Origin of the sequence: Methanobrevibacter olleyae, assembly GCF_900114585.1 — an archaeon.
Lineage (GTDB): Archaea > Methanobacteriota > Methanobacteria > Methanobacteriales > Methanobacteriaceae > Methanobrevibacter > Methanobrevibacter olleyae.
Genome location: NZ_FOTL01000019.1, coordinates 1 through 44,125, shown reverse-complemented (window position 1 = coordinate 44,125; position 44,125 = coordinate 1). Strand labels below are relative to the sequence as shown.

Annotated in this window: 48 protein-coding genes and 1 pseudogene; 40 read left to right on the top strand and 9 right to left on the bottom strand. The window is 26.0% G+C overall.

Features of this window, described 5'->3' with window-relative positions; translation table 11 throughout:
• Positions 1-442 precede the first annotated feature (442 nt).
• Both BM020_RS09445 and BM020_RS06235 read left to right on the top strand, forming a co-directional pair.
• The gene (locus BM020_RS09445; RefSeq protein WP_143743965.1) at positions 443-646 is read left to right on the top strand and encodes a hypothetical protein; all 204 of its coding nucleotides are present in this window, start codon (positions 443-445) and stop codon (positions 644-646) included.
• 274 nt (positions 647-920) lie between these two features.
• Positions 921-1,859, top strand: coding sequence for an NAD(P)/FAD-dependent oxidoreductase (locus BM020_RS06235; RefSeq protein WP_074798605.1), 939 nt, complete (start codon positions 921-923; stop codon positions 1,857-1,859).
• Between the two features lie 278 nt (positions 1,860-2,137).
• Here BM020_RS06235 and BM020_RS06230 read toward each other — a convergent pair whose 3' ends face one another.
• Together BM020_RS06230 and BM020_RS09735 are read right to left on the bottom strand one after the other, a co-directional pair.
• On the bottom strand, positions 2,138-3,595 hold the full coding sequence (locus BM020_RS06230; RefSeq protein WP_074798603.1) for an Ig-like domain-containing protein: 1,458 nt from the start codon (positions 3,593-3,595) through the stop codon (positions 2,138-2,140).
• Between the two features lie 293 nt (positions 3,596-3,888).
• Positions 3,889-4,035, bottom strand: a complete 147-nt coding sequence (locus BM020_RS09735; protein WP_200781252.1) for a hypothetical protein — start codon at positions 4,033-4,035, stop codon at positions 3,889-3,891.
• A 266-nt stretch (positions 4,036-4,301) separates the two neighbouring features.
• Here BM020_RS09735 and BM020_RS06225 point away from each other — a divergent pair, with 266 nt between their 5' ends.
• The 6 genes from BM020_RS06225 (at position 4,302) to BM020_RS06200 (ending at position 10,928) form a co-directional block, all read left to right on the top strand.
• The gene (locus tag BM020_RS06225) at positions 4,302-4,868 is read left to right on the top strand and encodes a GMP synthase subunit A (protein WP_067146761.1); all 567 of its coding nucleotides are present in this window, start codon (positions 4,302-4,304) and stop codon (positions 4,866-4,868) included.
• 255 nt (positions 4,869-5,123) lie between these two features.
• On the top strand, positions 5,124-5,366 hold the full coding sequence (locus tag BM020_RS06220; RefSeq protein ID WP_067146760.1) for a hypothetical protein: 243 nt from the start codon (positions 5,124-5,126) through the stop codon (positions 5,364-5,366).
• Between the two features lie 91 nt (positions 5,367-5,457).
• The gene (guaA, locus tag BM020_RS06215; protein WP_067146758.1) at positions 5,458-6,384 is read left to right on the top strand and encodes a glutamine-hydrolyzing GMP synthase; all 927 of its coding nucleotides are present in this window, start codon (positions 5,458-5,460) and stop codon (positions 6,382-6,384) included.
• 129 nt (positions 6,385-6,513) lie between these two features.
• Complete coding sequence (locus BM020_RS06210) at positions 6,514-7,707, top strand: Nre family DNA repair protein (RefSeq protein ID WP_067146756.1); 1,194 nt, start codon at positions 6,514-6,516, stop codon at positions 7,705-7,707.
• Between the two features lie 147 nt (positions 7,708-7,854).
• Positions 7,855-8,865 carry a DegT/DnrJ/EryC1/StrS family aminotransferase gene (locus BM020_RS06205; RefSeq protein ID WP_067146754.1) on the top strand — a complete coding sequence of 337 codons (1,011 nt, stop codon included), beginning with the start codon at positions 7,855-7,857 and terminating at the stop codon, positions 8,863-8,865.
• 365 nt (positions 8,866-9,230) lie between these two features.
• A complete protein-coding gene (locus BM020_RS06200; protein ID WP_067146753.1) occupies positions 9,231-10,928 on the top strand; it encodes a right-handed parallel beta-helix repeat-containing protein in 1,698 nt (565 codons plus the stop codon).
• A 128-nt stretch (positions 10,929-11,056) separates the two neighbouring features.
• On the opposite strand, the gene cgi121 is transcribed toward BM020_RS06200, so the two are convergent.
• The 3 genes from cgi121 to BM020_RS06185 form a co-directional block, all read right to left on the bottom strand.
• Positions 11,057-11,584 (bottom strand): KEOPS complex subunit Cgi121, encoded by a 528-nt coding sequence (gene cgi121 / locus BM020_RS06195; RefSeq protein WP_067146750.1) that lies wholly within the window; start codon positions 11,582-11,584, stop codon positions 11,057-11,059.
• Between the two features lie 152 nt (positions 11,585-11,736).
• The gene (locus BM020_RS06190; RefSeq protein ID WP_067146748.1) at positions 11,737-13,236 is read right to left on the bottom strand and encodes a (R)-citramalate synthase; all 1,500 of its coding nucleotides are present in this window, start codon (positions 13,234-13,236) and stop codon (positions 11,737-11,739) included.
• 101 nt (positions 13,237-13,337) lie between these two features.
• Positions 13,338-14,276, bottom strand: coding sequence for an NAD-dependent epimerase/dehydratase family protein (locus BM020_RS06185; protein WP_067146746.1), 939 nt, complete (start codon positions 14,274-14,276; stop codon positions 13,338-13,340).
• Between the two features lie 465 nt (positions 14,277-14,741).
• Here BM020_RS06185 and ehaA point away from each other — a divergent pair, with 465 nt between their 5' ends.
• The 23 genes from ehaA (at position 14,742) to BM020_RS06075 (ending at position 31,211) form a co-directional block, all read left to right on the top strand.
• Complete coding sequence (gene ehaA / locus BM020_RS06180; protein WP_067146744.1) at positions 14,742-15,065, top strand: energy-converting NiFe hydrogenase A subunit EhaA; 324 nt, start codon at positions 14,742-14,744, stop codon at positions 15,063-15,065.
• Positions 15,065-15,565 (top strand): [NiFe]-hydrogenase-3-type subunit EhaB, encoded by a 501-nt coding sequence (locus BM020_RS06175; RefSeq protein WP_067146742.1) that lies wholly within the window; start codon positions 15,065-15,067, stop codon positions 15,563-15,565. The genes ehaA and BM020_RS06175 overlap by 1 nt, the downstream gene beginning before the upstream one ends.
• An 84-nt stretch (positions 15,566-15,649) precedes the next feature.
• Complete coding sequence (locus BM020_RS06170) at positions 15,650-15,925, top strand: DUF2109 domain-containing protein (RefSeq protein ID WP_067146740.1); 276 nt, start codon at positions 15,650-15,652, stop codon at positions 15,923-15,925.
• 55 nt (positions 15,926-15,980) lie between these two features.
• Positions 15,981-16,307 carry an EhaD family protein gene (locus tag BM020_RS06165; protein WP_067146738.1) on the top strand — a complete coding sequence of 109 codons (327 nt, stop codon included), beginning with the start codon at positions 15,981-15,983 and terminating at the stop codon, positions 16,305-16,307.
• Positions 16,307-16,567 carry an EhaE family protein gene (locus tag BM020_RS06160; protein ID WP_067146736.1) on the top strand — a complete coding sequence of 87 codons (261 nt, stop codon included), beginning with the start codon at positions 16,307-16,309 and terminating at the stop codon, positions 16,565-16,567. Before BM020_RS06165 ends, BM020_RS06160 begins: the two co-directional genes overlap by 1 nt.
• A gap of 42 nt (positions 16,568-16,609) precedes the next feature.
• On the top strand, positions 16,610-17,209 hold the full coding sequence (locus BM020_RS06155) for an EhaF family protein (protein WP_067146734.1): 600 nt from the start codon (positions 16,610-16,612) through the stop codon (positions 17,207-17,209).
• Between the two features lie 75 nt (positions 17,210-17,284).
• On the top strand, positions 17,285-17,962 hold the full coding sequence (locus tag BM020_RS06150; protein ID WP_067146732.1) for an EhaG family protein: 678 nt from the start codon (positions 17,285-17,287) through the stop codon (positions 17,960-17,962).
• A gap of 29 nt (positions 17,963-17,991) precedes the next feature.
• The gene (locus tag BM020_RS06145; protein WP_067146730.1) at positions 17,992-18,660 is read left to right on the top strand and encodes a hypothetical protein; all 669 of its coding nucleotides are present in this window, start codon (positions 17,992-17,994) and stop codon (positions 18,658-18,660) included.
• Between the two features lie 172 nt (positions 18,661-18,832).
• Positions 18,833-19,048 carry a DUF788 domain-containing protein gene (locus BM020_RS06140; protein WP_067146728.1) on the top strand — a complete coding sequence of 72 codons (216 nt, stop codon included), beginning with the start codon at positions 18,833-18,835 and terminating at the stop codon, positions 19,046-19,048.
• A 71-nt stretch (positions 19,049-19,119) separates the two neighbouring features.
• Positions 19,120-19,980: a respiratory chain complex I subunit 1 family protein gene (locus BM020_RS06135; RefSeq protein ID WP_067146726.1), complete on the top strand. Its 861-nt coding sequence runs from the start codon at positions 19,120-19,122 to the stop codon at positions 19,978-19,980.
• Positions 19,981-20,063: 83 nt separating this feature from the next.
• On the top strand, positions 20,064-20,321 hold the full coding sequence (locus tag BM020_RS06130) for a hypothetical protein (protein ID WP_067146724.1): 258 nt from the start codon (positions 20,064-20,066) through the stop codon (positions 20,319-20,321).
• Positions 20,322-20,493: 172 nt separating this feature from the next.
• Positions 20,494-20,826 carry a DUF2104 domain-containing protein gene (locus BM020_RS06125; RefSeq protein ID WP_067146722.1) on the top strand — a complete coding sequence of 111 codons (333 nt, stop codon included), beginning with the start codon at positions 20,494-20,496 and terminating at the stop codon, positions 20,824-20,826.
• Between the two features lie 26 nt (positions 20,827-20,852).
• The gene (locus BM020_RS06120; RefSeq protein WP_067146720.1) at positions 20,853-21,239 is read left to right on the top strand and encodes a DUF1959 domain-containing protein; all 387 of its coding nucleotides are present in this window, start codon (positions 20,853-20,855) and stop codon (positions 21,237-21,239) included.
• An 80-nt stretch (positions 21,240-21,319) separates the two neighbouring features.
• Positions 21,320-21,787 (top strand): NADH-quinone oxidoreductase subunit B family protein, encoded by a 468-nt coding sequence (locus tag BM020_RS06115; RefSeq protein WP_327037160.1) that lies wholly within the window; start codon positions 21,320-21,322, stop codon positions 21,785-21,787.
• A gap of 261 nt (positions 21,788-22,048) precedes the next feature.
• On the top strand, positions 22,049-23,185 hold the full coding sequence (locus BM020_RS06110) for a hydrogenase large subunit (protein ID WP_067146717.1): 1,137 nt from the start codon (positions 22,049-22,051) through the stop codon (positions 23,183-23,185).
• A 60-nt stretch (positions 23,186-23,245) separates the two neighbouring features.
• Complete coding sequence (locus BM020_RS06105) at positions 23,246-24,280, top strand: 4Fe-4S binding protein (RefSeq protein WP_067146715.1); 1,035 nt, start codon at positions 23,246-23,248, stop codon at positions 24,278-24,280.
• 1 nt (position 24,281) lies between these two features.
• Positions 24,282-24,419, top strand: a complete 138-nt coding sequence (locus BM020_RS09605; RefSeq protein WP_159428551.1) for a hypothetical protein — start codon at positions 24,282-24,284, stop codon at positions 24,417-24,419.
• A 1-nt stretch (position 24,420) separates the two neighbouring features.
• On the top strand, positions 24,421-25,872 hold the full coding sequence (locus tag BM020_RS06100) for a 4Fe-4S binding protein (protein WP_067146713.1): 1,452 nt from the start codon (positions 24,421-24,423) through the stop codon (positions 25,870-25,872).
• Between the two features lie 181 nt (positions 25,873-26,053).
• Positions 26,054-27,193 carry a hypothetical protein gene (locus BM020_RS06095; RefSeq protein WP_082762118.1) on the top strand — a complete coding sequence of 380 codons (1,140 nt, stop codon included), beginning with the start codon at positions 26,054-26,056 and terminating at the stop codon, positions 27,191-27,193.
• A gap of 210 nt (positions 27,194-27,403) precedes the next feature.
• Positions 27,404-28,294: a formylmethanofuran--tetrahydromethanopterin N-formyltransferase gene (locus tag BM020_RS06090; RefSeq protein ID WP_067146710.1), complete on the top strand. Its 891-nt coding sequence runs from the start codon at positions 27,404-27,406 to the stop codon at positions 28,292-28,294.
• Positions 28,295-28,316: 22 nt separating this feature from the next.
• Positions 28,317-29,351, top strand: coding sequence for a carbohydrate kinase family protein (locus BM020_RS06085; RefSeq protein ID WP_067146708.1), 1,035 nt, complete (start codon positions 28,317-28,319; stop codon positions 29,349-29,351).
• A gap of 311 nt (positions 29,352-29,662) precedes the next feature.
• The gene (locus BM020_RS06080) at positions 29,663-30,490 is read left to right on the top strand and encodes a 4Fe-4S binding protein (protein ID WP_067146706.1); all 828 of its coding nucleotides are present in this window, start codon (positions 29,663-29,665) and stop codon (positions 30,488-30,490) included.
• An 85-nt stretch (positions 30,491-30,575) separates the two neighbouring features.
• Positions 30,576-31,211 carry a CBS domain-containing protein gene (locus tag BM020_RS06075; protein WP_067146704.1) on the top strand — a complete coding sequence of 212 codons (636 nt, stop codon included), beginning with the start codon at positions 30,576-30,578 and terminating at the stop codon, positions 31,209-31,211.
• A gap of 292 nt (positions 31,212-31,503) precedes the next feature.
• Here BM020_RS06075 and BM020_RS09980 read toward each other — a convergent pair whose 3' ends face one another.
• Positions 31,504-31,620: a hypothetical protein gene (locus BM020_RS09980; protein WP_394326396.1), complete on the bottom strand. Its 117-nt coding sequence runs from the start codon at positions 31,618-31,620 to the stop codon at positions 31,504-31,506.
• A gap of 221 nt (positions 31,621-31,841) precedes the next feature.
• On the opposite strand from BM020_RS09980, the gene BM020_RS06065 reads away from it, so the two are divergent.
• The 8 genes from BM020_RS06065 to BM020_RS06035 all read left to right on the top strand — a co-directional run bounded on the left by BM020_RS06065 (position 31,842) and on the right by BM020_RS06035 (position 39,180).
• Positions 31,842-32,837: an NAD-dependent epimerase/dehydratase family protein gene (locus BM020_RS06065; RefSeq protein ID WP_067146701.1), complete on the top strand. Its 996-nt coding sequence runs from the start codon at positions 31,842-31,844 to the stop codon at positions 32,835-32,837.
• A 606-nt stretch (positions 32,838-33,443) separates the two neighbouring features.
• The gene (locus tag BM020_RS09905; RefSeq protein WP_268765972.1) at positions 33,444-34,226 is read left to right on the top strand and encodes a transposase; all 783 of its coding nucleotides are present in this window, start codon (positions 33,444-33,446) and stop codon (positions 34,224-34,226) included.
• Positions 34,223-34,786 carry a transposase gene (locus BM020_RS09900; RefSeq protein ID WP_268765971.1) on the top strand — a complete coding sequence of 188 codons (564 nt, stop codon included), beginning with the start codon at positions 34,223-34,225 and terminating at the stop codon, positions 34,784-34,786. The genes BM020_RS09905 and BM020_RS09900 overlap by 4 nt, the downstream gene beginning before the upstream one ends.
• A 296-nt stretch (positions 34,787-35,082) precedes the next feature.
• Positions 35,083-35,562 carry a zinc ribbon domain-containing protein gene (locus tag BM020_RS06055; RefSeq protein ID WP_067146699.1) on the top strand — a complete coding sequence of 160 codons (480 nt, stop codon included), beginning with the start codon at positions 35,083-35,085 and terminating at the stop codon, positions 35,560-35,562.
• A 270-nt stretch (positions 35,563-35,832) separates the two neighbouring features.
• A complete protein-coding gene (locus tag BM020_RS06050; RefSeq protein WP_074798601.1) occupies positions 35,833-36,588 on the top strand; it encodes a thermonuclease family protein in 756 nt (251 codons plus the stop codon).
• 385 nt (positions 36,589-36,973) lie between these two features.
• A complete protein-coding gene (locus tag BM020_RS06045) occupies positions 36,974-37,294 on the top strand; it encodes a carboxymuconolactone decarboxylase family protein (protein ID WP_074798599.1) in 321 nt (106 codons plus the stop codon).
• A 186-nt stretch (positions 37,295-37,480) separates the two neighbouring features.
• On the top strand, positions 37,481-37,801 hold the full coding sequence (locus BM020_RS06040) for a carboxymuconolactone decarboxylase family protein (protein ID WP_074798595.1): 321 nt from the start codon (positions 37,481-37,483) through the stop codon (positions 37,799-37,801).
• Between the two features lie 152 nt (positions 37,802-37,953).
• Complete coding sequence (locus tag BM020_RS06035; protein ID WP_074798592.1) at positions 37,954-39,180, top strand: FprA family A-type flavoprotein; 1,227 nt, start codon at positions 37,954-37,956, stop codon at positions 39,178-39,180.
• A gap of 235 nt (positions 39,181-39,415) precedes the next feature.
• Here the strand turns inward: BM020_RS06035 and comE are convergent, their stop codons facing one another.
• From comE to BM020_RS06020, 3 genes are all read right to left on the bottom strand, one after another.
• Positions 39,416-39,973, bottom strand: a complete 558-nt coding sequence (comE, locus tag BM020_RS06030) for a sulfopyruvate decarboxylase subunit beta (protein ID WP_074798590.1) — start codon at positions 39,971-39,973, stop codon at positions 39,416-39,418.
• Between the two features lie 134 nt (positions 39,974-40,107).
• A complete protein-coding gene (gene comD, locus BM020_RS06025) occupies positions 40,108-40,599 on the bottom strand; it encodes a sulfopyruvate decarboxylase subunit alpha (protein WP_074798588.1) in 492 nt (163 codons plus the stop codon).
• A gap of 64 nt (positions 40,600-40,663) precedes the next feature.
• On the bottom strand, positions 40,664-41,476 hold the full coding sequence (locus BM020_RS06020; protein WP_074798586.1) for a UPF0280 family protein: 813 nt from the start codon (positions 41,474-41,476) through the stop codon (positions 40,664-40,666).
• Between the two features lie 1,971 nt (positions 41,477-43,447).
• Between BM020_RS06020 and BM020_RS06010 the strand changes: the two are divergent.
• Positions 43,448-44,125: pseudogene (locus BM020_RS06010) on the top strand (hypothetical protein); the annotation flags it as partial.

The following is a 44,125-nucleotide window of genomic DNA, read 5'->3' as shown; positions in this document are numbered from 1 at the left end:
ATAAAGTTTCTAAAATTAGTTTTATATATTTATTTTTTATTTATCTTTATTTTCTTTATTTTTTTTATTTTTTTATTTTTTTTATTTTCTTTATTTTTTTTATTTTCTTTATTTTTTTTATTTTCTTTATTTTTTTTATTTTTTGAGGGTGTGTCACAAATATTTTGTGTTCAAGAAAAAGTCCAAATATTTATAATTGTTTAAATTTATAATTTTAAATTAAAAAATTTATAAAAATATATTAAAAATTTAGACAAAAATTTGAAATTTGAAATTGTGACCCTCCCTCTTTTTTATTTTCTTTATTTATTCATGTTAATTTAATAATTTAGCTATATAGTTTATTATTTCTTATTTTTTAATATTTAAGTATTATTTCAAGATTTTTGCATATTATAATTTCTTAATTCTGAATGTTTAGTGAATATTTGATGGGAAATTCATGTATTTTCTTATCTATCTCATTGAGGTACAGGTATTTTTGAAGGCATTAGTGCATATAATTGTTAGTAATATTAGTAATATTAGTAATATTAGTAATATTAGTAATATTAGTAATATTAGTAATATTGGTAATGAAACTCATGTTTCCATTTTAAGAGTTAATACTGGAAGATTTTTTAGTGAAATTATTCAAAGAGTTTAATTAAACATTTAGGATTATTTATAGTATCAAATGTTTACTCAAAACAGCCATACAACAATTATTATAAAAAACTAAAATTTTTAAACCTCTAAAATATTTTATTTTTTAAATACAAACAATATATTAAAATATATAAATTATAAAAAATAATTAATTATTATTTAGAATATAATAATAATTATTTTATTAATTTTCATTTGTAGTTTTTATTATTTTTATTATTTCTAAGCATATTCATAATTTTAAATTTTATTGGTTATATCTTGGTGTTTATATGGAAAATTATGATATTATAGTTATAGGAGCAGGGCCTGCTGGTTTAACTGCAGGTATGTATGCAGGTAGACAAAATTCAAAGACTTTGATAATTGATAAAGGAAGTGTTGGTGGACAAGGTTTAGAAGTTCCATTAATGCAAAATTATCCAGGATTTAATTTAATTTCTGGAATGGATTTAATTGCAAAAATGAAAGAACAAACTGAAAATTATTGTGAAATTTTAGAAAATAGGGTTATTGATTCAATCGAAAAAATAGAAGATGGATTTTACTTAAAAACTAAAAATTCTCCTTTATTAATGACTTCAAATGAGATTGGAGCTAGAGAATTTAAAACTAAATCTATTATTTTAGCTACAGGAGCATCTCATAAACATTTAAATGTACCTGGTGAAAATGAGTTTTTAGGTCGTGGAGTAGCTTACTGTGCAACATGTGATGGGATGTTCTTCATTGGAAAAGATGTTCTTATGGTTGGAGGAGGTAATAGTGCTGCTCAAGAAGCATTATATCTTAAGGATATTGGTTGTAATGTAAAATTAGTTCATAGACGTAATCAATTAAGATGTGAGTATCATCTTCAAAAGGCTTTAGAAGAGAATGGCATTGAAGTTCTTTGGAATTCTGTCATTGAAGAGATTAAAGGAGAAATTATGGTTGATTCTGTTAGTCTTTTAAAAGATGGTGAAAAGCTTGATTATAAAACAGATGCTGTATTTATTGCTATTGGTGATAATCCTTCTAATGACTTAGCTAAAGAATTAGGAGTTAATCTTGATGATGATGATTATATTATAACTGATAAAAACCAGGCTACAAATGTAGAGCATGTTTATTCTGCAGGAGATATTACTGGAGGACTAAAACAGTGGGTTGTAGCTTGTGGAGAAGGAGCAGTAGCTGCTATGTCTGCTTATAAGGATTTGAATTTATAATTTAATCATTTAATTTTAATTATTTTTATATTTTAATACTTTATTTTTTACTATTTTTTTTAATTATTTTTATATTTTAATACTTTATTTTTTACTATTTTTTTTAATTATTTTTATTTATTCGTAATATCACTAACAGTTTAGGATTTTATTTAAAAAAAAGTTTTTTAAATTTATAAATTTTAGATAGGAAAATAGTTTTTTAAATTTATAAATTTTAGATAAAAAATAGTTTTTTAAAATAAAATAAATTTAAAAAAAGAAGATATTTAGTTATTTTAACTAAATACCTGATCTACTGACTGAATTAAGATTTTAGCTCTTTTATTTGTTTGAGATTTTTTCTCATAAGTCCAAGTTTCAAAGACAAATGTTGGAGTTCCTGCCTTAATAAGTGGTAAATGAATATAAGGAGGACTGGTTTGTGTTGGAGGAGACCAATATAACATTTTAGAGTTTTTCTCAATTGATTTTATAGTTTTAATAGTTTTTTTAGCTAATTTCATTGATGCAGCATGTTTATTTTTTGGAACATGTATAAAGTAAGTTTTCTTATATCTAATTCCAGATGTTGAATGAATGTCAACAACTAAATCATATTTTTGTTTCTTTGCATGTGGAACAATATAATTTTTAGCAAGCTTTTGACCTCTCATTCTAAGAGTTGAATAAGATCCTGTTTTTTTGGTTAAAGTAATCTTATAAATATAATATTTATATTTCATATTTACTTTATCTTTCATTAATTTATAAAAAGAATCATGTATTTGATGTTCCATAGAATGCAGACCTACAACATAGGCTATTCTTACTTTAGAACTACGGTTTCCAATAACACTAATAAGATCTACTCTTCCATAGCTAGTCTTTCCTATGAGTTTCCTATTGAGAATATTAATCTGTGTTTTTTTATTTGCTGGTATATAATTGGCTTTTCCAGCATATTGGATAGTTAAATTATAAATTTTTGCATTTAAATTTAATTTTAACTTAGCTATGCCATTTTTATTAGTAGTTTTTAGGTAGGTTTTTCCATTTATAGTTATTTTTACCCTTTGTTTAGCTATTGCTTTAGCTGCAGTGGTTTTTAAGTAAACCTTTAAGTAATTGCCTTTTATAATACCAGTTTCAGCAATAGTTAATTTTGTGTAAATAGGCTTTGCAATAACTCTTAAATTCAATGTTTTTGTTGAAGACTCATATTCAGAATCACCATCAAATTTTAAATCTACTATGTATGTTTTAGCCACATTTCTAATTAAAAATTTAGCTATTCCATTATCATCTGTTGTTTCAGAAATAGTTTTACCATCGATTGTAAGTTTTACTTTTTGATCAGCAATAGCTTTTTTAGAGCTGTCTTTTAAATAAACATTTAAATATTTTGATTTTATAACATAATCTGCAGAGTCTAAAGATGTTTTTTCTAATGTAGTTTTATTTGTTGAGGTATTAGATTCCTCATCTGTTGAATTAGAATCACCTATCTCATTTGTTTGAGTATTGTATATTGAAGTATCATCTTCACTTATTTTTAGATCTTTATCATCAGTTTCTAAAGAGCCTATATCATTTTCTACGGATTTTATTTCATTTATTCCACTATCATCCTTTAATATTTCTTCTGAAATGGTATCTGTGCCATAATCTATCTCACTTGCAGAAATGATGTTAATGTTTATTATAATAAAAAGAATTATTAAAATAAAAAAAAATCCTAAGATTTTTTTATTCATTTTATTCCTCCATTTAAGTTTTAGCTTATAAAAATAATTTAATGATATTTTTAAATTTATTAATTATTAAGTATATCTATTAATTTTTTAATGCTTTTTTTTAAAGTTAAAAAATTGTTAATTACATTAAGAAATAGATTAATTTTTTTTTTAAAGATTTTTGATAAAAATAGTTTTTGATAAGTTTTTAAAAGAGGGTTTATAAATAGTTTTTGATAAGTTTAAAAAAGGTTTTTATAAAAAAATTATATAAATTACAAAAAAGAAAAAAGAAAAAGAATTAGTTTAAAAGTTTAATATTCTTTTTCAGTTATAAAAAGATATATTATATAAGCTACTGCTAATACAACAAGAATAGGTAATAAGTGTGCAAACAATTTAATTAAAACTGCTAAAATAAATATGATTATTATGTAAGTAATTAATTCATCAATTTTCATAGTTTTATTTATCTTTTAATAGTATTTAAACTTATTTAAATTGTTATTTTTATTATTTAAATAGATTAACTTTTTTTTTAATATTGAATTTTTATTTATTATTTTTTTAATTTTAAATTTTAAAAAGTAGTAAATTTATATATTATATAAAATATATAATAATTTATGTAATATTATATAATATATTAAGTATGTTTAGTTTTTAGCTTTAATTTATTAATATTATAAAGAGTATTTATTCGAAAATAAATAATTTTGAGGATTATATGACAATCTTAGTTATTAATAACAAAGGACAATACAACCACAGGATTCAAAGAAGCCTACAATATCTTAAAATTCCTTCTGAGCTAGTTAGTAATGAATTATCTGTTGAAGAACTTAAAGAAAAAGAACCTATTGGTTTAATTTTAGGTGGAGGTCCTTCAATTGATGATGTAGGAAATGCTGCAGAGTATATTAAACACTTTGACATTCCTATTCTTGGTATTTGTTTAGGTCATCAATTAATAGCTAAAACATTTGGTGGAGAGGTTTCTACTTCTGATACTGAAAGTTATGCTCAAGTAAAAATAAATCTTTTAGATACTACTAACCTTTTTAAAGGTCTTGAATCTCCTCTTGATGTTTGGAGTTCTCATAAAGACGAAGTTCACACTCTTCCTGAAGAGTTTGATATAATTGCAAGTTCTTCTCTTTGTGATATTGAATCTATGAAACATAGAGAAAAAGAGATTTATGGAATCCAATTTCATCCAGAGGTTCATCATACCCCTAAAGGTGAATTTATCTTTAAAAATTTTTACGAGATTTGTCAAAATTATAGAAAATAATAATTTTTTTCTATTAAAATTATAGAAAATAATAATTTTTTTATTTTTTTAATCTATTAAAATTATAGAAAATAATTAATTTTTTTATTTTTTTAATCTATTAAAATTATAGAAAATAATTAATTTTTTATTTCTTAATCTATTAAAATTATAATAATGAATAAATAAGGAATTTAAAAGGATAAATTTAAAAAACAAAGATTTTAAATCATATTTATTTTTTTTATTTTATTTTTTTTAAAAAGGGTTGATAAAATGTTTGATAATGTAGATGACTTTAAAAAGAAAGCACTTGACAATAAAGCTAACTTAAAATTTAAAAATATTAGTATACCTATTGGTGATGGGGAACAAGACTTCAGAATTACTGGTATTGGTGAAAAAGCAATAAAAATTGAAAAATATGTTAAATATGAAGATATGATGGATGCTGTAATGGATGGTAAAGATGAAGGCTTAGAAGCTATCATTATGGAATTTATCGAAGATTTTGAATAAATTAATTAAGATTTTTAAATATAATATTTTTCATATTTTATATTTAATTATATAATAACTTTTTAAATTATTTTTTTTTAAAGGTATTTTTATGTTAAGACCAAAAGAATTTATTGAAGGGGCTATTAACAAAATCAAAGATGAAATTGGTGATGAAAAAGCTATTATAGCATTATCTGGTGGAGTTGATAGTTCTGTTTGTTCTGTTCTTGCTCAAGAGGCTATTGGTGATAATTTAACAGCTATATTTGTTAACCATGGTTTACTTAGAGAAGGGGAAGCAGAACAAGTTTGTGGTGTTTTTGAAGAAAGATTAAACTTTAAATACATCGATGCTTCTGATGAATTTTTATCTGAACTTGAAGGAGTAAAAGATCCTGAAGAAAAAAGAAAAATCATCGGGAGAGTATTTATTGAAGTCTTTGAAAGAGAAGCGCAAAAGGTTGAAGCTAAATACTTAGTTCAAGGTACTATAGCACCAGATTGGATTGAAACTGAAGGAAAGATTAAATCTCACCACAATATTGCTTTACCAAGTGGTATGGTTTTGAATCTTGTTGAACCAATTAGAGATTTATACAAAGATGAAGTAAGGGAAGTTGGCAGTGAACTAGGTCTTCCTGAAAAACTTATTCAAAGACAGCCTTTCCCAGGTCCTGGTCTTGGTGTTAGAGTTATTGAAGCTCTTACAAGAGAAAATTTAGCTATTTGTAGAGCTGCTGATGCTATTGTAAGGGAAGAAGTAGAAAAAGCAGCTTTAAATAAACAATTATGGCAATACTTTGCAGTACTTACTGATACTAAAGTTACTGGTGTAAAAGGTGATAAGAGAGACTTTGGTTATTTAGTTGTAATTAGATTAATTAGTTCTGTTGATGCAATGACTGCAACTGTTCCTGAGATGCCTTGGGATGTAATTAGAACTATTTCTAAAAGAATCACCTCTGAAGTTTCTGAAGTTACTCATGTTGCTTTATCTATTAGTGATAAACCACCAAGCACCATTGAATTTGCTTAAATAAAGATAAATTAATCATAAATAACTAATTTAACTTATATTTTTATTTTATTTTTATTTTTTAATTTAACTTTTAATTTAATTTTTTAAACTATTTTTTAATTTTTATTTAAATTTATAGGTTTTATTATGAGAACATCTAAATCAACTAAAAATGCTTATTTAGCTAAATTAACTGAAAAAATACAGATGAAATCAGTTAATATTGGAAAGGATTTAGATGGTAGTACGCCACCATCTGTTTTTATAGGTCGATGGAGTTATCCTAAAGTCTATGCTGGACCTATGATGGTTGGACAAACTGGTGATACTGCTATTATGGACTCTCCAGAGAGTTGGATTGGTGAAAATAAAACTCAAGAAGATATTATTGGATATCGTATGAATCTTGTTCGTGGAAAACAATTGATGGATATTAAAGACTTGGAAAATCCTTTTGTAGAAAAGCTTCAGGATATTTCTCTTGCAGCAAAGTCAATTGATAGTGAAGCTACTTTTGGATCAAGACCAACTGGTGCAATGTTTAATGAAGAAAGTATGCCTCATGGACCAAGTGCTTTAATAGAAAAATTTGATATCGATGCAGTTAAATGGGATAGGCAACTGGAAAAAAGTTTTTATGATACTGATTTAAAAGCACGTGAAGCTGTAATGAATTTGCATAATAAAGATATTCCATTTTCAGCTATGCAAAAAGCTTTCTCCGTTGGAGCCTTTGGCCTTAAAAAGAATCGAAGATTAGTTCCTACAAGATGGTCTATTACAGCTTGTGATAGTACAATTGCAGATAATCTTTTAAAAGAAGTAAGACATTATCCTATACTGGATAGCTATAGGGTTTATGAGTTTTCAAGCTTAAAGAATTATTATGCAATAATTTTAACTCCTACTGAATGGCAATATGAATGGTTTGAAGCATTTATAAAAATCATGGGGAAAGAAGAAATGATCTTCTCAGATTATGAAACAAATTCTGATAAGACAGAGTACTCATGTGTGGGGGGATGTTATTATACTGCTAAAATGGCTGTGCTTGATAAATTAGCTAAACTTAAACTTCAGTCCGGCCTTATTATTCTTAGAGAAGCTTATTCAGGTTATGTGCCATTAGGTGTATTTAATGTTAGAGAGAATATTAAATATGCAATGAATGGTGATTATAAAGAATTTGAAACCTTAAAGGATGCTGTTGTCTATTGTGGAACAAAGTTAAAGATTCCTATTAGTAAATATGTTAAACAGAGTAATTTATTAAATGAATTATTACATTCTAAGCAGACAACATTGGATTCTTTCTTTAAAAAATCACCAGATTTACAATAGTTTTTATTTATAAGAAAATTTAATTAATTTCTATTTATATCACTATATTTACAATAGTTTTTATTTATAAGAAAATTTAATTAATTTCTATTAATTTAATGATTAGCTAATTTATTATAGATTAGAAAATTTATTATAGGTTAAAATATGAATCTTAAATTTAAAAAACCATCAAGAGAAACTCAAATAGCTATGTCTAAACTAGCAAATGGTGAAGATAATTTAGATTATCATGGTATTGCTGAGGACAAACTAGCTAATTTTACTAATCATAAATATGCTAAATTAGTTAACAGTGGCAATTCCGCTATTTTATCTGCTATGAATTCAATTGATGGAGTCATTTTAATTCCAGATCAGGGAGCATGGAATGGTTTTAAACAAATTGCTAAGTTTTTAAATAAAGATTTAATCAGTGTAAAAACTAATCAAGGTTTAGTTGATTTAGATTATCTAAAAGAAAGTATTGATTTAGCATCAACTGATGATATAGATTTAGATGATGAAAATAACAAATCTGCACTATTTTTAACAAGCTTTGCAGCTTATACTGCTGAACAAGATATTAAAGAAATCTGCCAATTTCTTCATAAAAACAACATGCTTTTAGTAGAAGATGCTTCAGGAGCTATTGGTGATTCTAGTAATAAATTAGCAAATGGTAATTACTCAGATATTATAATAGGTTCTACAGGTTCTCCAAAAATAGTTAATGTTGAAGATGGCGGGTTTATTACAACTAATGATAATTCTTTATTAGAAAAATCAAAACTTCTTTTAAAAACAAGTAAAACAAGTAATATAACTGCTTGTGGAATAAATAGAGAACTTGACTTTACAGAAGAAAATTTAAATAAAACTATTGAAGCTTGCCTATACCTTAAAGAAAGGATTGAAAATAAAACTAATTTTGAAGTATTTCATAAAGATAAAAGAGGAACAAATGTAATTATAAAAGTAGATGATTCTAAATCCTTATCTTATAAATTACGTCAAGAATTTGTTTTAGATAGTCATGGTATGATTACTAAATGTCCTAATTATAATAGATTAAAAGAAAAAGCAGTAGCTTTAGAAATCAAGAATCTCGATATTTCCTGTTTGGGAATAGATAATTTAGATAATATGGTTAATATTTTAAAAAAATATGATAATTAATTACTTTTTACTTTTTTCTCTTTTTATCATTTTTTTAATTTTTTCTCTTTTTATCAATTTTTTACTTTTTTTTATCATTTTTTTAATTTTTTCTCTTTTTATCAATTTTTTATTTCTCGTTATGAAAAATGTTATATATTGTTAAAAAATATAAATAATATTATTAAATTTATATTTTATTAAATAAAATTAAATTATCTAATAAAATGAAGCTTTTTTTAATTTAAATATTTTATTTAGATTAATTAAGCTAATTTATTTTATATAAATTAAATTTTATTTTAATTTAAATAATCGATTTGTATGGAGGTATATAAATAAAAGATAAACTTAAATGGATATCATTTACATTATTATTAATTATTTTGATTACAGTTCCTCCAATTAGTGCTGAAAATATTGATGATAATACTCTTAAGGAAGATATAACTGATGATGATAATATTGATTTAGGTTTTGAAGAAGTAAATTCCATATCTGAATCATTATCTAAATCATCTAATGATTATAATTGTGAATTAGCTGATGGAAACTCTAATTCTAGCCAATATTTCGATGAAGCTTCTAAAGAATTGATTGATAGAATAGAAAGTGCAAATAATGGCGATACAATTCTAATCGAACCAGGTATATATAAAATTCATGGAATAAATATTACTAGAAATATCTCTTTTCAAGGAAACGCCAATCCACGAGAAGTTATTATAGATGGTGAAGAATTATCAAGCATATTTTTTATTAACAATATCAATATAACTGCTAAATTTAATAATTTAACAATTATCAACGGTAAAACAGATAATTTTGGTGGTGGCATCTGTATAGAAACTGGTAATGTTTATGTAGATAATTGTATTTTCATAAATAACACAGCATTAAATGTTACTAATGGAGGAGCTATTTCCAATTATGGCAATGAAACAGATAGAAGTTATTTATTTGTAAATAATTCACTATTTATAGGTAATCATGCAGATCATGATGGTGGTGCTGTTACTACTTGTTATGGACGTTCAGACATTTATAATTCTGTATTTATTAATAATTCGGCTGGTCGTGATGGTGGAGCTATTCGTGTCAGTGTTTTTGGATATGGAAATATTCAAGACTGTATTTTTATGTATAATCATGCAGATGAGTGGGCTGGTGCTTATTATAGCTGGGCTGGAAACTCAAGTATTGATAGGTGTATTTTTATTAATAATACAGCAGGTACTAATGGTGGTGCTCTAATGGTTTCTGGTAGTATTAACCTCACAAACTCGATTATTATAAATAATACAGCTGATAAAACTGGTGGTTCATTTTATATACAACAACCTATGTTTGATGCTAAAACTGTCATAAAAGTAGGAAATAATATTATTACAAATAATTCTTCCCCTTTAGGAAAAGAAATATTTCTTAGATGGAATAATACAAAACTCTTATTCCCTATGTTTGATGATAATAATTGGGGTGATGAAGACCCTACAGACCCAAGTGTTGTAGATCCAAATAATGTTTCTAATAGGATTAAACCAAGTAGAACTAATCAAAACATGGGATTGTTTGATCTTTTAGATTTTTCATTGTTAAATAGATATTCTGATGTTTTAAATGAATATTATGGTGAAAATTATAAAAGCTATTTTAATCATTTAGTTCCAAATTCAAATAAAACTGGATTAAAATTTGATGATAATAAAGCTGATTTAAATGTTTCAGATGGAAAAACAAATAATTTAAGAAGTGATTCATCAAGCTTAAATGATTTATCAAATAATAGGTCTAGTAATTTATTAGATGGTTCTAGTAACTTATTAAATAATAGGTCTAGTAATTTATTAAATGGTTCTAAAAATAATTCTTTAAATAATAAGTTCACTATATTTAGAAAAAAATCAGATAATTTAAATTCTACTTTTGTAGGTGAGGATTCTAATAATAAAAAGATGGTTGAATTGTTTGAAGATAATCCAATCAGTCAAAAATCATTTGATATTCGATATATTATGGCTTTTGCTATTGTTTTACTTATATTCCTATTTGGATTAATAAGAAAAAGAGATAGGTCAAGTTAATTTTGTTAAAATTTTATTTTTTTCTTTTTTATCTTTCTATATTTTCTATTTCTTTTTTTAGTTTTTTATATTTTCTATTTCTTTTTTATCTTTCTATATTTTCTATTTCTTTTTTAATTTTTTAATTTCTATTGTTCAACAATTAATTTACTTGTTTTATCAATTAATATGTCTGTTATAGGTATGGTTTTTAATTCTTTTTCAGGAATATTGTATAAGTTTATTAATATTGATTCCTCAGCTTCTAAAACCTCATCATTTCTTGTAAAGATATTAGATAATTCATCAAGAAAGTAATCTGGACAATCTATCATAACAACTGCTATGTTCATCTTACCTTCTTTAAGACCAAGTATATTAAATGCCTTTGATATTTGTCTTTGAGCGGATGTTCTAATTAATATTTCAATACCTAAATCATTAGCTAAATTTTCTCCTCTTTTAAATGCATTAATTGCATGAATAGTTCCTTGTTGAAGGTGTTCTTTACCAGCTATTGCATCTGCATTCATAAGTTGAATTATTCCAACATCACAACAAGTATTTCTTATTTGATCTATTCTGTCTAATGTTTTTGGAATACTTTCAATAGTTCCAGTAAAGCCTAATATTTCAACATTATCTAAGTTAGCTAATTCTTTATTGTATTCTTTCATTTTATCTCTCTTAAAATAAAATTAGTTTCTTTATTTTATTTTTTCATTTTATCTCTGTTAAAATAAGAATAATAAAAATAATAAAAATAATAAAATAAATGTTTAAATTTTGTTTAATTTTAGCTATTATATTGAGATATCTATTTTAATTATTATTTATTTTCTAATAATCTATTTACACCATCAATATAAGCTTCTACACTTGCATTAATAATATCAGGCTCAGTAGCTCTTGCTGATATGATTTTATCACCTGAACTAAGTTTAACAATTACTTCAATCAATGCATTTGTACCTCCTGTAACAGCATCTACATGGTACTCTTCAAGTTTAATGTCTGCAAAGTTTTTAATTCCTTTATTAAGTGCATTGATAGCTGCATCTACAGGACCAATACCTATATCTGCTTCAATTAATTCTCTATCTTCAACATTTATCTTAATAGATGCAGTTGGCCTGATTTTGTTACCTGAGACAATTGTAAGCTCATCAAGTTTAATTTTCTTTTCTTGTTCAATATTAAGAACATGCTCAGCAATTGCTTCTAAATCAGTATCAGTAACTGTTTTACCTTTATCACCAAGGTCTTTCACTTTATAGAAAATTTCATTTAATTGATCTTTTTTTACCTTTAGACCTAATTCTTTTAGTCTATTATCTAAACCTTTAGTTCCTACATGTTTGCCAATAATAAATTTACGTCTATGCCCTACAAGTTCTGGTGTAATTGGTTCATAAGTAGCACTATTTTTTATAACTCCATCTGTATGAATTCCAGACTCATGTGCAAATGCATTTTCACCAACAATTGGTTTATTCGGAGCTAAATAGGCATTACTTAATCTTGAAACTAATTTTGAAGTCTTATACAGCTGATTAATTTTAATATCTGTAGTATATTTACTTTCTGCATCTTCTTCATTATTTTTGTATAATGTGTTTAGAGAAACTACTACTTCTTCAATAGCTGCATTTCCTGCTCTTTCTCCAATTCCATTAATTGTTCCATGGAATCTGCTTACTCCGCCATCTATTGCAGATAATGTATTAGCTACTGCAAGACCGAAGTCATTATGACAGTGTGCACTTACAGGAACTCCTAAATCTGTAAACCTTTTATAAAAATTAAATGACTTTAAGGGGGTAAGTATTCCTAAAGTATCACATGGACAGATTCTATCTGCTCCTGCATCAATAGTCGCTTTAAATATTTCTCTTAAATATTCTACACCAGTTCTTGTTGAATCTTCAGCAGCAAGCTCTACTAGAAGTCCATGATCTTTAGCATATTCCACTACTTCTACAGCATCTTGAAGCATTTCACTTTGAGATTTTTTTAATTTATATTTTAAATGTAAATCAGAAGTAGGAACTACAAGGTTTACTGCATCTACATCACATTCTAAGCAGTAATCCACATCTTTAATTAATGTTCTTGAAAAACTTAGAATTTCAGCTTTTAATCCTTGTGAAGTAATTAATTTAATAGCTTCTCTTTCGCCTTCTGAGGTAATAGCTGATCCTGCTTCAATGGAGTTTATGCCTATTTCATCTAATTTAGTAGCTATTCTTAATTTTTTTACTGCATTTAAAGAGATTCCTGGAGTCTGTTCTCCATCTCTAAGTGTAGTATCTAATACTTCTATTTTCATTTTACAACCTCGACTTTCTAGATTTAATATTTATTTTATAATAAAAACTTTTTAAAATTTTGTGTGTTTTATTTTTATCATTAAATAAAAATTTTAAAATTTTAAGATTCCATTTCTTTTTTAAACCATTCTACAGTTTCTCTTAACTGCTCTTCAAATTTATCCTCTTCTACATTAAAGCTAATATTTTTTAAATTTGAAATATCTGCTAATGAGTGTTTAATATCTCCCGGACGTTCATCAAGGTATTTAACCTCTATATCTGATTTAAGTGCATCTCTAACTACTTCAAATAATTTATTGATAGTCATTGATTTACCTAATGCAACATTTACAACACCATTATAGTCAGATTCACATGCTGCAATATTTGCTTTTGCAATTTCTTTAACAAAAATAAAATCTCTACTTTGTTCCCCATCACCATAAATAACTGGACTTTCTCCTTTAAGTATTGCAGAAATAAACTTAGGAATGACTGCCGCATATTGGGAATTTTCATCCTGTCTAGGACCAAAGACATTGAAATATCTTAATGCTACATAGTTTAAGCCATAACTTTCATAAAATGATTTTAAATATAATTCACAACTTGCTTTTTGAGCTGCATAAGGAGAGCAAGGCATAAATAGCTCACTTTCTTTAAGTGGCATATTTAGATTCTCTCCATAAACTGCAGAAGATGATGAAAAGACAATTTTCTTTATATTATTATTTTTAGATGCAATTAATAATTTTAAACTAGCATCAATATTTGTTTGATTGTAATTTAAAGGTTCTGCTACACTTCCAGGAACACTTGCTAATGCTGCAAGGTGGAATACATAATCTTTTCCTTTTAAAATCTCTTCTAAATCTGCATCTAATAAATCTTCTTTAATCAAAGTTAAATTTTCATGGTTATGATTTTCTAAGTTTTCTATTTTCCCAGAGGATAAGTTATCGATAATTGTTACTTTATTGTTTTCAATTAATGCATCAACTACATGTGATCCTATAAATCCACATCCTCCAGTAACTACAATTTCTTTATTTTCCATTACATCAGGTCCTTATTTTTATAATCTAAAATTAAAATTTTACTTTAAATTTATTATTTTTTTATAAAATCATTTTTTATATTAATATTAATTATCATCTATATTGTATAAATCTATAATTTTAATACTATTTTAATATTATGTAATCTTATAAAAAACCATAATAAATTAAATAATTTACAATAAAAATAAATTAATTACAAAATTAAATAAATTAATGATTTTTATGAAAAATTCATTTTTTTAAAAGAGTTATTATATATAAAATTTTATATAAATTTTTAGGAATGCCTAAATTTCTCTTCTTTAAATTAGTTATTTTTTTAAATTTATTAATATTTTTTCTTTATTTTGTATTAATTCAATTATCTTTTTTTAGTTTTAAGAATAATCACAAGATTACCCTAATTTTCGACTTGTCATTAAGTAATAAGATATATATTATATAATAACATATTATTAAATATGATTAGTATAGGTGCTAATGGATTTCAATTATTTGTGAATTATATGGTGGTTATTATAGTTGCAGTAGTCTTAGCTTTAATTTTAAAGTTACCTCTTCTTCCAGAAAAGCCAATTAGGTTTTCTAAGACTAAAAGTGCACTATTTCCAACTCCTATTTTCGCTATAGGGATTTTAGCTATATTTTATTCATTAAATATATTTTGGATTTATGAAGGATTATTAATTGCAATAATCGTAGGAATATTTTCTGCTCTTTTTGTAAAATATTTATTCGATTATATTTTTCCAAATCCTCCAGAAATTGAAGGAGGTAGTAAATAATGGATTTAATCATTGGCTTAATTTTAGCAACTATTATCTCTTGGCTTAATTTTGTTATAGTTGATACCTTCTTAGGCCTAGCTGAAGCTCCAGGAGTTAAAGGTGCTGAAACTGTAGCTTATTCTATAAAAAATAGGAAAGGGGATTTAGCAGGAGGTTTCTTCCAAGGAAACATTTTATGTTCTCCAGATGCTTCAGCAGGAACATTAATTGCATCAATTGGAGTTTATGTTTTAGGAATTCAGGGAGGATTAATAGCAGCATTGATAGTTTATATTGGAAATAGATTATGTGCCGATTCTGGTTATGCTGGAACTTGTGGTGCGTTAACTATGACCTCATTAATAGCTATATTTTCTTTTATTGGAATCACCCCAGAGATGTTTATTTGCGGAATGACAATTGCAATATTTACAATTCAAGGAATCCACCATCCAACAATTTCTAGATTGATTGGAAAAATAGCAAAATCCTTTGGTAGATATACTAAATATAAATAATTGATTTAAAAATCAATATAAATAAAGCTAAATATCAAAAATTAACTTATATGATGAATTTAAATAAAAATGCAAGGTTAAATTATGTATATTGAAATTATTGGAGTTATTACAGTTTTAATGGCATTGAGAGCTTTAATAACTAAAAATATGGCAGAAAAATTACTTTATATAAATGTAATAGGATTCTGTGTTTCTGCATTAATTGCATTATATATTCAAAGTGCATTTGGTCTTGTATTAGCTGCAACTTTCTTTATCTCATCAACGATTGGGGCAAATGCAATTGCCTATAGTTTAAAAGATTTGGAAGGTGAAATCACTTATGATGAGAATATGCAAGAGCATAAAGAGAATTAATTATACTGATTTATTGTTTTTTTTATTTATTTGAAATAATAGAAATGGGATTTAAATGTTAGAATTCATTGATTTAACAACAATATCAATTGCTTTGATGATAATTGGCGCTATTGGGGTTGTTCTTCTTAAGAAACCATTAGATAAGGTAATCATGGTTTCAATTTTAGAGGCAGGCTTATTCTTAGCTATTGTTAGCTTTAAATATTTAGATGTAGCTTTTTTAACTGCTGTTCTTAATCCGTTGTCTATTATTGTATTTTTACTTGCTTTAATTAAAATTGACAGAGTACGTAAATCAAAATTAGAAGATTATTCTACTTTTGATAAATTAAATTATAGTGCTGAAAATCAAGAAAGAAACTCTAAAGGTGGTAAATAATGTTTAATCTTGCACTTTGGGTTTATGTAGGTTTAGCATTAGCTATTTTTGGAAGCATTGCTACTGTTTGGGGTCCTGGTGTAAAAGACCCTGTTATAAGAACAATAAATACAGAAGTAGCATCTGTAGGAGTTTCATTAATTTTGCTTACTTATAATTCTACATTAGCTCTTTTGACATTAATTGCAACTACTATCATTGTAACTTTAATCTTATTTAGAGCTATTGCTCGTTTAGAAGAGATTGGAGCTGATGTATAATGTTTATCAATTTATTTAAAATTAATGCTGGAGGTTTTCTAAATGCCTAAAATAGCAAAAATATGGAATAAATTAGCAAATCCAAAGAATATTCCTAGATTATTTGCTCTAATTTTAGGTTTACTATTGATTGCTGGATTTTTGATTCCTGTAGAGTTAAATACCAACCAAATTTATACTCGTCCAGCTCCTCAAAGTCAAATGGATGCAGGACTTGCTATTGCTCCATATGATAGAGGTGGTGAGATTTTAGAAAGTCCTGGTCTTACAGAAGCCCAATATCCTGAAAATTCTAGAAATCTAGGTTGGATTAATTCATACATGACTCCAATAGCTGAAATGCTAAAGGATATTTCTCCATACTTTGGAACAAGTATATGTTCATCTCCTGGAGGAGTAATAGATGAAATCCTTTACTATACAAGAGGTTTTGATACTATCTTAGAATCTTCTATTCTTATGATGGCATTTATTATTGCATCATGGTTAGCTATTAACTTTACTATGGATAGAAAAAAAGCTAAAAAGGATATTAAAGAGGATGTAAAAAGTGCTATTGCAAGTTCTGATAGAATAGCTAGTGAAGTTGAAGAAAGCAATCGTCAAGCTCGCCAAAAACAAGCTAAAAAGGAGTTTAGGTGATTTTATGATTAGTAATTTAAATGATTTTATGATTAGTACTATAAATAAAATCACTTTTAATAGAGGTGTATATTGATGGTAGTAAGTGTAATTCCTCAATTTGTTTCTGCTTTCTATAGTTCAATGTATACCACAGCTTTATATGGTGGTTTAATTGTAGCTTTCATTGGCTTAATTGGAATTTCAATAGAGAAAAGAGATATTCAAATTCTTATCTTAACTGATATTGTAGGTTTAGCTATGCTTATAGTTGTAGCTGCTGTTGGAACTGATTTATCTGAAGCTTTAATTCTTCCAGGTTTAGTAGTAGAATTAGCAGAGATCATGGCTATATCTGAGATTTTAATATCTCGTGAAATGAGAAAAGCTGACAAAGATACCTCATTTACACCAATGCCTTTAGATATCAATATGGAAATTATGACAAGCTCTCCTAATTTCATTGCATTAATATTAATTGCTTATGGTGTATTCTTATCTGGTTTTACTGGTGGTGCAGTAGCTGGTGGAGGTATTGTAATTTATGTATTAAGTAGAAAAGTTAGAGGTTTACCAATTGTTGTTCTTGATGGTGTAGGAGCAATTTCTGGTATCTCTTGGTGTTTATGGATAGTTGGTTTTATATCCTTCTTCCTATTACCGCAATATTGGTTATTAAGTTTATTCTTAGCAGCTCTTGGTTTACTCTTAAAAGTAGCTTCTAAGATTGGATTAATCGGAATCTTAATGAGAGAAGAATACGGTAGAAAATGATTATTGAAATTAGAAAAGGAGACTGTTAAATGCTTATAGAGAATTTAGGTGGAAACTTATTTGGAACAATTCCATTAGGTGATATTGTTCTTTATTTAAACCCTCTACACATATTCTTGTTTGTAACTATGCTTTTATTTACAGCTTTAATAGCTATCAGCCGTACTGAAACTCAGGTAGAATCTATGTTTGGATCACTTGATGAAAATAAAGTTTCAGTTGGCATAAAAGAATTTAAACATAGGAGATTCTTAGCTATTATTTGTGGCATAGCTACTGCTGGAGCTATGATTACTGGAGATTTATTTAACTTTACCTTATTTATGGCTTTAATCGGTATTGTTAACATTGGGATTGTTTCTGCTGTAAAGCAGGTAGATGTTTTAAATTCTGCTTATCAATATGGCTTAATTGCTATGATGTGTGGTTTGCCATTATTTGGTGGAGCAGCTATGATTTTAGCAGCTACTGGTACTTTAAGCTTATTTGAGTTAGCTACAATTCCTGCAAGTCCAATGATGATATTTGGTGCACTTGTAATGCTAATTGGAGTTTGTGGTGAAAGTGGTATAGCACCATTCTTTGCAAGTAAAGCGGAAATGTTTAGAACTCCTGGATCTCCATTTATATTAATTATTCACTTAAGTTCATTGTTTATTATTGTAAGATTTGTTGAAATCTTATTAACTATATTGTAAATATGGTTTTAAAAGTTTAAATAAATTAAAATAAAAAACCATACTTATTAAAAGTTACATTTATTAAAAGTTATATTTATTAAAGATTATGTTTATTAAAAATTATAATTTATTAAAATTTATATTTATTAAAGATTAAATTTATTTATTATTAAAATAGAAGGTTGATAAAATGAATAAAATGAAAATAGCTAGTTATATTATCTTTGCTGTATCTCTATTAGCTATACTTTATGCTTTAATATTTAATCCAGCTGATTGGATAGTTTTTGCAATAGCTATTGTTTGTATACCATTTTTAATACTTTCATTTGGACTACTTACTATGTCTAAACCTATAAAAGATGAAGAGGAGGAAAGAAGAGAAGAACCATTTACTGGTTATTAGTTAGATAATAATTTAAATTTTTACAATTATTCTCTAATTTAAACTAATTATAAATCTCTTTGAAGGATATTATGAATTTAATGGCTCAAATTTTAATCAACGTAATTATAGCCTTCCTTGCAGGTAGTCTTTTATTAGGTTTCCATAGAAAAGTTATGGCGAGAGTTCAATTAAGACCTGGACCTCCTATTATACAATATTTGTTGCATTCTTTGAAATTTTTCTTTAAAGAAACTTCATTTCCAAAAACAGCTGCAATGCCCTTTTATGTAGGTATTACAGTTATTTTAGCAGGGATCTGGGTTACTGGAGTTATTGTAGGTCCAGTTACCAAAGGTTCTTTAATGATATTATTTGGTATTTATGCAATCCATAAGATTGTAGAACATAATGCAGGATCTTCTTCAGGTTCTCCATATGGTAAAGTAAGTTGTGTAAGAGCTGTATTCTCAGCAGCAGGAGAATTACCATTATTTGCTATAATTGCTATAATCTTTATTTTAACTGGAACTATGGATATCAGTGGAATTATAGATTATCAAGCAGCAAACGGGCCTTTAATATTTAAATTACCTCTTGCAGCAATTATGTTCTTTACATTAATAGTTACAAAATCCCCATATTCTCCTTTTGGAATTACAAAAGGAAAAGAAATTATATCTGGATTTGAAACTGAGCATTTTGGTTTACTTAAAGGATACATAATGTTTTCAGAGTCAATTGCTTGGTATATCTTATTATGGATATTCTTAACTGTATTCTTTGGACCAATTTCAGTACTTGGATATCTTATTGGAATGATTGTAATTTGTATTATAACTGGATTTATTAATGCTACAACTCCTATGTTAAATCCAAACCATTCTGTAATGGCCCAAATATCAATTGCAGTTATTTGTACACTTGGTTCAATTATTATGATTATTATTTAGATTTAAAAATGAAATTTATTAAAAAATTAAAAATAAACTTAATTAAAGTTTAATTAACTTAAACTAATAAAGAAGGCTTTAAAATGAGTAATGAAAAAGGAATGAGAGTATTAACTTCATTAGTAGCTTTAGGAATATTTATAGTGGCAGCTTTAGCTACTTACTTCCAAAGTATTTTAGCCCTTCCTTTAGCTATAATTGGAATTATCTTTGTTTCATTTATATTGATGCAAAAGGATGAAAAATCAGCTCATTTAGCTGAGAATTTAGAAAGATTAGCTTTCATTATTACATTTTTAATCATTTGTATAGCATTTATTTGTTTATATAAAGCAATTTAAGTTAAAGTTTTATATTTATTTCAAAATTGTTAATTAGAATTTAGAGTTAAAGTTTTATATTTATTTCAAAATTGTTAATTAGAATTTAGAGTTAAAGTTTTATATTTATTTCAAAATTGTTAATTAGAATTTATAGTTAAAAATCAGAAGTTTATAAAATCAAGGTGAAATTATGGAAGAATTGTATATTATGATTTATATTTTAGTTTTTATAATAGGATCAATTGCTGGTTTGCTGTTAAGCTATAAGAAGCATATGGAACCTTTTATAATATCTGAAATAGATGTCTTAACCTTGGTTTTAGCTATTGTTGGATGGTTTTTATTATTAAATCATGGACTAATAGGATTTATCAGTTCTGTAATTTTACTTAGCTTAGCATTCTTCTTTATTGGCCTTACAATAGGAAGAAGGCCAGGTTATGGCCGTATGGAAACTGCAGTTGCTATTTTTATTGCAGTAGTTGTTTGGATTTTAACATCAGGATTTTTGTTTAAATTCTAACTAAATGAACTCATTTGGTGATTTATATGAGTAATGAAGAAAAATTAGAAATGATGAAATTGAGAGTTCTTCATAGTTTTTATTGGGAAAATGATATTACTATTCCATTATCTGAAGAATTTAATATTTCTAAAGAAGAATTTGAAGATATTCTTATGAATCATTTTGATATGAGTGATTTAGAAAATATGCATGCTACATATGAAATAGCAAATAGAGAAAAAATAAAAAGACAATTACATATTGATTTAAGACTTTACTGGTTAAGTGATGTTATTAAACTTGTATCTGAGGAAGATGCAGATAGAATTACTCATAATTTAACTAAAGATATTGTTAAAAATGGTAAAAAATATGAAGATGCTCTTGAAGAAGGTAGAGCTGAAATTATTGACTTGGTTAAAGAAAAATAATTAATTAGAGATATTTTAATTATAGAATTAGAAATTTATATTTATTAAATCATTATTAAAAGAACAAGAACTTAAAGGTAATTAAAATGCTTAAAAGACTTAAAGATATTGTGAGAAAAAGTTCAATTCATGTTTGTATTGTAAATTGTGGAGGATGCAATGGCTGTGACGTGGAATTAGTCGCTCTTCTTTCTCCAAGATACGATCTTGAACAGTATGGGATTTATGTTCACAATAATCCCCGTGAAGCTGATGTTCTTTTAGTAACTGGTGCAGTTACAGAACAATGGAGAGAGAATTTAAGAAGGATTTATGCGAAAACTCCTGAACCTAAAATTGTTGTAACTGTTGGAAACTGTCCACAATCTGGAGATGTATTTGCACAAGAAGGAGGAAGAGTTCTTGCTCCAGTTTCTGACTTTATTCCAGTAGATGCAGCTATTCCAGGTTGCCCTCCAAGACCAAGTGAAATTTTAGAAGCAGTTTTAACTGTTGCTCCTGGAGCACTTGCAGCTAAAGGAAGAGCTCAAGATAGTAGAAAAGATTAGTTATAAGTAATATATTGAATTAAAACATAGATTATTAATATTATTAGTATTATTAAAATTTATTAATATTTTTAAAATTATTAATTTATTAAAATTATTAATATTTTTAAAATTATTAATTTATTAAAATTATTAATATTTTTAAAATTATTAATATCCTTGAAATTATTAATATTTTTAAAATTATTAGTATTTCTAAAATTGTTAAGTTTATTAAAATTATAAATTTTATCAGATAAGTAAATAAGGAGTTACGATATTATGATATTACCAATAGGCCCAATTCATCCAGGTTTAAAGGAACCTTTAAGACTTAAACTTCAAACTCAAGGTGAAAAGGTTATTAAAGCCGAAATTGATTATGGTTATGTTCATAGAGGTATTGAAAAGATTATGGAAGGTAAAACTTGGCAGAAATGTATTTACTTAGCTGAAAGAGTATGTGGTATTTGTTCATATGAGCATACACAATCATTTGCTGAGACTTTGGAAATAATTTCTGGAGTTCGTGCTCCACTTAGAGCACAATATTTAAGAGTTATTACAAATGAATTAGATAGAATTCAATCTCACTTACTTGCAAATTCAACATTCTTTAAAACTCTTGATCATGAAACCTTATTTATGCATGTTTTAGCTTTAAGAGAATATGCAATGGATTCCCTTGAATTATTAACTGGTAATAGGGTTAATTTAGGTTGGAATGTTGTTGGCGGTGTCCGTATGGATGCAAACGAAAGACATTTTGATGAAATACTTGCAAACTTAAAGAAGATTGAGGATGGATTCGATAGGCATATTGCACTATTTGAAGAAGCACCTATCGTTGCTTTAAGGGCAAAAGGTGTTGGAGTAATGACTAAAGAGGAAGCTATTAAAGGTCATGCAGTTGGACCTATTGGAAGAGCTTCTGGTATTAAACATGATTTAAGAGAAGATCATTACACTTATCAAGATGGATTTGACTTTAAACCTATTTGGAGAAAAGAAGGAGATAATTATGCCCGTACTTTAAATAGGCTTTATGAAGTTGAACAATCTATTGATTTAATTAAACAAGCTATTGACAATATGCCTAAAGGGGATATTAGAATTCCTGTAGAGATTGCTTCTGGTTATGGTGAATGGAGAAATGAAGCTCCACGTGGAGAAGTAACTTATATGGTAGAAACTAACGGGGATTTAATCAAGCGTATTTCTATTAGAACTCCAAGTATTATGAATATTGATTCTTGTGCAAGATATATGCTTAAAGATGTAGCTACGGTTTCTGATGCAGTTTCAACATATGCATCTTCAGATCCTTGTATTGCTTGTACTGAAAGAGTAGCTATAACAGATATTGATACTGGTAAATATGCTATAAAAGACTTCTTTGAGGTGAAATTAAATGAATAAAGTTTTTTTAAATTCTTTTTATTCTATTTTCTCTTTTCCTCTTGAGGAGGTGAAATAAAAATGTCTTCAATTATATGGTATATTTATGAATTTGCAAGAAAAGCTTGGATAGATGGTTTTTTCGATGCAAAATCAAAAGAAGACTTAGTACAAAAACCAGACAGGTTTAGAGATTTTCCTAAAGTGATTAAGGAATATTGTATTGGTTGTGGCTCTTGTACTGCTTCTTGTCCATCTCCAAATGCAATCAAATTAATTAGAGATTCAGATAATGAAGAATCTATCGGCTTAATCTATCCGGTTATTAATAAAGCAGCTTGTATTAGATGTGGTTTCTGTGCTGAAGTTTGCCCTTCCACTCCAAAAACATTAGAATGTGGGGAAAATCATTTTATTCATGAAGAATTTAATATTATTCCTTCTAAAAGAAAATACATTGTAGATGATTATTTGTGTATTAGATGTCATAAGTGTATGGATGCTTGTGAAGTTGGTGCTATTGAGGAAATTGGAGATAAGGTTGTTGTAAATCAATCTAAATGTATATCTTGTGGAAAATGTCTAGACGCATGCCCTGTTAAAGGAGCTATGAAAGGAGTATTTGTTAATAATCTTGAAGAACAAAAGAAAATTATTAATTTTGTAGTTAAAACCTTAGAAGAATATATTGGATCTAAACAAGATGAATTGATTAAACTAGGTACTGATAAGCTCTTTTTAGATGAGTTAGAATTTAAACCTATCTTTGATAAGTCTTTAACTATTTTAAATGATGAAGAAGTAGTTAATGAAGTTTTAGAAGATGCTATCAATAGATTAAAAATTAGAATTATCACTTGGGATGAAGACAGCTGTAAAAAATGTCAAATGTGTATTCCAGATTGTCCAACTGGAGCTATATCCTTTGATTATGATAAGGATACTATTGTAAGAGATAAAGAAAAATGTTTAAGATGCAGTATTTGTTATCAAACCTGTCCATTTGGAGTTATAAAATATTTCTTAGCTAAATTTAATTTAGATACAAATGATAATAATGAGAAAGTTATTCACATTTCTGTAAAAGCTTCTCAATTAGCAGAAAGGAGGGCTTAATATGTTTGGTTCTTATTTAGTGGGAAGAGAGCTTAATATGTTTGGTTCTCATTTAGTGGGAAGAGAGCTTAATATGTTTGGTTCTCATTTAGTGGAAAGAGGTTTTATCACTCTTCAATTAATAGAAGGAGGCATTTAATATGGTAAGTGTTGACTCTATTCCAAGACCATTACGTGATGTTTATATTGAATATGAAATTGATGATGAAAAATGTATTAATTGTATAGATAAACCTTGCCTGAAAGTTTGTCCAATTGATGCAGTTTATCAAGATTCTAATACTAAATTTATTAAATTAGATGAACATTGTTTTGGTTGTGTTCTCTGTACTAATGCATGTCCTTATGATGCTATTCATATTAAAAAGACTTTATCCGATCCAATTCGTGAAAATGTTCCTAATATAAATAAAAAGCTTTGTAGAGCTTGTGGAGCATGTGTTGATGCATGTAAATCTGGAGCTATTCATTTAGCATCCTCTGGTGGAGAGGAGGTGCATAGTGAAATTGATGAAGATAAATGTATTCGCTGCGGATATTGTTTTAGATATTGCCCTACTGATGCTATTAAATATGGAGAAATTCTTCCTAAAACTGTTAAAGAAGGTAAAACTCTCTGTATTGACCAAGATCAATGTATTGGTTGTATGACTTGTACAAGAATATGTCCCTCTAAAGGAGCAATTAACGTTGGTAAAACTAATAAATTACCATTCATTGACCCTGCTTATTGTGCAAGATGTGAAGAATGTATGCATGCTTGTCCTACTTATGCAATTGATTATGTTGAAAGAGAAGAAGCCTTTGAATCATTTAATAAAATTAAAACATTAGAAATTGCATCTGAAATTATAGATATGGATGTTTATAATATCTCTAAAGGTCTTACTAATATTGATAATGTTTTAGTAAAACTACTTGAAGATATTTCTAAAGATTATCATTTTGATGACTTTGATTATGAAAACTCAATGGACATTAGAGATGTTCCAAGAGGGATGGAATTTTCAGATGTTGAAATATTCACTTGTACTAATTGTAAATCTATTGTAGTAAATGTTACAGAATTCTTAAACCAACGTTTAAATTCTCAGCTTAAAGAAGATTTAGATGTTATTAAAGTTCTAGACCTTGTAGAATTCTTCCCTCCTAGTTTAGGTATTGAAGTGATAAATGAGAATTGTATTGCTTGTGGCTTATGTAAAGATGTTTGTCCAACTGACTCTATTAGTTTAGATGGTCCTAATCCAATTATAATTAATACTGATAATTCCTGTGTCTACTGTGGTTTATGTGCTGAAGTATGTGATTTTGAAGCTATTAAGCTTAAAGAAGAGTTCTTTACAAATAGAAATCATGAGATTTTCTTTATTAAAAGAGATCTTAGAGGAAGAAGAAATGGTACTGTAGAAGTAAATCATCATGCTTGCCAATTATGTGAGGTATGTGTTAAAAATTGTCCAGTTGATGCACTATCAATTGAAGATGGGAAAGTTCTTGTAAATCATGATGATTGTATTTCTTGTAGAAACTGTGAGGGAATTTGTCCGGTAAATGCAATTAAGGTTTCTACAATTTGGCAGTTCTTATAAATTAAACTTATTTTATTTTTATTATTTTATTATTTATATTAACTTTGAATGTTTATTATCTGTATTAATTTGAATATTTTATTATTTATATTAACTTTGAATATTATTTAATTAAAGATTTTTCTTAATTATTTAAAATTTTCATTCATTAAAACAATTATCCAATGATAGGAAGTTTATTATGGTAAAAAAAGTTTTTATCACAGATTGTGAAGGTCCCTTAACTTTAAATGATAATGCTTATGAATTAGCATCTGAATTTATTGAAGATGGGGATAAATTATTTAAAATCATTAGTCGTTTTGATGATTATCTTGTTGATGAGCTTAAGTTAGAAAATTATCATGCTGGTGATACACTTAAATTAATTGTTCCATTTTATAAATTAGCTAGACTTACGAATGAGAAAATGATTAAGTTTTCAAGGGAAAACATTTATCTTGTTGATGGATCTGATGACACTCTTAGATTTGCAAATAAACTCATTGATTCTTTTATAGTTAGTACTAGTTATGGCCAGTATATTGAAGCTCTATGTAATTATATGGATTTTCCATTTCAAAATACTTATCACACACAACTAGATCTGGATGGAGCTACCAATTTTAATCAATTCGATAAAAAAATAGATAATGTTTCAGTTAATACAAACAATTCTCAAACAGCTATAGGTACAAAATCACCTAAGTTTATTGAAGAGTTTAAAAAAGTTGAGGACTTTAGAAAAATCATACTTGAACATGGTGAAGAAAGTGAGGAGGACTTTAATATATTATATGATATTTTCTTTAATGAATTTCCTAAACTTGAAATTAATAAATATATTGAAAGTGTGAAAACTGTTGGTGGAAAAGGTAAACAAATAGCAGTTGAAGATATTGTTGATAAATTAGGTCTTGACTATGGATCCATAATTTATATAGGTGATAGTATCACTGATGTAGAACCATTAAAATATGCAAGAGATAATGGTGGTTTATCCATTTCATTCAATGGTAATGAATATCCTTTAAATGTAGCGGAAATTGCGGTTATTTCAGATAATACAATCGTAAGTTCTATTTTAATTGATCTCTATTCAAGATTTGATAAAGATTATGTTTTAGATTTTATTAGACTATACTCTGAAAAAGGGCCAGATGATGCATTTAAAGATTTTGAGGTTGATTATTCACTTGTTGAAGAGTTTGAGAATAAATTTTATAATAAACTTATTCCTATTATTGAGATTATTACAGATGAGAATAGAGATTATTTAGTTAAATTAAGTAAAAAAATGAGAAATACAATTCGGGGTAAGGATATTGGTGGTTTAGGTTAATATTGATTAATTTAATCTATTTATATTATTTTTAGATTAATTTATATTAATTTTTAGATTAGTTCATATAATTTCTAGATTAATTTATATTAATTTTTAGATTAGTTCATATAATTTCTAGATTAATTTATATTAATTTTTAGATTAGTTTATATAGTTTTTAGATTAATTCAGGCTTTATTCAATATATTTAATTATTGAGATGAGATTATGGTAAATTATGATAAAGTTGAAGATACATTCTTTGAATCATTTGATGGAATGTATATAAGAGCATTAATTACAGCAGAAGATGAATTAACTGTAAAAGAAGCAGCTTATGATGCTACAGCTACACCAAGTGCTGTTATTGGTAGGGTAGAAGCAGGTGTAGAATCATTTCTTAGCGGAGATAAAACTCCTGATGGCAGACCGGGGGCAATTGTTCAATTTTGGTTAACAGATGATTTAGAGAAGTTTGAAAAAGAGTTATCCTATAGAATTCGTCAAGATATTCTTGTAAAACCATTTACAAGAGTATTTAGTATAACTGAAAATCCAGTTGGTTCAATTCCTATGATGGATAGTGTAGGTCATTGTGGGGATGGTTATGAATGGGAAATTGAAAAATACGGTCGAAAAATGATTAATGTTCCTATTGCAGTTCCTGATTTTCAAATAGAATCTGAATTATCTTATGCAAAAGGTATTATGGGTGGAAACTTTTGGTATATGTGTTCTACTAAAGAAGCTGTTTTAAAAGCAGGTAGGATAATTATTGATACTATAATGGAAATTGATGGGGTTTGTACTCCATTTGGTATTTGTTCTGCTGCAAGTAAACCTGAAACTAGTTTTCCTGAGATTGGCCCAAGTACCAATCACCCTTATTGCCCTTCTTTAAAAGAAAAACTTGGTGTTGAGTCAAAAGTTCCTAAAGGCATTAATTATATTCCAGAAATTGTATTAAATGCAACTGATGAGAAGTCAATGAATTTAGCTATTAAAGAAGCTATTGATGCTATAATTGATATAGAGGGTGTAGAAAGAATATCTGCAGGTAACTTCGAAGGTCAATTAGGTGAACATAAAACTAATTTATTAGATATTTTGAGAGAATAATTCTTTATAAGATGTGACTTAAATGGAAGAAAATAATTTAAAATCATCACATAATATTACTGCTGAAGATTTAGGTGTAGATGAAATAGTTTATGATGCTATTAATGTTGATGTTATAGGCTTTGGTGCGTTAAATGTAGATAAGCTTTATCATGTAGCACATATTGCAGAAATTGATGGAGAAAGTTTTATTAAAGGTGAAGAAGAATCTCCTGGTGGTTCAGCAGCTAATACAATTATTGGTCTTTCAAAACTTGGATGTTCTACATCTTATATAGGTAAAATAGCTAATGATGATGAAGGAGATCTTTTAGAGTATAATTTAATGATTAATAATGTTTACCTTACAAATTTAATATATTCTGATGAGGGTAATTCTGGTAAGGTTTTAGGATTTGTTTCTAATAAGGGAGATAGGGCACTTTATGTTGATCCTGGTGTAAATGATGAGATAACTATTGATGAAATTAATCCATTAAATGTCAATAGTTGTAAAATACTTCATTATACTTCCTTTGTTGGAGATTCATTTAATGCTCAAAAAGAATTATTAAAAATATTAAATGATGAAATTCTTTTAAGTTTTGACCCTGGAATCTTATATGTTAAAAAGGGAGTAGATGAACTTAAAGAAATCCTTGAGAGAACTAATATTTTACTTATTAATGAAAATGAACTTAAATTGCTCTTTGAAGGCTATTATAAAAATAAATTAAATCATTCTAATGATAAAGAATTGAGTTTTAGAGATTTAGCTATTTTGGTTCGGGATGATGGTATTGATACTGTTGTTGTTAAAAGAGGAGATAATGGCGTTTATGCAATAAATAAAGAGGATGAAGAGGTTAAAATACCTGCCTTTAAATGTGAAGCAGTAGATACAACTGCAGCAGGAGATTCCTTTAACTCTGGTTTCTTATACTCTTATCTTAAAGGCTATGACTTAGCTAAATCTTGTACAATTGCTAACTGGGTAGCTTCTCGTTCTGTTCAATCGATTGGAATTTCCGGACTACCTAGTTTAGAAGAACTGGAAGAATTTTTGGAGTCATTGTAATAAATTAAAAGATGATTTAATATTTTAGAATGAGGTATTAGATTATTTGATTGATATAATCTAAAATATTCTGCTTAATAAAAGAAAATTATAATAATTTATTTGATTGATATAATCTAAAATATTCTGCTTAATAAAAGAAAATTATAATAATTTATTTAGAATTTAATAATATTGAATTATGTTTAATAAAAGAAAATTATAATAAATTATTTAAATTATTTAAAAGATATAATTATATGTTGATGTTTTGTAAAAAAACTAGTTGATTTAATGGATTAAAAATTAACTTTATCTAATGGGGAATTACTATGGAAATTAAACTAAAAAAGCAGATTGAAACTTTAGAGAGGGAAATCACTCTTAAATCTGTAGATTTAGATGAAGATATTGAAGATTTTAGTGTAGATATTCATAATTTCAAAGATGAAGAAAAACTTATAACTATCTCATCTCGTTGTGTTAGATGTAATCTTTGTGTTGAAGAATGTCCTATAAATGTAATCAGTTCTTCTACTTGGCTTAAAAGAGCTAAAATAGGTGAAGGTTGTGTACAATGTGAAATTTGTGCTCAAACTTGTCCTGTTTCATGTATTTATGTATGGGATGCAGAAGTTATTATTAAAAAAGATGATTCAGTTGAATATACATTAAATGAAGCAAAAGTTCCCCATAGAAATCTTAAAATGGAAGATATTTCTATAAATCGTGAAGTCTGTGTTGGTTGTGGGTCTTGTTTAAAATATTGTCCAACTAATGCAATTTCTCTTAGGAATAAAGAATTTATTGAAGCACATGGCGAGAAATGTCCAGAAATTGGAGCTATTGATTCTGAAGATGGACATATGTATTCATATATTGATAAAGACCGTTGTTGTGGTTGCGGATCTTGTGTTAATTTATGTATTCAAGGAGCTATTAGTCTTAAAAGAGACTTAGGTCCTGTAGTAATATACAGTCATATCGATGTCAATCAAGATATTTGTGTAGGATGTGAATTATGTGAAGATAACTGTCCTGTTGAAGCTATTAAAGTAGTTGATGGTGAGGTTATTTTAGATAATGATAAATGTATTAGATGTAAAGAATGCAGTAGCAGGTGCCCTGTAGGTGCTTTAAATTTAGTACTAGATGAATAACAATTATAATGCAGTAAAAACATTATAAAATTTTAATATAATACTTACAGATTTTTATAATCTATTTAATGGAGAAGTGTTTAAAATGAAAGCTAAAGAGATGATGGATAAAGAATTTATTTATGTATCAAAAGATGATTCAATAGAAAAAGTTTCTATAAAAATGGAAGAGTCTAAAAGATTTACTGCTCCTGTTTTAGATGAAAATATGAAATTAGAAGGCTGGATTACATCATTTAATATTACAAAAGGTTTACGTGAAGGTAAAACATTAATTTCTGAAGTAATGGATCCTGTTGAAAATATTTTATCTATAAAAGAGGATGAAGCAGCAAAGAATACGGTTATTGAAATTTCAAAACATAAGTTAATTAGTGTTCCTATTATAAATGATGATAATCAAGTAATTGGTGTAAGTAGATCTGTAGATGTTGTTGATTCAATGTCTTCTTTATATGATATTAAAGTAAGTAAGATTTATAAAGCTATGGAAAAAGAACTTAGAGGAGTTAGCTGGGATGAATTAATGGAAGCTTCTGCTAAAATTAGTACAAGAACTACTGGTGTTAAAATTACTGCTGAAGAATATGAGAAAAATATTCAAAAATCTACTTTTGGTGAAGCTATTTGGGCAACTGGCGGACTTGAAAAGTTCTTTGCAGGTCTTATTTCAGTTGGAGAAATTGTAATTGCACGTAAAGTAGGTCGTGCAAGACGTTAATATTTTAAATCTCTTTAGGTTTTTTAATTTCTCCTTTTTTTATTTTAAATATTTTGTAATTTTTTACTTTTTTAATTTCTCCTTTTTTTATTTTAAATATTTATAATTCTTTACTTTTTTAATTTTTAATCTTTTTTTACTTATTCTACATTTTTAAGCTATATCTTTGTTTTATTAGAGAAAATTTAATAGAAAAAATTTATCATGATTTCATAGATTAGAATTAAACTAATCCTCCAAGAAGCCCTGTAATTAGTATAAGAATATTATTACTTTCTCTCATTTCAAATAATTAACTAAATCCATCAATTGTACAATGTATTAATATGTTTATTCCTATGATTAATGCTGTTAAAGTATAAGGAACTGGATAGAATTTTAAAAGAAATATACTAGTTATTCCACTAATATAAAATCCTTTAAATCTTGCACAAACTGGAAATTGATGGCCTTTATAAAAAAGCTTCTTTATTATTCTACTATATTGTCTTTTTTATTAATTATTTTAGTGTAGTTGTTCTTTTTTTAATTAATTTTATTAATAATAAAAACATACCTTATAACATATAAACAATTAAAATAATTTTTTAATTAATTTTCAACTATTTATTAACTATTTAAAGTGATTTTATGTCTAAATATAATGAATATCAAGATAAAACTATTTTAGTAACTGGTGGAGCAGGTTGTGTTGGTAGTAATTTAACTAGAAAATTAGCAGAACTTGGTGCAGAAAAGGTAATAATACTTGACAATATGTCTTCTGCTTATGAATGGAATGTACCTACAAATGAAAATGTTGAGCTTATTCAAGGAGATATCCTAGATGATGAAGAGCTTAAACGTGTATTTAAAATGAAACCAGATTATGTATTTCATTTAGCTGCACACTTTGCAAATCAAAATAGTGTTGATAATCCTGAAACTGATTTAATGGTTAATGGTATTGGAATATTAAAAGTGCTTCAGTATGCTCAGCTCACTGGAGTAGAACGTTTTGTATATTCATCTTCTGGTTGTGGAGTGTATGGCCTTGATTCTAAAATGCCTTTTGAAGAACATGATATTTCTATTTCATTACACACACCTTATCAAGTTACAAAATTACTTGGTGAATTATATACCAATTACTTCCATAATTTATATGATATGCCTATTGTAAATGCAAGATTCTTTAATGTATTTGGTCCTGGGGAAGTTCCAGGTAAATACAGAAATGTAATTCCTAACTTTTTCTACTGGTCTATGACTAAACAAGCATTACCAATTACAGGTGATGGAACTGAAACAAGGGATTGGACTTTTGTTGGTGATATTGTAAATGGTCTTTTATCAATGGGTATTGAAGAAGAAGCTATTGGTGAAGCGATAAATCTTGGTTCTGGTAAAGATCATAGAGTTATTGATATGGCAAATAAAGTTAATGAATTAACTGGCAATGAAAAGGGCATTGCTTATGTAGCAAGAAGAAATTGGGATGCTAAAACTCAATTATTGTCTTCTATTGATAAAGCAAAGGATATTCTTGCTTATAAACCTACTGTATCTTTTGATGATGGCTTAGAAGAAGTTTATAATTGGTTTAGCGATAACTGGGAAAATATCGAAAGAGATGCAGAATTTTAATTGATTTTTTATTATTTATTTTGCATACTTAATATTAGTTTTAAAATTTAACTAATTTTTTATTATCTATTTGATATAATAAACTTATCAGGTCAAGTTATTCTAATAACTTAAATAATGGGTTTCTATAATCTAATTTAAAAGCCTGTTTGTTTATATTTCTTATTTTTTAGCTATTTTTGATTATTGATACTATTAAAGATAGCAAGCTATATTTTAAAGGGTAAAGCTATTTAAATAGGATTTAAGGATGAAATCTACAAGAGGGCAATTATGAGAATGACTCTTCTAAAGTCAGAATCAATCTGTCTAAGGATAATACCTATACTTTTGATGTGAGTTTATTTGATTTAAATCAGTACTATCAAGTTAAGAGATTTTTTCTGATTTTTAATTTTTATTTTTATTTTTATTTTGTTAATTTTTGTTTATTTTACTTATATCAGCGTGTTATTATTTTAATTTTATTTTATTAAGTGTTAATTTATTCATATCTATTTTTAAGTATTATATATAGTTAATATTATATATTATTAATTATAAAGTATTATTATTTAATAATATTAGTTTTTTATTTGAGAATTGTTGTTTTTAGGGTGATTTTTGATGGTTTTTGAAAATGTGTTTTCAAATTTTTTAGCAAATTTTAATAACTTTGTTGATGAAAAATATATATTAAGTGATAATGCTTTTGTTCGTAACGGTAAATGGAGTTTAGAAACTGCAATTAAATTTCCTTTATTTAATCGTAAGAAAACAAAATTTAATGAAGTTAACAGGTATTTAAGGAGTCAAACAGGTGATTATTCTATGAAAATAACTGGTTCTGGTGTTTGCGATAGAATGCAATATATCAACCCTAAAGTCTATATAGACATGAATGATGGAGTTATAGAAGAAATATACAACAACGTGAAAGAAATGGAAACTTTTAAAGGATTTCACGTTTTTACAATTGATGGATCTTATGTTGAAATTCCGAATCATCCTCAAGCACGTGAAGAAATGGGTGTTCCACCAGACAATCCAGTTGAAACATTTGCTGCAAATGCAAGAATCTCCTGCACAGTAGATACAAAAATGGACTTCGTAATATCATCAATAATTGAAAATCAAACTGTAGACGAAATAACACTAGCATTAAGACATTTAGATGATGTGAAAAACAAAATAAATATGAATAACGTAATTACCTGTTATGATAGATACTATAATTCCACAGAAATCATGTTAAAAACAGAAACATTGGATTCATACTATTTAATCCGTGGAAAAACAAACACATTCAAAAAACAACAACAAAAAATGGACAACGATAAGAAAACCGATGATACATTCGACATAAACTTAAATAACGCAAAAATAAAAAATTTCACGACGAAGAATTGAAAAAAATCGCAAGAAAACAAAAAAGCATCCAAGTCAGAATAGTTAAAGTAAAATTAAAAACTGGAGAAACAGAAATACTATTTACCAATTTACCAAAAGAAATTGCAACATCAGAAGAATTAAAGCAATTATATGGTGAAAGATGGAAAATAGAAACAGATTACGATAGATTAAAAAACAAATTATACATCGAAAAATTCAGTGGAAGAAGACGAACCATAATCGAACAAGACTTCTACAGCCACATATTCCTACTAAACCTACTAATAGGAATAAAACACGATGCAGAACTAAAAATAACACGAAAACCAAAAGAAACAGCAAAATACACCTATGAATACCACTCCAACATCAACATACTCATCGGAGAAATCAAAGATCAACTGCCAAGACTCCTAACGGACAACCAAGACGAAATACAAAAAGTAATAAAAGAAATAATGGAAATCGGCTACAAAGAATTAGTAGCAACGAAAATACCTGCACGAACAAATGCAGAAAGAGATAAAGAAAGAAATTGGAATAAAAATTGCAAAACAAGCAAAAGTCAAGGATTCTAAAATCTGAAAACGTTAACTTGATAGTATTGGATTTAAATAAAAAACTTTAAATTAAATAAAAACTAAAGTTGTACTATGATGTTTAGTATTAATGCTAAATTTTTTATAAATATCTTTAATTATAAAAATAAATTTTTTTATATATCTTAGATTTCTTGAAAGGCTATTTTTATATTTTTTTTAAAAAATATAAAATTCTTTTGAATTATAAAATAATGTTTTTAATAAATGACTTAAATAGAGACATAATTTTAAATAATTAAAATTTAATAAACTGGAATTTAAATGGCGATATAATGACAAGGATACAGTGTCCTAAATGTGGTAAAATTAATGATGATTCTTTAGATTTTTGCATATATTGTGGAACTATTTATGATGAGTATAAACCTGAGGAAAATTCTGATTTATTATCTGTTAAATCTATGATTCCATTTGAAAATGGGGCATTTAGGCAAAAAAATGATGATTTTAATCAGATTCCTAATAAACCTAAAAATAAACATACTCTTGCAATAATTTTAGGTTATATTTTTGCAATATTAGGTGGACTTTTAGGATTTGTTTTTGCGATTTATCTATTAACAAGAGATGATTCTGTTGCTAAAAAACATGGTTTGGTTCAATTACTAGTTTTATTAGCTTACTTGCTTATGATATCTGTTTTAATATTAACTGGACAAATGGATATGAATGTTTTATTAAATCCATTTAATACAACTCAAGTTTCTAATTTAACAAATATGAGTAATATGTCTAGTTTATTCGGTATTTAGATTATTAAATCATTTTTATAATTATTAAATTAATTATAATTATAATTCATCTTTATTTTTTTAAACCTTTTTAAGGATGCTATTTCTTTTTTTAATGATACCATTATATAAATTATAATTTGCTATTTTAGTTCTTTTTATGTAATTTTTATAATAAACTTATTTTTTAAAATAAATCTTAAAGTATTAATATTAGATTAATTAAATTAATTATCATATTAATATAAATGATATGTTAAAACAATTGTTTTTCATTATTGGGGGTTAATTATGAAATTTAAAAAGAGATTTTTTATAGTTTTATCTTTTGTTTTGATTTTAGGCTTAAGTGCAGTTGCAATTAGTACTGCCTATACTGGTACTGGTTTTAACCATAATATTTCTTTTTCTAAATACTCTGATAAATCAGTAGATGAGATTTTGGATAATTATAATGATACAAACTGTACTAAAGAGTTTAGTGGAAAATGTACCTATGTTGTAGATGGAGATACTATTGATGTTGATGGCATTGGAAGAATACGTTTGGTAGGGGTAAACACTCCTGAAAGAGGTGCGAATGGCTATATAACATCTAAACGTTTTGTTCAAAAATTATGTTTAAATAAAGAAATTAGTTTGGATATTGATGATTCTAAAGGAACTGATAGGTATGGCAGATCTTTAGCGGTTATCATTGTTGATGGAAAAAATTTAAATGAGGTGCTTTTAAAAGAAGGTTTAGCTGAAGTTATGTATATTCCTCCAACTGAATTCTATCCATATGATTGGAGAAATTCATCAACAAGTGGATTAAATTATATTTCTTCTTCAAGTTCTAAAAATACTTATTCTAGTAGCTTTGATAGTTTTTCAAGTAGTTCTAATGATCTTGGTTTATTTGTAGCTAGTTCCAATTCTAATAAATTTCACAAACCAAATTGCAGATGGGCTAAAAAGATTTATGATAGTAATAAAATAAGTTTTAATAGTCGTTCTGAGGCAATTAATCAGGATTATGAACCTTGTAAGGTTTGCCAACCTTAATTGTTCTTTTATTTTATATTAATTTCTTTTATATTTATTTTTTTAGTTTATAATTAGCTTAATTATAGTATTAGTTTTATTTTTCATTTAAAGAATAAATTTGTAAATAATACCTTTTAACGAGTCTATCTTTAATATTTTTTAGGGCTTGTTTTCACTTATTTTTTTAAATGCTTACTCTAATAATTATTACTTTTTACCATTAAAATGATTGCATACTAATAAGACTGTTATCAGTAGTAGTACTAATAATTATTACTTTTTACCATTAAAATAGAACAAAATTTTTATATATTATTTATATTCATATAAATAAATGATAAATAAATTAATTTAATCAGTATTTAATTAATTTATTTTTTAAAAATATTTTTGGGATGTTTTTATGAAAGAAGAAGTATTTTATGGAAAAGGTATGTCTACAGTTAAATCAGAAGACCCTGAATTGTATAAAGCTATTGTTGGCTTAAATGAAGCTGTATGGAATGGTAGAGTTCTTGATTATAAAACTCAAAAATTAATTGCTATTGGAATTGCAGCAGCTAATGCTGATAGTCGTGCTACTGAAAAACAAATTAAAAGTTCAAAAGAAGAATTAGATGTAAGTCGTTATGAAGTACTTGATGTTTTAAAAGTTGTTTTATTAACTTCTGGTATGCAACCATTTAATAAGGCATTACAAATTACAAATAAAATTTTTGAATAAATAAATTAAATATTTTATTTATATTGAATTAGTTTAAATAAGAATTTAATTAGTTTTCTATTAATCTAATTATTCCTATTAGACATTAGTTTATAGTTTATTAATAAAATTATAATTTTTAATGAATATAAAAAATAGGATTTCAAAAGCCAAGTTTTATTTATTTTATTTTAAGGAATTATATTTATGTCAGAGAAAGTTTTTTATGGAAAGGGAGTTCGTAAAATTAAAAAGGAAGATTTGGAACTATATGAATCTATTGTAAATTTAGATAAAAATATATGGAATTCAAATGTTCTTGATTATAAAACTCAAAAGTTAATTGCAATAGCTATTTCTGCAACTAACAGCGAGGCTTCCTCTCTTTTAAAACAGATATCTAAGTCTAAAAAAGAATTAAATATTAGTCGTGATGAAATGATGGATGTTTTAAAAGTTGTCTTATTGACATCAGGTATGATTTCATATAATAAATCATTGGATATTATAAATAAGTTATATGATTAATTTTTTTAATGATTGTAATTATAAAAAGGTTTTAAATCTATAAGCTTGTTTTTTAGAGTAGTATTTATTTAAAATAATAATAGAAAATCAAATTAAGTCTAAATAAGTTTTATAATCATATTTTTATGAAAATATTTAACGCAGGTGTAATAATGAAAGCAGAGTCTTTAAAAATTGCTGAAGGTGTTTATTGGGTAGGAGCATTACATTGGGATACTCGTAGCTTCCATGGTTTTTCTATTCCAGGAACAACTTATAATTGTTATTTAGTATTTGGTGATGAGAAAGTAGCATTAATCGATAATGTATATGAAGGTATGTCTTCTCAATTAAATGCAAGAATCAAAGATGCATTTGAAAAAGAAGGAAGAGATGAAGTAAAAATAGATGTATTTATTCAAAATCATTCTGAAATGGATCATACTCTATGTTTATGGGAAACTGTTGAAAAATTCCCTGAGGCAGAAATTTATACAAATGCAAAATGTTCAAGTTTTATTAAGGCACAATATCATGAATTTAAAAATCGTGAGCTAAAAACTGTTAAAACAGGTGATACTTTAGATTTAGGTGGAAAAACTTTAGCATTTGTACAAGCTCCAATGTTACATTGGCCTGATAGTATGTTTACTATGTATATGGAAGAAGGTATTTTATTCTCTAATGATGCATTTGGGCAACATTTATGTTTATCTAAAAGATATGTTGAAGATTATGACTTGAGTTTTGTATTAAATGCTGCACAAAAATATTATGCTAACTTAGTAGTATTTGGTTCTACATCGTTAATTAGGAAGTTTGATGAATTAGAAGATTTAGGAATTATCCAAAAAATTAAAATGATTGCTCCATGTCATGGTCAAATTTGGAAAAATCCAGAACCTATTATTAAAGCATATAAAGAATGGGCAAGTGGTGTTTGTAAAGACAAGATCACTTTAATTTATGATACTATGCACCATAGTACTCAAAAAATGGCTCATGCCATTGCTGAAGGTATAATTAGTGAAGATGTAGAATGTGTAATGTATTTTATGGAAGAAGACGGAGCTGATGATGTAGTTAATGATGTTTTGGATAGTAAGGGTATTGCTGTAGGTGCACCTACTATGATGAATAAACCATTTCCACGTATCGGTACTACTATGTATTGGTTAGATTGTTTAAATTTTAAAACAACAACAAGCTTTAAAAAAGCTCTTGTATTTAGTAGTAAAGGATGGGCAGGAGGAGCTGCTAAAAAACTTCAAAGTGAACTTGAAAATGCTGGCTTTGATGTAATTGATAGTTATGAAACTACTTTTGTTCCTGATGAAGATGTTTTAGAAGAATGTTTTAAAAGAGGTAAAGCATTAGCTAAATCTATTAAAGAAGAATAGTTTTAACTATTCTTTTTTTATTATTTGTTGATTAGGTTTTTTCATTATTTTATCAGTCGGTTTTTAATTTCTTTTTTTATAATTTGATTATGTATTTTTTATTTTTATTTCTTTTTTTTATAATTTGATTATGTATTTTTTATTTTTATTTCTTTTTTTATAATTTGAATTATATATTTTTTATTTTTATAATAATTAAATCAATCTAATTTAGCCATAAATCATAATAATTAGATCAATCTAATTTAGCCATAAATCTTTCTTTTATTTCAATAGGGCTTAAAGGGATTATAGATGCTTTTGCATTTCCAGGTTTAATATTATAATTAATAAAGCTAAGCTCTTCTTTATTAATGATTTCCTTTAAATCAATATCTTCAAATTCATATGTGTTTTTAAATCCCACTCCCTTTGCAATATTAATTAAATTTAAATTTTTAGCATATGTTTCTTGATTACCTGTTGAACCATATGATTGATTGTTTAAAACAATCCATGTTAAATTTTTAGGATTTTGGGAAAATATAGTAACAATAGAACTTAAGTTCATTAAAAAAGAGCCATCTCCGTCAATAATAATTATTTTTTTATCTTTTTTAGTTAATGCTAATCCTAATCCAATTGAAGATACCATGCCCATTGATCCAATCATATAAAATGTTTCATCTCTATCTTTAATATCATATAATTCTCTTGAAGGAAAACCAATATTAACAATCATAATTTCATCATCAATACTTTTCATTATCTCTTCTAAGGCATCTTTTCTCTTTTTATCTGATGTTCTATTCATTTAAATTCTCCAATAGCATTTCGTATTGTTTTTTTATTTTATTATTTTTTATTTTAGTGGTTTTAATGCCAGCATTTCTTTATTTATAGATTCGTTAAAGTATTTTTATTCTTTAATTTATTATTTTAATACTTTTACCAATAGTTTATTTCTATTAATATGGAAATTGGCTTTTTCTTTTTGCAACTTAAATTCCATGATTTTCTAACAAGATTATATGTATCTTTTTTATTATTTATCTTAAAGTAAGGATACTCCATTCCATCTAAAAGTTTAGTTGTTGATTTTCCCATTGGGATTTGTCCACAAATTGATTCACCTTCAGTTCCTCTATGACTAATGATCATAATTAATGGAAATCCATATAGCTCTGTTAATGATTTTAATGCATTGATAGAGTTTCCCAGTCCTGAATTTTGCATTAAAATCGCTGTTTTCGCCCCTCCTAAATAAGCTCCAGCACATATTCCTATTCCTTCCTCCTCTCTATTAACTGGGACATGTTTAATATTTTCATCATTATCTATTTTATTTAATAATTTGGATAAATTAGCACAAGGAACACTTACAATAAAGTCAATTCCCGCATCTTTTAATCCTTTATATATTGATTCACTAGTATCCATTTTTAATCAACACTATATCTTTTTAAGTTTCTTTTCTTTTATAATGTTTAAAAGACTTTTTTATTTATATCATGTTTTGCTTGAAATCAGGAGTTTCAATTATTTTAGGTAATTTTCCAAATCTTCCAATCGATTCTCCTGAGATTATTAAAACACCTTTTAAATAATCTTTATATTTTTCACAAGTTTCCAAAGCATTTATTACACTATCTTCAGAGTTATTTCCACATACATCATTAGCTATTCTTGTAGCTAGCCCATCAGAAATAGATGCTGAATTACTTATCACTGTTACTGATTCAGAATCTCCAAAACTTATTGAATGACCTATTTTTCCTGAAGAAGTACAAATGCCAATTGGTTTTTTATTTTCTTTTATTTTAAATCCAATTCTATTTTTTAATATTTTATTATTTGAATAGATTCCACATATAAGTTTTTTATTATTTATTAAAGCTATATCTCCACCATTTTCGATTATTGAATATTTTGTGCCTTTTTTTATTAAGTAGTTTAGAGATAATTCTGAAATAGATCCTGCTACAGATGCCATAGGGCCGGTTTCACTTATATTTGAACTTTCACACATTAATCTTATAATTTCTGGAACTTTATTTTTTGAATTGCTTTCATAATTTAAAAAATTAAGATTTTTATAATCATTATTATTCTTGTCAAAGTTATTATTGGAATTGTTTATATTAACTTTTTCTAATGATGTCTTAAAATAAGGGTTTATTTCAATATAATTTTTTAGATCTTCTCTTGTTTTGTAAATAAAATTTTTTAGCTTGTTATTTTCTATATCAGTTTTTAGTCTAATATGTGTTTCTTCAATGTTAATATATTCTTTATAATAGGGATTGATTTTTTTCATAATAAGTCTATCTTTGGTTTTAAAACTTATTTATCTTTTTCTATTTCTTATTATTTTCAGTTTTATAGTAAGCTACGAAACTTTTTTTTAAATAATAATATTATAAAATAATATTTATGGCTGGAAGAAATACATTTAGAAAAATATTTAAGCATTGAAGAAATAGAAGGTTTAGTTAAAGGATATAAATATTATCATAAAATTTATTAATAAGGCTAATTATCAAGAAAAGGATGTTCATAAATTAATTATAGGTGAATTTGATGTAGATCAGAGCTTAAAAAGGGCAGGTGAGATAATTAGAAAGGGAGTGGATTTAATTACAATAAAGTTTATCCCTTTTCTTTATAAAACAAGCTGATGCTAAAGGAATTTTAAAGGAAAGATTGAAAAGTTATTGATTTAGAGTGTCTGCCAAAAGTATAAAAATTATTTTAAAAAGCTCTAAAATGTATTTATTTACAAAATAAAGAAAGAAATTTTAAAAAAAATATATTTTTGGCGAACACCCAATAGTAAAAAAAATAAACTCGATGTGAAATTTCAACTGCAAAAATAGGATTTCAAGAAAAGTCATTAATTTTATTATTTATGTTTAGTTTTTATCTTTTTTTTTTATTCCTATACTAACTGAATTGTTTTTAATTTAATTTTTTTAGATTTTTTTTTATTTATTTTGTGTTTAAAGTTATATTGGTTTGTTTTATATTTTTTTGTAAAAGGTTACTATTTTATTAAAATCTCCTATAAAAAAAGAGTAATTTATTTATATTATGAAAGTTCATATAGTTAAGTATAAAAACTAGATATAGTTTTTTTTTAAATGTTTTTATATTAAAAAATAGTTTAAAATGGAGTTTGTTAAAAAAAAATTAGTATTAATGGTGGTTAATTGAATTTAGTTGTACTGTTTAATATGATACATCTATTTCTTTTATATTATTAAATAACTAAAAATAAAACTCCTATTTTTTTTAATTTAATATTGTGTTAAATCATATTTAATAGTTCAATATGAATAAAATAAAATAAATTCGATTTTATATTTATTATATTAATATTTAAGAATATTTATGCTATTTTTATATAAAAATACTGAGAAACTTGAAAAGGAGGATGGTGGAATATTTATTAATACAGTATTAAAAAAAACACTTAAAGTATTTTTAATTATAATTCTAGGTGATTTAGCTATTAATCTAAAGAGTAATTTTAATGAAGATCCAACCAAGGGCTTATTTTTTTTATCAAAGTCTAATCCTAAGATTTAATATTTTAGGAGAATAGGTGGAAAAACATTAATGTTACTGCTTATCTTAAAGATGAATATAATTTAGCTAATAGGATTTATAATGCTTTAAATTAAATAGCAAGCATATTATTATATGGCTATTTAGAGTTTTTTGTGGCTAATTTTGATTTATTATAACTTTTTTTATATTTCAAAATAGAAAAAAAATAAGTCATTATTATATTTTATAAAGTATCAATTACTAGTCATTTTAGTTTAGTTAATATTATAAAAAAAATTGGTTTTTTTTGTTTTGTTTTGTTTTGATATAAGTATAATAAATTACTAAATAAGTCTGATATAATACTGTTTAAATAGAAAATTATTAATAAAACGTTAAAATACTCTTGTATTTAGTTAATTAAAAAGAGTGTCAGCCAAAAGTACAAAAATTATTTTAATAAGCTCTAATGTATTTATTTAGAAAATAAAGAAAGAGATTTTAAAAAATATATATTTTTGGAGGACACCCAAAAAATAGAGAAAAAAAATATCTTGGTCTATGTTTTAATATTTTTATATATAAAAAAAATATATCAAATGATATTATTGCTTGTTCCCAAAAAAAAGAAAAATTATAGTTTTGGGAATTCTATATATACAATATATTATATTATTAATAGTTATTATATATATATATATATATATATATAAAAAGTTAAATAGTGAGGGGTGTGTAATTGGTTAAGTTAAATCGTAAATTAATAATCTTAGCTTTATTTATACTTATATTTTATATGAGTATGATGTGTGTTGCTGCTGATAGTTTTGATGATGTTCAAGATAAGATTGATAATACTAGTAGTGGTGATGATGTTTATTTAGATAATAAGACCTATGTTGGTAGTGGTAATGAAATTAGCATTAATAAGACTCTTAGGATTCATGGTAGTACTAATTCAAGTAAAAAATCTACTTTAGATGCACAAAAATCAAGCCGTATATTCAATGTTACAGGTAACAATAATGTTTCATTTATTAATTTAGTTCTAATTAATGGTAAAACGACTGGTAATAATAATGTTGGTGGTGCAGTTCATAGTAGTCATTATAATAGTAATCTTTATTTCATAAATTGTACTTTCATAAATTCTTCAACTAATGGTCCTAATTCTCCTGGTGGAGCTATACATTCTAGTGGTAATGTTAATGTTAATGGTTCTAGTTTTATAAATTCTTCAACTAAGAGTAATTTTTCTCATGGTGGAGTTATATATTCTGGTAAGAGTACTAACGTTATTAATTCTAGTTTTATAAATTCTTCAACTAATGGTCCTACTTCTGCTGGTGGAGCTATATATTCTGGTGGTAGTGGTAGTGTTAATGGTTCTAGTTTTATAAATTCTTCAACCAATGGT

What these genes read in the sequence shown, in the direction of transcription:
- BM020_RS09445 (WP_143743965.1), top strand. Translation starts at nt 443, where the DNA reads ATGTATTTTCTTATCTATCTCATTGAGGTACAGGTATTTTTGAAGGCA.
- BM020_RS06235 (WP_074798605.1), top strand. Translation starts at nt 921, where the DNA reads ATGGAAAATTATGATATTATAGTTATAGGAGCAGGGCCTGCTGGTTTA.
- BM020_RS06230 (WP_074798603.1), bottom strand. Translation starts at nt 3,595, where the DNA reads ATGAATAAAAAAATCTTAGGATTTTTTTTTATTTTAATAATTCTTTTT.
- BM020_RS09735 (WP_200781252.1), bottom strand. Translation starts at nt 4,035, where the DNA reads ATGAAAATTGATGAATTAATTACTTACATAATAATCATATTTATTTTA.
- BM020_RS06225 (WP_067146761.1), top strand. Translation starts at nt 4,302, where the DNA reads ATGACAATCTTAGTTATTAATAACAAAGGACAATACAACCACAGGATT.
- BM020_RS06220 (WP_067146760.1), top strand. Translation starts at nt 5,124, where the DNA reads ATGTTTGATAATGTAGATGACTTTAAAAAGAAAGCACTTGACAATAAA.
- guaA (WP_067146758.1), top strand. Translation starts at nt 5,458, where the DNA reads ATGTTAAGACCAAAAGAATTTATTGAAGGGGCTATTAACAAAATCAAA.
- BM020_RS06210 (WP_067146756.1), top strand. Translation starts at nt 6,514, where the DNA reads ATGAGAACATCTAAATCAACTAAAAATGCTTATTTAGCTAAATTAACT.
- BM020_RS06205 (WP_067146754.1), top strand. Translation starts at nt 7,855, where the DNA reads ATGAATCTTAAATTTAAAAAACCATCAAGAGAAACTCAAATAGCTATG.
- cgi121 (WP_067146750.1), bottom strand. Translation starts at nt 11,584, where the DNA reads ATGAAAGAATACAATAAAGAATTAGCTAACTTAGATAATGTTGAAATA.
- BM020_RS06190 (WP_067146748.1), bottom strand. Translation starts at nt 13,236, where the DNA reads ATGAAAATAGAAGTATTAGATACTACACTTAGAGATGGAGAACAGACT.
- BM020_RS06185 (WP_067146746.1), bottom strand. Translation starts at nt 14,276, where the DNA reads ATGGAAAATAAAGAAATTGTAGTTACTGGAGGATGTGGATTTATAGGA.
- ehaA (WP_067146744.1), top strand. Translation starts at nt 14,742, where the DNA reads ATGATTAGTATAGGTGCTAATGGATTTCAATTATTTGTGAATTATATG.
- BM020_RS06175 (WP_067146742.1), top strand. Translation starts at nt 15,065, where the DNA reads ATGGATTTAATCATTGGCTTAATTTTAGCAACTATTATCTCTTGGCTT.
- BM020_RS06170 (WP_067146740.1), top strand. Translation starts at nt 15,650, where the DNA reads ATGTATATTGAAATTATTGGAGTTATTACAGTTTTAATGGCATTGAGA.
- BM020_RS06165 (WP_067146738.1), top strand. Translation starts at nt 15,981, where the DNA reads ATGTTAGAATTCATTGATTTAACAACAATATCAATTGCTTTGATGATA.
- BM020_RS06160 (WP_067146736.1), top strand. Translation starts at nt 16,307, where the DNA reads ATGTTTAATCTTGCACTTTGGGTTTATGTAGGTTTAGCATTAGCTATT.
- BM020_RS06155 (WP_067146734.1), top strand. Translation starts at nt 16,610, where the DNA reads ATGCCTAAAATAGCAAAAATATGGAATAAATTAGCAAATCCAAAGAAT.
- BM020_RS06150 (WP_067146732.1), top strand. Translation starts at nt 17,285, where the DNA reads ATGGTAGTAAGTGTAATTCCTCAATTTGTTTCTGCTTTCTATAGTTCA.
- BM020_RS06145 (WP_067146730.1), top strand. Translation starts at nt 17,992, where the DNA reads ATGCTTATAGAGAATTTAGGTGGAAACTTATTTGGAACAATTCCATTA.
- BM020_RS06140 (WP_067146728.1), top strand. Translation starts at nt 18,833, where the DNA reads ATGAATAAAATGAAAATAGCTAGTTATATTATCTTTGCTGTATCTCTA.
- BM020_RS06135 (WP_067146726.1), top strand. Translation starts at nt 19,120, where the DNA reads ATGAATTTAATGGCTCAAATTTTAATCAACGTAATTATAGCCTTCCTT.
- BM020_RS06130 (WP_067146724.1), top strand. Translation starts at nt 20,064, where the DNA reads ATGAGTAATGAAAAAGGAATGAGAGTATTAACTTCATTAGTAGCTTTA.
- BM020_RS06125 (WP_067146722.1), top strand. Translation starts at nt 20,494, where the DNA reads ATGGAAGAATTGTATATTATGATTTATATTTTAGTTTTTATAATAGGA.
- BM020_RS06120 (WP_067146720.1), top strand. Translation starts at nt 20,853, where the DNA reads ATGAGTAATGAAGAAAAATTAGAAATGATGAAATTGAGAGTTCTTCAT.
- BM020_RS06110 (WP_067146717.1), top strand. Translation starts at nt 22,049, where the DNA reads ATGATATTACCAATAGGCCCAATTCATCCAGGTTTAAAGGAACCTTTA.
- BM020_RS06105 (WP_067146715.1), top strand. Translation starts at nt 23,246, where the DNA reads ATGTCTTCAATTATATGGTATATTTATGAATTTGCAAGAAAAGCTTGG.
- BM020_RS09605 (WP_159428551.1), top strand. Translation starts at nt 24,282, where the DNA reads ATGTTTGGTTCTTATTTAGTGGGAAGAGAGCTTAATATGTTTGGTTCT.
- BM020_RS06100 (WP_067146713.1), top strand. Translation starts at nt 24,421, where the DNA reads ATGGTAAGTGTTGACTCTATTCCAAGACCATTACGTGATGTTTATATT.
- BM020_RS06095 (WP_082762118.1), top strand. Translation starts at nt 26,054, where the DNA reads ATGGTAAAAAAAGTTTTTATCACAGATTGTGAAGGTCCCTTAACTTTA.
- BM020_RS06090 (WP_067146710.1), top strand. Translation starts at nt 27,404, where the DNA reads ATGGTAAATTATGATAAAGTTGAAGATACATTCTTTGAATCATTTGAT.
- BM020_RS06085 (WP_067146708.1), top strand. Translation starts at nt 28,317, where the DNA reads ATGGAAGAAAATAATTTAAAATCATCACATAATATTACTGCTGAAGAT.
- BM020_RS06080 (WP_067146706.1), top strand. Translation starts at nt 29,663, where the DNA reads ATGGAAATTAAACTAAAAAAGCAGATTGAAACTTTAGAGAGGGAAATC.
- BM020_RS06075 (WP_067146704.1), top strand. Translation starts at nt 30,576, where the DNA reads ATGAAAGCTAAAGAGATGATGGATAAAGAATTTATTTATGTATCAAAA.
- BM020_RS06065 (WP_067146701.1), top strand. Translation starts at nt 31,842, where the DNA reads ATGTCTAAATATAATGAATATCAAGATAAAACTATTTTAGTAACTGGT.
- BM020_RS09905 (WP_268765972.1), top strand. Translation starts at nt 33,444, where the DNA reads ATGGTTTTTGAAAATGTGTTTTCAAATTTTTTAGCAAATTTTAATAAC.
- BM020_RS06055 (WP_067146699.1), top strand. Translation starts at nt 35,083, where the DNA reads ATGACAAGGATACAGTGTCCTAAATGTGGTAAAATTAATGATGATTCT.
- BM020_RS06050 (WP_074798601.1), top strand. Translation starts at nt 35,833, where the DNA reads ATGAAATTTAAAAAGAGATTTTTTATAGTTTTATCTTTTGTTTTGATT.
- BM020_RS06045 (WP_074798599.1), top strand. Translation starts at nt 36,974, where the DNA reads ATGAAAGAAGAAGTATTTTATGGAAAAGGTATGTCTACAGTTAAATCA.
- BM020_RS06040 (WP_074798595.1), top strand. Translation starts at nt 37,481, where the DNA reads ATGTCAGAGAAAGTTTTTTATGGAAAGGGAGTTCGTAAAATTAAAAAG.
- BM020_RS06035 (WP_074798592.1), top strand. Translation starts at nt 37,954, where the DNA reads ATGAAAGCAGAGTCTTTAAAAATTGCTGAAGGTGTTTATTGGGTAGGA.
- comE (WP_074798590.1), bottom strand. Translation starts at nt 39,973, where the DNA reads ATGAATAGAACATCAGATAAAAAGAGAAAAGATGCCTTAGAAGAGATA.
- comD (WP_074798588.1), bottom strand. Translation starts at nt 40,599, where the DNA reads ATGGATACTAGTGAATCAATATATAAAGGATTAAAAGATGCGGGAATT.
- BM020_RS06020 (WP_074798586.1), bottom strand. Translation starts at nt 41,476, where the DNA reads ATGAAAAAAATCAATCCCTATTATAAAGAATATATTAACATTGAAGAA.